57 protein-coding genes and 1 pseudogene (2 of these 58 only partly in view) are annotated in these 55,347 nt (G+C 64.5%); 23 read left to right on the top strand and 35 right to left on the bottom strand.

Going from position 1 to position 55,347, the window contains the following annotated elements; all coding sequences use genetic code 11:
- Positions 1-315, bottom strand: the beginning of a protein-coding gene (locus KNN17_RS02155; RefSeq protein WP_078106826.1) for an IclR family transcriptional regulator. Its footprint begins 489 nt before the window's first position; only the first 315 of its 804 coding nucleotides appear in the window; its start codon is at positions 313-315; its stop codon lies beyond the left edge, outside the window.
- 287 nt (positions 316-602) lie between these two features.
- Here KNN17_RS02155 and KNN17_RS02150 point away from each other — a divergent pair, with 287 nt between their 5' ends.
- Both KNN17_RS02150 and KNN17_RS02145 read left to right on the top strand, forming a co-directional pair.
- The gene (locus KNN17_RS02150; RefSeq protein WP_241707305.1) at positions 603-2,075 is read left to right on the top strand and encodes an amino acid permease; all 1,473 of its coding nucleotides are present in this window, start codon (positions 603-605) and stop codon (positions 2,073-2,075) included.
- A 47-nt stretch (positions 2,076-2,122) separates the two neighbouring features.
- Positions 2,123-2,447 (top strand): annotated as a pseudogene (locus KNN17_RS02145) (LysE family transporter); the annotation flags it as partial.
- 28 nt (positions 2,448-2,475) lie between these two features.
- Here KNN17_RS02145 and KNN17_RS02140 read toward each other — a convergent pair.
- Entirely contained in the window at positions 2,476-3,141 is a 666-nt protein-coding gene (locus tag KNN17_RS02140; protein WP_241707304.1) for a hypothetical protein, read from the bottom strand.
- A 252-nt stretch (positions 3,142-3,393) separates the two neighbouring features.
- Here KNN17_RS02140 and KNN17_RS02135 point away from each other — a divergent pair, with 252 nt between their 5' ends.
- Together KNN17_RS02135 and KNN17_RS02130 are read left to right on the top strand one after the other, a co-directional pair.
- Entirely contained in the window at positions 3,394-3,678 is a 285-nt protein-coding gene (locus tag KNN17_RS02135; RefSeq protein WP_241707303.1) for a hypothetical protein, read from the top strand.
- Between the two features lie 2 nt (positions 3,679-3,680).
- Complete coding sequence (locus KNN17_RS02130) at positions 3,681-3,914, top strand: helix-turn-helix domain-containing protein (protein ID WP_241707366.1); 234 nt, start codon at positions 3,681-3,683, stop codon at positions 3,912-3,914.
- Positions 3,915-3,956: 42 nt separating this feature from the next.
- Here the strand turns inward: KNN17_RS02130 and KNN17_RS02125 are convergent, their stop codons facing one another.
- Genes KNN17_RS02125 through KNN17_RS02115 form a run of 3 tightly spaced genes read right to left on the bottom strand, consistent with a single transcriptional unit; the run spans position 3,957 to position 7,260 of the window.
- Complete coding sequence (locus KNN17_RS02125) at positions 3,957-5,099, bottom strand: GGDEF domain-containing protein (RefSeq protein WP_241707302.1); 1,143 nt, start codon at positions 5,097-5,099, stop codon at positions 3,957-3,959.
- Between the two features lie 44 nt (positions 5,100-5,143).
- A complete protein-coding gene (locus tag KNN17_RS02120; protein WP_241707301.1) occupies positions 5,144-5,887 on the bottom strand; it encodes a 3-hydroxybutyrate dehydrogenase in 744 nt (247 codons plus the stop codon).
- Positions 5,884-7,260, bottom strand: a complete 1,377-nt coding sequence (locus KNN17_RS02115) for an MFS transporter (RefSeq protein WP_241707300.1) — start codon at positions 7,258-7,260, stop codon at positions 5,884-5,886. Before KNN17_RS02115 ends, KNN17_RS02120 begins: the two co-directional genes overlap by 4 nt.
- A gap of 129 nt (positions 7,261-7,389) precedes the next feature.
- On the opposite strand from KNN17_RS02115, the gene KNN17_RS02110 reads away from it, so the two are divergent.
- Positions 7,390-8,286 carry a LysR family transcriptional regulator gene (locus tag KNN17_RS02110; protein WP_078106838.1) on the top strand — a complete coding sequence of 299 codons (897 nt, stop codon included), beginning with the start codon at positions 7,390-7,392 and terminating at the stop codon, positions 8,284-8,286.
- Between the two features lie 49 nt (positions 8,287-8,335).
- Here the strand turns inward: KNN17_RS02110 and KNN17_RS02105 are convergent, their stop codons facing one another.
- The 4 genes from KNN17_RS02105 to KNN17_RS02090 are packed head-to-tail and all read right to left on the bottom strand — an operon-like array spanning position 8,336 to position 10,861.
- Positions 8,336-9,238 (bottom strand): spermidine synthase, encoded by a 903-nt coding sequence (locus KNN17_RS02105; RefSeq protein WP_241707299.1) that lies wholly within the window; start codon positions 9,236-9,238, stop codon positions 8,336-8,338.
- Between the two features lie 56 nt (positions 9,239-9,294).
- Positions 9,295-9,798 carry a GNAT family N-acetyltransferase gene (locus tag KNN17_RS02100; RefSeq protein WP_241707298.1) on the bottom strand — a complete coding sequence of 168 codons (504 nt, stop codon included), beginning with the start codon at positions 9,796-9,798 and terminating at the stop codon, positions 9,295-9,297.
- A gap of 15 nt (positions 9,799-9,813) precedes the next feature.
- Entirely contained in the window at positions 9,814-10,497 is a 684-nt protein-coding gene (locus KNN17_RS02095) for an O-methyltransferase (RefSeq protein WP_241707292.1), read from the bottom strand.
- A 40-nt stretch (positions 10,498-10,537) separates the two neighbouring features.
- Complete coding sequence (locus KNN17_RS02090; RefSeq protein WP_241707288.1) at positions 10,538-10,861, bottom strand: thiamine-binding protein; 324 nt, start codon at positions 10,859-10,861, stop codon at positions 10,538-10,540.
- A 70-nt stretch (positions 10,862-10,931) separates the two neighbouring features.
- Here KNN17_RS02090 and KNN17_RS02085 point away from each other — a divergent pair, with 70 nt between their 5' ends.
- On the top strand, positions 10,932-11,552 hold the full coding sequence (locus KNN17_RS02085) for a TetR/AcrR family transcriptional regulator (protein ID WP_241707286.1): 621 nt from the start codon (positions 10,932-10,934) through the stop codon (positions 11,550-11,552).
- A gap of 55 nt (positions 11,553-11,607) precedes the next feature.
- On the opposite strand, the gene KNN17_RS02080 is transcribed toward KNN17_RS02085, so the two are convergent.
- The 3 genes from KNN17_RS02080 to KNN17_RS02070 are packed head-to-tail and all read right to left on the bottom strand — an operon-like array spanning position 11,608 to position 13,159.
- Positions 11,608-11,919 (bottom strand): AzlD domain-containing protein, encoded by a 312-nt coding sequence (locus KNN17_RS02080; RefSeq protein WP_078106844.1) that lies wholly within the window; start codon positions 11,917-11,919, stop codon positions 11,608-11,610.
- Positions 11,916-12,668 (bottom strand): AzlC family ABC transporter permease, encoded by a 753-nt coding sequence (locus KNN17_RS02075; protein WP_241707284.1) that lies wholly within the window; start codon positions 12,666-12,668, stop codon positions 11,916-11,918. Before KNN17_RS02075 ends, KNN17_RS02080 begins: the two co-directional genes overlap by 4 nt.
- On the bottom strand, positions 12,665-13,159 hold the full coding sequence (locus KNN17_RS02070) for a DoxX family protein (protein WP_241707281.1): 495 nt from the start codon (positions 13,157-13,159) through the stop codon (positions 12,665-12,667). Before KNN17_RS02070 ends, KNN17_RS02075 begins: the two co-directional genes overlap by 4 nt.
- 183 nt (positions 13,160-13,342) lie before the next feature.
- On the opposite strand from KNN17_RS02070, the gene KNN17_RS02065 reads away from it, so the two are divergent.
- Positions 13,343-14,080, top strand: a complete 738-nt coding sequence (locus KNN17_RS02065) for a fumarylacetoacetate hydrolase family protein (RefSeq protein WP_241707279.1) — start codon at positions 13,343-13,345, stop codon at positions 14,078-14,080.
- 69 nt (positions 14,081-14,149) lie between these two features.
- On the opposite strand, the gene KNN17_RS02060 is transcribed toward KNN17_RS02065, so the two are convergent.
- The gene (locus KNN17_RS02060) at positions 14,150-15,046 is read right to left on the bottom strand and encodes a glycerophosphodiester phosphodiesterase (RefSeq protein WP_241707278.1); all 897 of its coding nucleotides are present in this window, start codon (positions 15,044-15,046) and stop codon (positions 14,150-14,152) included.
- A gap of 206 nt (positions 15,047-15,252) precedes the next feature.
- On the opposite strand from KNN17_RS02060, the gene KNN17_RS02055 reads away from it, so the two are divergent.
- A complete protein-coding gene (locus tag KNN17_RS02055; RefSeq protein ID WP_372489611.1) occupies positions 15,253-16,458 on the top strand; it encodes a DUF445 domain-containing protein in 1,206 nt (401 codons plus the stop codon).
- Between the two features lie 196 nt (positions 16,459-16,654).
- Here KNN17_RS02055 and KNN17_RS02050 read toward each other — a convergent pair whose 3' ends face one another.
- From KNN17_RS02050 to KNN17_RS02035, 4 genes are read right to left on the bottom strand one after another with little or no spacing between them, the layout of a single operon-like run.
- Positions 16,655-17,578: a biotin-dependent carboxyltransferase family protein gene (locus KNN17_RS02050; RefSeq protein ID WP_241707276.1), complete on the bottom strand. Its 924-nt coding sequence runs from the start codon at positions 17,576-17,578 to the stop codon at positions 16,655-16,657.
- Positions 17,578-18,171, bottom strand: a complete 594-nt coding sequence (gene pxpB, locus KNN17_RS02045; protein WP_241707365.1) for a 5-oxoprolinase subunit PxpB — start codon at positions 18,169-18,171, stop codon at positions 17,578-17,580. The genes KNN17_RS02050 and pxpB overlap by 1 nt, the downstream gene beginning before the upstream one ends.
- A 37-nt stretch (positions 18,172-18,208) precedes the next feature.
- Positions 18,209-18,958 carry a LamB/YcsF family protein gene (locus KNN17_RS02040; protein ID WP_241707273.1) on the bottom strand — a complete coding sequence of 250 codons (750 nt, stop codon included), beginning with the start codon at positions 18,956-18,958 and terminating at the stop codon, positions 18,209-18,211.
- Positions 18,958-19,746, bottom strand: coding sequence for a hypothetical protein (locus KNN17_RS02035; protein WP_241707272.1), 789 nt, complete (start codon positions 19,744-19,746; stop codon positions 18,958-18,960). Before KNN17_RS02035 ends, KNN17_RS02040 begins: the two co-directional genes overlap by 1 nt.
- 133 nt (positions 19,747-19,879) lie before the next feature.
- On the opposite strand from KNN17_RS02035, the gene KNN17_RS02030 reads away from it, so the two are divergent.
- From KNN17_RS02030 to KNN17_RS02020, 3 genes are read left to right on the top strand one after another with little or no spacing between them, the layout of a single operon-like run.
- Complete coding sequence (locus tag KNN17_RS02030) at positions 19,880-20,029, top strand: hypothetical protein (RefSeq protein ID WP_171983445.1); 150 nt, start codon at positions 19,880-19,882, stop codon at positions 20,027-20,029.
- Positions 20,030-20,059: 30 nt separating this feature from the next.
- Positions 20,060-20,773 carry a DNA alkylation repair protein gene (locus KNN17_RS02025; RefSeq protein WP_241707270.1) on the top strand — a complete coding sequence of 238 codons (714 nt, stop codon included), beginning with the start codon at positions 20,060-20,062 and terminating at the stop codon, positions 20,771-20,773.
- 28 nt (positions 20,774-20,801) lie between these two features.
- Positions 20,802-22,091, top strand: coding sequence for a macrolide family glycosyltransferase (locus KNN17_RS02020; protein ID WP_241707268.1), 1,290 nt, complete (start codon positions 20,802-20,804; stop codon positions 22,089-22,091).
- Positions 22,092-22,166: 75 nt separating this feature from the next.
- On the opposite strand, the gene KNN17_RS02015 is transcribed toward KNN17_RS02020, so the two are convergent.
- The 14 genes from KNN17_RS02015 to KNN17_RS01950 all read right to left on the bottom strand — a co-directional run bounded on the left by KNN17_RS02015 (position 22,167) and on the right by KNN17_RS01950 (position 40,408).
- Positions 22,167-24,548 (bottom strand): glycoside hydrolase family 65 protein, encoded by a 2,382-nt coding sequence (locus KNN17_RS02015; protein ID WP_241707265.1) that lies wholly within the window; start codon positions 24,546-24,548, stop codon positions 22,167-22,169.
- 40 nt (positions 24,549-24,588) lie between these two features.
- Positions 24,589-25,326: an HAD family hydrolase gene (locus KNN17_RS02010; protein ID WP_241707264.1), complete on the bottom strand. Its 738-nt coding sequence runs from the start codon at positions 25,324-25,326 to the stop codon at positions 24,589-24,591.
- A 17-nt stretch (positions 25,327-25,343) separates the two neighbouring features.
- Entirely contained in the window at positions 25,344-26,354 is a 1,011-nt protein-coding gene (locus KNN17_RS02005) for a LacI family DNA-binding transcriptional regulator (protein WP_241707263.1), read from the bottom strand.
- 154 nt (positions 26,355-26,508) lie between these two features.
- Complete coding sequence (locus KNN17_RS02000; RefSeq protein ID WP_241707262.1) at positions 26,509-27,126, bottom strand: alpha/beta hydrolase; 618 nt, start codon at positions 27,124-27,126, stop codon at positions 26,509-26,511.
- A gap of 91 nt (positions 27,127-27,217) precedes the next feature.
- Complete coding sequence (locus KNN17_RS01995) at positions 27,218-28,432, bottom strand: metal-dependent hydrolase family protein (RefSeq protein ID WP_241707261.1); 1,215 nt, start codon at positions 28,430-28,432, stop codon at positions 27,218-27,220.
- 62 nt (positions 28,433-28,494) lie between these two features.
- Complete coding sequence (locus tag KNN17_RS01990) at positions 28,495-28,950, bottom strand: GAF domain-containing protein (protein WP_241707260.1); 456 nt, start codon at positions 28,948-28,950, stop codon at positions 28,495-28,497.
- Positions 28,925-30,481, bottom strand: a complete 1,557-nt coding sequence (locus KNN17_RS01985; protein WP_241707259.1) for a helix-turn-helix domain-containing protein — start codon at positions 30,479-30,481, stop codon at positions 28,925-28,927. The genes KNN17_RS01990 and KNN17_RS01985 overlap by 26 nt, the downstream gene beginning before the upstream one ends.
- Positions 30,474-31,556, bottom strand: a complete 1,083-nt coding sequence (locus KNN17_RS01980; RefSeq protein WP_241707258.1) for a DUF917 domain-containing protein — start codon at positions 31,554-31,556, stop codon at positions 30,474-30,476. Before KNN17_RS01980 ends, KNN17_RS01985 begins: the two co-directional genes overlap by 8 nt.
- Complete coding sequence (locus KNN17_RS01975) at positions 31,541-32,905, bottom strand: methylhydantoinase (protein WP_241707257.1); 1,365 nt, start codon at positions 32,903-32,905, stop codon at positions 31,541-31,543. Before KNN17_RS01975 ends, KNN17_RS01980 begins: the two co-directional genes overlap by 16 nt.
- 83 nt (positions 32,906-32,988) lie before the next feature.
- Positions 32,989-33,972 carry an ABC transporter permease gene (locus tag KNN17_RS01970; protein ID WP_241707256.1) on the bottom strand — a complete coding sequence of 328 codons (984 nt, stop codon included), beginning with the start codon at positions 33,970-33,972 and terminating at the stop codon, positions 32,989-32,991.
- A 9-nt stretch (positions 33,973-33,981) separates the two neighbouring features.
- Positions 33,982-35,508, bottom strand: a complete 1,527-nt coding sequence (locus KNN17_RS01965) for a sugar ABC transporter ATP-binding protein (RefSeq protein WP_241707255.1) — start codon at positions 35,506-35,508, stop codon at positions 33,982-33,984.
- Positions 35,509-35,624: 116 nt separating this feature from the next.
- Positions 35,625-36,647: a sugar ABC transporter substrate-binding protein gene (locus tag KNN17_RS01960; RefSeq protein WP_241707254.1), complete on the bottom strand. Its 1,023-nt coding sequence runs from the start codon at positions 36,645-36,647 to the stop codon at positions 35,625-35,627.
- A 25-nt stretch (positions 36,648-36,672) separates the two neighbouring features.
- Positions 36,673-38,346: a hydantoinase B/oxoprolinase family protein gene (locus KNN17_RS01955; protein WP_241707253.1), complete on the bottom strand. Its 1,674-nt coding sequence runs from the start codon at positions 38,344-38,346 to the stop codon at positions 36,673-36,675.
- Between the two features lie 10 nt (positions 38,347-38,356).
- Positions 38,357-40,408, bottom strand: coding sequence for a hydantoinase/oxoprolinase family protein (locus tag KNN17_RS01950; protein WP_241707252.1), 2,052 nt, complete (start codon positions 40,406-40,408; stop codon positions 38,357-38,359).
- Positions 40,409-40,726: 318 nt separating this feature from the next.
- Between KNN17_RS01950 and KNN17_RS01945 the strand changes: the two genes are divergently transcribed.
- Positions 40,727-41,158: an SRPBCC domain-containing protein gene (locus KNN17_RS01945; RefSeq protein ID WP_241707251.1), complete on the top strand. Its 432-nt coding sequence runs from the start codon at positions 40,727-40,729 to the stop codon at positions 41,156-41,158.
- Positions 41,159-41,167: 9 nt separating this feature from the next.
- On the opposite strand, the gene KNN17_RS01940 is transcribed toward KNN17_RS01945, so the two are convergent.
- Complete coding sequence (locus KNN17_RS01940) at positions 41,168-41,905, bottom strand: GAF and ANTAR domain-containing protein (RefSeq protein ID WP_241707250.1); 738 nt, start codon at positions 41,903-41,905, stop codon at positions 41,168-41,170.
- Positions 41,906-42,625: 720 nt separating this feature from the next.
- Here KNN17_RS01940 and KNN17_RS01935 point away from each other — a divergent pair.
- The 6 genes from KNN17_RS01935 to KNN17_RS01910 all read left to right on the top strand — a co-directional run bounded on the left by KNN17_RS01935 (position 42,626) and on the right by KNN17_RS01910 (position 49,026).
- Positions 42,626-42,817: a hypothetical protein gene (locus tag KNN17_RS01935; protein WP_241707249.1), complete on the top strand. Its 192-nt coding sequence runs from the start codon at positions 42,626-42,628 to the stop codon at positions 42,815-42,817.
- A 306-nt stretch (positions 42,818-43,123) separates the two neighbouring features.
- Positions 43,124-43,936, top strand: coding sequence for a DeoR/GlpR family DNA-binding transcription regulator (locus tag KNN17_RS01930; RefSeq protein WP_241707248.1), 813 nt, complete (start codon positions 43,124-43,126; stop codon positions 43,934-43,936).
- The gene (locus KNN17_RS01925) at positions 43,933-44,940 is read left to right on the top strand and encodes a 1-phosphofructokinase family hexose kinase (RefSeq protein ID WP_241707247.1); all 1,008 of its coding nucleotides are present in this window, start codon (positions 43,933-43,935) and stop codon (positions 44,938-44,940) included. The genes KNN17_RS01930 and KNN17_RS01925 overlap by 4 nt, the downstream gene beginning before the upstream one ends.
- Positions 44,941-44,942: 2 nt before the next feature.
- Positions 44,943-46,970 (top strand): PTS fructose transporter subunit IIABC, encoded by a 2,028-nt coding sequence (locus KNN17_RS01920; protein ID WP_241707246.1) that lies wholly within the window; start codon positions 44,943-44,945, stop codon positions 46,968-46,970.
- Positions 46,971-47,004: 34 nt separating this feature from the next.
- The gene (gene ptsP, locus KNN17_RS01915; protein ID WP_241707245.1) at positions 47,005-48,714 is read left to right on the top strand and encodes a phosphoenolpyruvate--protein phosphotransferase; all 1,710 of its coding nucleotides are present in this window, start codon (positions 47,005-47,007) and stop codon (positions 48,712-48,714) included.
- A 33-nt stretch (positions 48,715-48,747) separates the two neighbouring features.
- Entirely contained in the window at positions 48,748-49,026 is a 279-nt protein-coding gene (locus KNN17_RS01910) for an HPr family phosphocarrier protein (protein ID WP_059388405.1), read from the top strand.
- Positions 49,027-49,121: 95 nt separating this feature from the next.
- Here KNN17_RS01910 and KNN17_RS01905 read toward each other — a convergent pair whose 3' ends face one another.
- Both KNN17_RS01905 and KNN17_RS01900 read right to left on the bottom strand, forming a co-directional pair.
- On the bottom strand, positions 49,122-50,075 hold the full coding sequence (locus KNN17_RS01905) for a DNA topoisomerase IB (protein WP_241707244.1): 954 nt from the start codon (positions 50,073-50,075) through the stop codon (positions 49,122-49,124).
- Positions 50,076-50,105: 30 nt separating this feature from the next.
- Entirely contained in the window at positions 50,106-50,585 is a 480-nt protein-coding gene (locus KNN17_RS01900) for a Dps family protein (protein ID WP_078106867.1), read from the bottom strand.
- Between the two features lie 329 nt (positions 50,586-50,914).
- Here KNN17_RS01900 and KNN17_RS01895 point away from each other — a divergent pair, with 329 nt between their 5' ends.
- From KNN17_RS01895 to KNN17_RS01880, 4 genes are all read left to right on the top strand, one after another.
- A complete protein-coding gene (locus KNN17_RS01895) occupies positions 50,915-51,085 on the top strand; it encodes a DUF2207 domain-containing protein (protein ID WP_139359614.1) in 171 nt (56 codons plus the stop codon).
- Between the two features lie 92 nt (positions 51,086-51,177).
- On the top strand, positions 51,178-51,354 hold the full coding sequence (locus tag KNN17_RS01890; protein WP_234754057.1) for a CsbD family protein: 177 nt from the start codon (positions 51,178-51,180) through the stop codon (positions 51,352-51,354).
- Between the two features lie 66 nt (positions 51,355-51,420).
- Positions 51,421-51,849 carry a hypothetical protein gene (locus tag KNN17_RS01885; RefSeq protein ID WP_241707243.1) on the top strand — a complete coding sequence of 143 codons (429 nt, stop codon included), beginning with the start codon at positions 51,421-51,423 and terminating at the stop codon, positions 51,847-51,849.
- A 27-nt stretch (positions 51,850-51,876) separates the two neighbouring features.
- Positions 51,877-52,143 carry a DUF7218 family protein gene (locus KNN17_RS01880; protein ID WP_241707242.1) on the top strand — a complete coding sequence of 89 codons (267 nt, stop codon included), beginning with the start codon at positions 51,877-51,879 and terminating at the stop codon, positions 52,141-52,143.
- 295 nt (positions 52,144-52,438) lie between these two features.
- On the opposite strand, the gene ku is transcribed toward KNN17_RS01880, so the two are convergent.
- Positions 52,439-53,329: a non-homologous end joining protein Ku gene (ku, locus tag KNN17_RS01875; protein ID WP_078106871.1), complete on the bottom strand. Its 891-nt coding sequence runs from the start codon at positions 53,327-53,329 to the stop codon at positions 52,439-52,441.
- Between the two features lie 38 nt (positions 53,330-53,367).
- Here ku and KNN17_RS01870 point away from each other — a divergent pair, with 38 nt between their 5' ends.
- On the top strand, positions 53,368-55,347 hold the 5' portion of the coding sequence (locus tag KNN17_RS01870) for an ATP-dependent DNA ligase (RefSeq protein WP_241707241.1). 495 nt of this gene lie beyond the right edge of the window; 1,980 of the gene's 2,475 nt are visible here — the first part of the coding sequence; the start codon lies at positions 53,368-53,370; its stop codon lies beyond the right edge, outside the window.

Below are 55,347 nucleotides of genomic sequence, written 5' to 3'. Positions count from 1 at the left end.
ATCCACGAGGGCGGCGAGCATGGGGCGGCCGAGCCGCGACAATGGCTCTTGCCGCGAGTACGCCGAACTAAGTTCAAAGGCACTGATGCCGAGCCCGTAGCGCTGCTCCTCATGAAGGTGCAGGACGAATCCGTTGGCCTCCATGACGCCAAGCAGGTGGTAGACGCTGGACCGGGGCAGGCCCAGCGCGGTGGCGATGTTGGACGCTGCCATCGGGCCACGCCGGGACGCAAGCAACTTCAGGATGCGCAGGGTGTTCTCGGCAGCCGGGACCTTGGAAGCGGCCCGGCCTTGAGTGGATGGCTGTATGGTCATGGCTCCTCTTCGAGTGCACGGTAATGCCCGGCCCACCCCTTCTGCCTCCAAGGCGGCCAGGCAGGTGTCCGGGATCCCGTACTTAAGCGTGCGCCCAGCGGAGCGGATCGGAAAGCCAATCAGAACATTAAGGTGTCTGGAATACCAGACATTCGCACCCGAAACAACGAATCGGCGGCGCAGCGTCTGAGAACCGAGACAACGATGTCCCGTGAGTCCCATCACAGCCCGCTCCGGAATGGTCTGCTGGTTAACAGTCCCCCTCCCAATGACGAGAAGGTATTCGCATGCAGCAAGCCCCAACAGCCGTCAGGACGCCGGCCGCCAAAGTCGTCGAAGGCGCGGTCACCACCGTTCTCAGCCGCGGCCTCAACGTCCGCCACATCCGCTTCATGGCGCTCGGTTCGGCCATCGGAACAGGCCTCTTCTACGGTTCCGCGTCTGCGATCCAAAAGGCCGGCCCGTCGGTTCTCTTCGCATACATGATCGGTGGGGCCGCCGTCTTCATGGTGATGCGGGCCCTCGGCGAAATGGCCGTCCGCCACCCCGTCTCCGGCTCGTTCGGCCAGTACGCCAGCCGCTACCTCGGACCGCTGGCAGGGTTCATCACCGGGTGGACCTACGTCTTCGAGATGGCCATCGTGGCAATCGCGGACGTGACGGCCTTCAGCATCTACATGGGCTTTTGGTTCCCGCAGGTGGACCGGTGGATCTGGGTCCTGGCGATTATCTTCCTCCTCGGCGCCATGAACCTCCTAAGCGTCAAGGTCTTCGGCGAGCTCGAGTTCTGGTTCTCGCTCATCAAGGTGGTGGCGATCATCGCCATGATTGCCGGCGGCGCTGGGATCATCGTGTTCGGCTTCCGCTCCGGCAACGGCGGTGTGGCGCCGGGGCTGGGTAACCTCGTTGACCACGGAGGCCTGTTCCCCAACGGTTTCGGCGGTCTCCTGGCCTCGTTCGCCGTCGTCATGTTCGCCTTCGGCGGGATCGAAACGATCGGCATTACTGCAGGTGAAGCCGCCGACCCCAAGAAGGTCATTCCGCAGGCCGTCAACACCGTCCCGGTGCGCGTACTGCTGTTCTACGTCCTGACGCTCGGTGTGCTCATGAGCCTGTTCCCGTGGAACGAAATCGGGAACAACGGCAGCCCGTTCGTGCAGATCTTCAGCGGCCTCGGCATCCCCGCAGCGCCCCACATCCTCAATGCCGTAGTCATCACCTCGGCACTGTCGGCCATCAATAGCGACATCTTCGGCGCCGGACGCATCCTCTTCGGGCTTTCCCAGCAAGGGCATGCCCCGAAGAGCTTCGGCAAGATCTCAAGGCACGGTGTTCCGTGGATGACCGTGGTCCTCATGGGCGGCATCCTACTGGTGGGCGTGGTGCTCAACGCGGTCATCCCCGAGGACGTCTTCCTCGTGATCGCATCCATCGCCACGTTCGCGACAGTCTGGGTGTGGGTCATGATCCTCGCCTCGCACGTTGCCATGAAGCGCGAAATCAAGCGCAAGCGACTTCCGGCGTCGGAATTCGCCTCGCCGTGGTGGCCTGCGGCGTCGGTGGCAACCATCGCCTTCATGGCCCTCGTGATCGTGATCCTTGGCGTCTTCGAGGACACCCGCGTGGCCCTGTACGTCGGCGCCGTGTGGCTCGGGCTGCTGGTGCTGGCCTACAAGCTCTGGGTCCGCGGCGGCGGACGGTTGCGCGCCGAGCTGGTCGACGAAACAGCCTCGATGCCGGTGGTCGCCCGGCGCTCCTAGCGTCCCTGACGAGGACGACGACGGCGGCTCCCGCCCAGCCGTCGACCGTCACCGTCCTTGGAAATGCCCTTGGCATGGTTCCGCACATCCTCGGCGTGCAGGCGATCCATCACCGCGGCGGGCGTCCGACGGCGGCCGGTGCGCCGCCGTCGCGGTCTTTGTGGCGGCTGATCCGCGTGGGCTTCATCGTGGGTGCGAGCAACCCGAAGTCAATCGTGTTCTTCGTGGCCGTGCTGCCCCAATTCGTGGCATATTCGGGCGGCAGCATTCCGCTCCAGCTCACCACGGCGGATCTCCACCTTGGGTGCCACGGGCGGGGTCATGATGATCGGGCTCGGCGGAACCCTGGCGCTCACCGGCACCAAGACTTAGGGCAGCGGGACCAGGAGCGGCCACGGCGTCAGCCGGCCGGAAGCCAATCCACGTGCGAATCCGAGTCGTAGACCCGGCAAACCCGAACGCTGTCCTGGGCAGGACCATCGACAAGCTTGGTGGTGATCTTCATGAGGATGTCGTACGACGCGAGGCCCGAGGCCGCCGTTGACTGGACAGGGTTCCCGGAGAAGGCGATCGAGACAACGGTGAATGGCCGGGGCACCACGGTTCCGGTCACGATGGCGGAGTGGGCGGCATCGCTTTGCAGCCTCGCAGTGCAGCTGTCCTTTATACGTTGGACCCCGGCCGCGTCGAGCCCCTGCGCCACAGGAGCAGGAACAGCGGGAGCCGGAGCGGGCACGGCGGGCGCCGGGACAGGGGCATCGGGCTTGGCGCTGCCCGCCGGGGCAGGGACCGGGGCGGGTGCCGGGGCCTGACTTGAAGGTGCGGCGCCGGCCGGAGTGTTGGCAGCTGCACTGTTGGCGGCTGGCGCTGACGCGGAGGCACTCGGCGTCGCGGCCGGCGTCGCGCTTGCACCAGCCGCAGAAGCCGACGCACTGACGGTGACCGACGGCGCCGCGCCGGCAATCGAGGTTGATGAGCTCTGTGTGGCGTTGAGGGTGATTGCCCCCGCCAGCCCGACCGCCACCACGCCCGCAACGACGATTCCTGTCTTTGCAGCTCGCCTCATTGTTCCCCCTCCCAGACCTGACGGAACATTTGCCTTGAGCGTAGGGACTGTTCGCCCAGCCCGGCATGCGTAGCCCCTACCTGTCTTTTGCCCGGACTACCCGGGTGACCACTTGCTTGCCTTGGGACGTGTCCGAGTAGTGGTCCAAGTGACGTGAGTGGCCCATGTTCCATAACGGGTAAAAGTCACTCATGTGTCACGTGTGGTCGGCGCCTACCTTTGGTAGATCGCGACTGCAAAGGAGTGATTCCGATGTTCGATCCGTATTCAAGGCACGCCGCGCGGATGCGCAAGCAGCGCCGCCGCGAGCTGGCTTCGCGACTGTGCCAGCTATATTCCAGGGCAGCCAAACACGCCAAAACGACGGCGTCCCCTTTCAAGGTGGGCGACTATGTGGCCGGTGACGATCCCTTCAACGGATGCCAAGAGGGAGTCGTGGCTGTCATCAAAGGCTCGTCGGTTGGCTTGCATACCGTCGTACCGAGACGCGGCGCCGTGGTCTACTACGACTACCGCCAGCTGAGAAAGCCGTGGTGAACATGTCCGCCGCCGGCATTCCAGCCAACCGATTCATGACAATTGCAGAGGTCGCCGAAGCGCTGCGGGTTTCCAGGATGACCGTCTACCGCCTCGTGAACTCCCATGCCATTCATGCTGTGCGGTTCGGGCGGTCCTACCGCGTTCCGGAGTCGGCGGTTGAGTCCTACATCGAGCATTCCGCCGTTGACGAGGCCGGGCCTAATCCGGACGACGGCGGCTCGGCAGACGACTGAACCCTGCGCGAACCAGCGCACGACGGCGGCGCGGTGTCGCAGTTAGGAGGTTGCGCAGACCGCGCGGTTCCGGCCGAGGGACTTGGCCTGGTAGAGGGCTTTGTCGGCGGCCACGACCATGTGGGCAACCTCGGCATTGTCGAGGGTGCTGGGGGCGATGCCATAGCTCACCGTGGGGAAAGTGATGCCGTCCGGAGCTTCTGCCGAGGCCAAACGGCGGCTGATTTCGCCGGCGATGATCTCGGCGCTCTCCACATCGGCCCCTGGAAGGAGGATGGTGAATTCCTCCCCGCCATACCTCCCTACGAGGTCTGTGTGGCGGACCGAGGCCCGGCACGCTGCAGCGAAGGCTTGGATGGCGGTATCGCCGGCAGCGTGGCCATGGCTGTCATTGAGGGACTTGAAGTGGTCGAGGTCGGCGAGGATCAGCGTGCAAACCGATCCCGCGGAGTGCAGCCTGTTGATTTCCTGGGTGGCCAACTCCATGAAAGCCGTGCGGTTCAGGAGCCCCGTCAGGCCGTCCCGGGTGGCGCGCTCGTTGAGGCCGTTGATGAGCTGCTCGTTGCTCAGTGCGGTCATGCTGAAGGACACGGTGACCAGGAGCACGATAGTGACCACGCTGGTGGTTGCCGAGCTGAGGTAGGTACCGAAGTCCGGGCCGTCGGGCCCTTCCACGAGGTAGGCGATCCCCCGGCAAAAGAAGAAGGACGCCAGCACTCCCGCGGCGAGCGCCAAGGAGCGGTGGGCCTGTGAAACGCTGGGCTTCAGCCGCCAGAGTTCAACTGTTGCGAAACCCATGCCCAAGGACATCATGGCCAGATACACCAGGCCGCCGGACCACACGTTGGTGGCGGGGTTCTCCAGCGCTGCGGCCACGGCGGTGGCGGCGGGTCCCGCGAGGAGCTGCCATCGCGGCGTCCGGAGCAACCTCAACGAACGCGAGCCCGCCCACACACTGAACGCGCCCGCCACCAGCAAAGCATTGCCGAGGGGACCCGCCCAGATTTGCTGGGAAGTGCCGCTGAGCAGGTACGCCATGTTCCCCGAGAGCAAGAAAACGAGGGCGAGGCACCACCAGCCGCTGTACGCGGAGCGGGTCCGGCGGAACGATCCGAAGAACAGCAGGCAGAGCGTAAACGCGACAATGCCCAGAGCTATCTTCAAGCTGGCCGGATCGAGACCCATATGTGCTCCCCTCGTGCGCACCAGCCTACGACATTGAGGGGCAGTTAACGGGCGGACCAGCCCCCGTCCATCGTGTAGCTGGCCCCGGTGACCATGCCGGCGTCGTCGGACGCTATCCACGCGGCCAGCGACGCTACTTCCGCGGGCTCCACGAGGCGCTTCACCGCGGACTCCGTCAGCATGACCTTCGCCAGGACTTCCGATTCGGGGATGCCGTGCAGCAGGGCCTGGTCTGCGATCTGCTTCTCGACGAGCGGCGTACGCACGTACCCCGGATTGATGCAGTTGGAGGTGACTCCGTGCTGGCCGCCCTCAAGGGCAGTCACTTTGCTGAGCCCCTCAAGCCCGTGCTTGGCCGAGACATACGCGCTCTTGAACGCCGATGCCCGCAGCCCGTGGACCGAGGAGATGTTGATGATCCGGCCGAATCCGTTGGCGTACATATGCGGGAGTGCGGCCCGGATGAGCAGGAAAGGGGCCTCGAGCATGAGGGTCAGGATGCGGTGGAAATCCGCCGGTTCGAACTCCTCGATCGGAGCAACCTTCTGGATGCCGGCGTTGTTGACGAGGATGTCGCAATCCAGGCTGAGGCCGGCGAGCGCTTCGGTGTCTAGCAGGTCGACGGCCCAGGCGGTGCCGCCCAGCGTGTCGGCGATCGCCGCGGCTCCGTCGGCATCGACGTCGGCCACCACAACCTTCGCGCCCCGCGCGGCGAGGGCCGTGGCACATGCCGCCCCGATGCCGCTTGCCCCGCCGGTGACCAGGGCCTTGCGGCCCTCCAGGGTCATGCCCGGGCTCCCACGGGGAGTCCGTGGCGAACGGCGTCAGCGTTGTCGACGTCTTCCAGCGCCACGCCGCGGGTCTCCTTGAGCGTCAGGACCACGACGGCGGTGATCGCGCAGGAGATCACCAGGTAGATGGCGGTGGGCATCCAGGATCCGGTGTCCTTGAGCCACTCGGTCGCCAGCAGCGGGGCGAGCGAACCGGCGAAGATCGAGGTGACCTGCGAGCCAAGGGAGACGCCAGAGTAGCGCATGCGGGTGGGGAAGAGCTCGGTCATGATGGCCGGCTGCCCCGCGTACATGAAGGCGTGCAGGCACAGGCCGATGGTCACGGCGAGGACGATCACCACGGGGTTCTTGGTGTCGAACATGGGGAAGGCGAAGAACGGCCAGGTGGCACCGCTGATGGCGCCGATCAGGTAAACCGGCTTGCGTCCCCAAGTGTCTGCCAGCCGGCCCAGTTGCGGGATGACGACGAAGTGGACAACGTGCGCGATCAGCAGGGCGAGCAGCAGAGAGGAGGTGTCGTACTTGTCCACGCTCTTGAGGTACACGATGGAGAAGCTCACCACGAGGTAATACATGATGTTCTCGGCCAGCCGCAGTCCCATGGCCTGGAGGATGCCCTTGGGGTACTTGCGGATGACTTCGCCGACGCCGTAGCTCACGGCTTCTTCCTTCTCCACCTGGGCTTTTGCCTCAAGGAAGATGGGAGCCTCGGTCACGTGGGTGCGGATGTAGTAGCCCACGAAGACAATCACTGCGGAGAGCCAGAAGGCCACGCGCCATCCCCAGCTCAGGAAGGCAGCGCTGCTGAGGGTGGTGGACATGACGAACAGGACCAGCGTGGCAAGGAGGTTGCCGACGGGAACGGCGGCCTGCGGCCAGCTTGACCAGAATCCGCGGGACTCCTTGGGGCTGTGTTCTGCCACCAGCAGCACTGCGCCGCCCCATTCGCCACCCAGCGCGAAGCCCTGGATGAAGCGGAGCGCCACGAGCATGGCCGGCGCCCAGTAGCCGAGGTCGGCGAAGCCCGGGAGGCAGCCCATGAGGAAAGTGGAGACCCCGACAATCACGATCGTGAGCTGCAGGGTGGGTTTGCGGCCGAGCTTGTCGCCGATCTGGCCGAAGACGATGCCACCGAGTGGGCGGGCCACGAAGCCCACCGCGTACGTCAGGAACGCCTGGATGATGCCGTCAAGGTCGTTGCCGGTGGGCGGGAAGAAGTACTTGCCGAAAACCAGCGTTGCGGCGGTGGCATAGAGGAAGAATTCGTACCATTCAACTACCGTGCCCACCATCGAGGCGGCAACGATCTTCTTGAGGCCTGCGGCCTTGCCGGGGGCAGCGCTTGCTGCGGAGCGTTGTCCTACGCTCATGTCCATCTCCTTAGTGTCCACACTGACACGTGCTGTGATCCACAACACGAAATGCTCCAATGAGTATTGCCGCACAATTCCGGGGCTTCAATACCCAAAATGGCACCCTATATGTGCAGAATTGCAGATATGAATCCGAATCCCGACGACCTCCTTGTCCTGCTCGCGGTATCGCGCTCAGGAAAGTTCACGACGGCGGCCCAGGCCTTGGGCCTGAACCACACCACCGTTTCCCGCAGGATCGCCGCGCTCGAGAAGGCGCTCGGCGGCCGTGTGCTCGCGAGGGCTGCGGGTGGCTGGGAAGTCACGGAGCTCGGTGCCGAGGCAGTGGGCGTGGCAGAGCGGATCGAAGCGGCAGTGGGCACGCTGGGACCGGAAGACCGCGCGCCGGACCCGATTGCCGGCGTCGTACGCATGACCGCAACCGACGGTTTCAGCGCATACATCGCGGCACCCGCCGTGGCGCGATTGCGGCGATCGCATCCTGGCCTCACGGTCGAGATCATCACCGTGACGCGTCGGGCGCTCCAGCAACGTTCCGGACTGGACCTCGAGGTGGTGGTGGGCGAACCCCAGGTGCACCGGGCCGAGGCTGTGCTTTTGGGCGAGTACATGCTGGGAATGTACGCCTCGCGCGAGTACTTGGCTTTTCACGGCCTGCCCGGCACGGTGGAGGAGCTGACGCAGCATCAGCTGGTCTATTTCGTGGATTCCATGCTGCAGGTGGACGATCTCGATGCCCCGCGCCGGCTGGTCCCCTCCATGCGCGACGGCCTGAGCTCCACCAACGTCTTCGTCCACGTGGAAGCGACGCGCGCCGGAGCCGGCGTCGGTTTCCTCCCGTGCTTCATGGCGGACCGGCACCCGGACCTGGTGCGGCTGCTGCCCTCGGATTTCGCGGAGCTGCTGCCCTATTGGATGGTCCTGCGGCCCGACTCGATGCGCCGCCCGGCCGTTGCCGCCGTCGTGCACGCCCTGCAAGAGGAGACGGCCGCCCACCGCGAGCTGCTGCTGGCGCGCCGCTGAGCAACATCGATTGCTGAGTAACTGTCGTTTTGGGCGCCCAAAACGGCGGTTACTCAGCAGTCGATGCGGCTGGCCGGGGGTCGTGCCGGATCTGGGCGCCGACGGCGAATGCCCGGACCTTGGCATCGTTCCAGATATGCGCCGGAACGGCCCCGCCGAGCAGCTTCCGGGCCAGTTGCGGATCGTCGCCGAACGGCTCGTGGCTGCCGGCCATGATCATGTTCCCGTACCGCCGGCCCTTGAGCATCGCGGGGTCGGCAATGATCATGGTGTGCGGGAAGGTGTCCGCGATGGTGGCGGCGTCCTCGCGGGCGTGCTTGAGGTCCGGAGCGTCTCCGGAATTCACCACGTAAAGGCCGCCCGGAGCCAGCACCCTCGATGCGTGGTCGTTGAATTCGCGGGTGGTCAGCGCCCTGGGTGTGAGGGCGCCGGCAAAGACGTCCCGGATGATGAGGTCGCGGGTGCCCGGAGTGAGGCTTTCCGTGACTTCCCTGGCTTCGCCGACACGGATCCTGAGCAGCGGAGCCTTCGGGAGGTCGAACCAGCCGCGCACGTATTCGGCCAGCTTGCCGTCGAGCTCCACCACCACTTGGCGCGCGTCGGGGTAGGCGGCGTGGAAGTACCGGGCAAGGGAACATGCTCCGCCGCCCAGATGCAGGGCACGCAACTTCGGCTTGGACTCGGGCGGCCACGTGGATTCCACCAGGGCCGCAATCCAGCGCATGTACTCGAAGTCCAGGAACAACGGCTCTGCCACGTCGATGTGCGAGCTCATGACGCCGTTGATCTTCAGGAGCCAGCCGTTGGAATTGTCCGGGTCGGCAACGAGTTCGCAGTCGCCGGTGTCGATGTAGTAGACGCCTTCCACGGGTCCGTTCGGCTTCGTGCCCGCGGGCACCTCGATGACTCCGGCAGCCTGCCCGGCGCCCCTGCCCTTGCCACGCTTCGCCACTACAGCCGCCTTCTTCCGGTCATGCTTCAACCCTAGTTGACGCCCCAGCCTTGCGGTCAGCCCCCGACGGCGGCACGCACCATCCGGATCTCAGGCAGTTCGTGCCAATCCGGCGGCAGGAGCTGACGCGTACCGTCGGGCTGGAAACCATTCTTGCCGTAGAACGCCTGGGCACGTGGATTGTCTTCAAGCACCCATAGAAAGGCGGCAGAGTTGCCGATCACGGCGTCGAGCAATGCTTGCCCCACTCCCAAACCGTGCACGCGACGCAAGGTGTAGATCATCTGGAGTTCCACGTCGCATGGGCCGTCCTCATCGCGGGACGGACCGGAAGAAGCGATTCCCACAAGTGCTCCGTCGGCGTCATGGGCGAGCATCGGGCTGTACGAGACCGCCAATGCTTCGCGCTGCCTCTCGATCCGCGTGTTGATGGTGGCTTCACGGAAGGCGAAGAACTCCTCGGGCAAGAGGTGCCCGTAGCTTTCCCGCCAGGCAGCCAAATGCATGCGTGTCAGGGGCTCGACGTCGTCAACCGTTGCGGCGCGAAGGGTAAATTCCATGCGCACAGCCTAGCGTCACACCACGCGGGCTATCGCGAAGCCGTCCCAGCCCTTGGATCCGACGGTTTGGATGGCCGTTGCGTCGAGTCGAGGATCCCTGCCCATCATCTCGAGTGCCCCTACGATGCCCGGAGCGTTCACCTCATCCATCGAAGGATCCAGGATGGCCCCCTCCCAGATGACGTTGTCCATCACAATCACGGTGCCCGGCCTCCCGAGCCGAATGGCCCAGTCGAGGTAGTTGGAATCGTTCTCCTTGTCGGCATCGATGAAGACAAAGTCGAACGGGCCGTCCCGCGTGGGATCTTCGGCCAGCGCCGCGAGGGTCTCCAGCGCCGGGCCGATCCGGATGTCCACTTTGTGGCCGATCCCGGCCATGTCCAGGTTCACCCTGGCGACTTCAGCGTGTTTCCGGACGTATTCGCACGTGACCAGGCGGCCGTCGTCGGGCAGTCCCTGGGCCATCCAGATCGCGCTGAAGCCGGCCAAGGTACCGATCTCCAGCACGCGCCGCGCACCGGAAAGCTGCACCAGCATCCTGAGCAGCTTGCCGGCGTTGGGCGCAACCTCGATGGGCGGCATCCCGGCGTCGAGGGCGGACTGCACCGCGTGCTTGAGCGCGGCGTTCGGGCGGACGACGGCGCTGGACAAGTATTCCTCGACGGCCACCCAGCCGGGCTGGGCCTTGTGTTCAAACATGGCCCCAGTCTGGCACCGGGCACGGGACACTGGGAAGGACCTACTCCCCTTGGGCGATCGCCTTTTCCAGCCGCTCGACCTTGCCGGTGAGTTCTCCCGCGTATCCGGGCCGGATATCCGCCTTGATCACCAAGGACACCCGGTTTCCATACTTGCCCACGGCCTCGGTGGCGCGCTTGACGACGTCGAACACCTCATCCCACTCCCCCTCGATGGTGGTGAACATCGAGTCCGTCTGGTTGGGGAGCCCGGATTCGCGGACGATCTTCACGGCCTCGGCAACGGCGTCGTGCACCGAGCCATCAACGGATGCGGCGCCAGCAGTGGGCTGGCCGGACGGGGCGACTGAAAAGGCAAGCAACATGAATCCAGTCTTTCATGGGCAAGAATGTCACAAAAGTGATTGGAGGCCCTCCGTTGCTACTGTGAGCAGCATGGACCGGCCCTTGGAACGCAAGCCACTTAGAGCTGACGCTGCGCGCAATGTCGACAAGATCATCACGGCGGCGCGCCAGTGCTTCCGCGAGCTGGGGCCGGAGGTTCCCCTCCAGACGATCGCAGCCACCGCAGGTGTCGGCCCGGCTACCTTGTTCCGCAACTTCGCCGACAAGGAACAACTCGTCTTGGCCGCCCTGTCGCGGCAACTCAGGCTTCACGTGGACCCGGTCGTGGCGGAGTCCCTCGCGGGCATGGATGCCGCCGTCGGGCTCATCAACGTGATCGACGCCGTAGTCCAGGTTGCCAGCGAAGACGCCAACCTGCTGGGCGCTGTCGCCGGCCGCCGCGGACTCCTTGTGGGTATCACGGGCGGCTTGATCGATTCCATGGCCGAACTCCTCAGCCGCGGCCAGGGCCAGGGTTCGTTGCGCCGGGACATTTCCATTGAGGACATGGTGCGCCTTGTTGCGATGCTGATCGGCGCCGTCGACACCATGGAGCCGGGGTCGCGCGCCTGGGAACGGCCGGTCGCCCTGCTTGAGGACGCCATCCGCACCGAACGCCCGTCGCGCCCGCTGCCGCAGCAGACACCCATCCCCGGGATGACCTTCCAGTAACCAGCGCACGACGGCGTTGCCCACCGCGGCGACGATCGGAACCACCCGCGGCGGTTCAGTGCCAGCCGAGCAGCCGGAGCCCAGCGGCCGCTGCCGATCCGACGATGACCACTACCAGGAACGGGGCCCGGAGCCACAGCGCGACGGCCCCCGCTGCGAGCGCACCGAGCCGGGCGTCGAAGGCGAGAGACTGCCCCGATGCCACCGCATTGACGACGGTCAGGGACGTCAGGAGGCCGATGGTCATGGTGCCGGCCACACGCATCATCCGCGGACTCCGCAGCAGCTTCGCCGGCACGAAATAGCCCGAAAGCTTCGTCAGGTACGCCAGTCCGCAGGCGATGAGGATCCAGAGCCAGAGGTTCATTCGGCGTTCCTTTCGCGGCTGGAAGCGCCAGTGCTTGGATGACCGTGCGGGTAGGGATCGACGTCGGGCTCCATCCCTTCGTCGCTGCGACCGTGACTGAACCAGCCGATGGCCCCGGCCACCACGGCAGCCACGAGAATGGGCACGCCTGCTGGAACGAACGGGACCGCAACGATGGTTGCCAGCGCAGCGGCTGCGGCAATCGCCCACGGCTCACGGCCCTTGAGCCGTGGCCAGAGCAAGCCGAGGAACGCGGCAACGGCGGCGCCGTCGAGCCCCCATTGCTTGGGATCGCCCAAGGCGTCGCCGGCCAGGGCGCCGACGGCCGTGAAGATGTTCCACAGCACGAAGATGCCCAGTCCGGCGGTCCAGAACCCGCGGCGCTGTTCGTCCGGATTCCGTTGGCCCGAGGCAGTGGCCGTGGATTCGTCGATGGTGATGTGGGCTTGCGGGTACCTGAGCCAACCGCGGGGGCGCAGCAGCGCGTTCATCTGCATCCCGTAGATGCCGTTCCGCAAGCCCAGCAGCGCGGCCGCGGTCATGGCTGCAATGCCGGACCCGCCCCCGGCCACGACGCCGATGAAGGCGAACTGCGAGCCTCCGCTGAACATGAGCAGGCTGAACGCCATGGTCTGCCAGAAACTGAACCCGGAGGCCGAGGCCAACGCCCCGAACGAGATGCCGTAGAGGCCCGTTGCGATGCTGACGGAGAGGCCCACCTTCACCGCCGGGGATTCGAGGAGTTTCATGCTCCCCGTTTCGCTCCGGCCAAACTCCATGCCCACAGGATCAAGGGGACCTGCAAGGGCAGCCGCAGCGTGTGAATCCGCCGCGCGGATGCGGTTCCGCCAGGAGAGTACGCACGGCGGAGCGCGTCTACGTGCCCGGCCAGGAATGCCGTGAACATCAGCGTGGTGCCGCGGGCCGCGGCCTTGCGGGTGACAGGAATGATAAGCCCGACGGCGGCAGCCGCCTCAAGCAGTCCGCTCACCGCGATCCATTCCTCCCGGGACATGACCGCCAATGCGCCGTTACGCGGCGCGATTGCGCCGCCCCTGTCGTGGCCGTCCTTGAGCTTGGCGCTTCCGACCGCATGGTCCTTGCGGCAGAGATAGTCCGGGACAACCGGAGCGTAGAACTTCGGCTCCTGGAAGTGCTTCCTGGCGCTCACGAGTAACAGTGCACTCATGGCCGCCGCGGAGATTGTCTGGGTTGTCCGGGCGGACCACGAAAAAGGCATGTATTCATGCAACCACAGCCCCGCCCGGCGCGGTAACCGGAAAGGTGAAGAGCCGAGCACACACCGTTCACAATTGTTCAAAATGCTGTACCAGGTTCAACATAATGTATGTTCTTCCTTGGTCGGGCTTGGCTCCGACCACCGCCCGCGTTCACTGCCCCACGAAATTCAACGAGGAGTTCCATGCGCATCGCCCGACTACAGACACCCTCCGGCCCTCAGCATGCTGTCCTGCGCAACGGAAGCTGGGACCATATCGAGGATCCCTTTGCCGAGGTCCTTTCCTTCACGGGAGAAACCAGCTCCGCGGACGACGCCGAGTTCCTCGCCCCTGTCCGGCCTTCCGTGGTGCTGGGAATCGGGCACAACCTGGGCAACAACAACCACGTGCTGCCCATCCAGGCCTGGCACAAGTCGGTCCACAGCATCGCCGGTCCCGGTGACGACATCGTGGCCGTGCGCAACGCGGGCACGGTGAACGTTGAAGGCGAGCTTGCCGCCGTCATCGGAAAGCGTGCGGACAAGCTCACGGCCGAGAATGCCCTGGACCACGTCCTGGGCTACACAGTGGTCAACGACGTCACGAATGTCGACCAGAACCAGGTCGACGAGAGGCTCTTCCAGGGCAAGTCCGGCACCAACTACACCCCGCTAGGGCCGTGGATCGAAACCGGGATCGAGGATCCGGACAACGTGAGCACCGAGGTTATAGTCAACGGCGAGGTCAAGGCACGGTCCGGTTCCTTCAACCTGCCGTCCTCCATCACGGAGTGCCTCGTGTACGTCACCGAATGGCTCACCCTGGAACCGGGAGACATCATCATGACGGGAGCTCCGAACACCTTCGTTGCTGTCCAGCCTGGCGACCGAGTGGACATCACGCTGGGCGGCATCGGCACCCTTAGCAACACGATCATCTGACTCGCAGTTGTTGTCGTTTTGGAGCCCCAGAACGACAACAACTGCGAGTTAGTTGGGTGCCAGGGGTGCCTAAAGCTGGGCCAGGACCTGCGCCGGCTTGTTCGTGGTGATCTCGTGGATGCCGAGGCCTTGGCACAGGGCGACATCGTTCTCCGAATCGACGGTCCACACCCGGAAGCGGCGGCCTGATTCCAGCCAGCGCTGGACGGTGCGGGCGTGCTTCCGGACGTAATCGATGCCCGGGCCGGCCAGTCCGACCTCACAGTCGTCGAGGATCCGCTCGCCCTCCTGCTGGGCGGCCTTCATCACGTTGGCCACGGCTCCCCCGGTGAAAGCTCCCAGTCCAAGTTCATCGCGCACATCCTCCACTGTGACGTCGTCCACGAGCTGGCAAAGGTGCTCCGCAGGAACGAACTGGAGCAGGTGCTTGACTGAATCCGGGCTGAAGCTCATGAAGGAAACCTCGATGTTGTCCAGCATTGAGGTCTCCGCGTCCCACCCTTCGCCGGCCAGAAGCTCCAGCACGCGGTCTTCGAGCTTGAGCTGGTACGGGCTCGGGTGCTTGAGCTCGATGGCCAAGCCGATGGCCCTGCCGGCATCGCGCAGGATGTCCAGCAACTCCGGGAGCGTCAGGAGCTGGTCCGACTTTGCGCCGTACTGGTCCGGAATCCTGGCGCCCTTCCAGGAGGAGAAGTCCAGCTGCCGCAGCTCTTCGAGCGTCTTTTCGGCCACCGGACCGGTGCCGTCAGAGGTGCGGTCCAAGTTCGCGTCGTGAAGCAGGACCACGTGCTGGTCGCGGGTCAGGTGGACGTCGCACTCGACGCCATCGGCGCCGTCGGCGATTGCCTTCAGGTAGGCGGCACGCGTGTGCTCCGCAAATGCGGCACTGGCTCCGCGGTGGGCGTAGACCTTGGGCCGCGTGCTTTGTTCCGTTTGCTCCGGGCGACCGGGGTTGTCAATCGTCATGGGGACACGGTAGCCCACGCCCACGACGGCGACGGGGCTACGCTGGGCACATGCAGGTGAACTCTGAACAAATCCCGGTGACGGACAGCGATAGCGACCCGACGGCGGAGGCTGCCCGGCACGCAAGTGCCACGAACGCCTCCACGGTTGCCGCCGGCGTCGGGCAACGGAACGGCGACGCCGAAAAGGCTGCTGCCCTCCGTCGGATGAAATCCGTGGCGCTGGCGCTCCTGATTGTCATGGCGGTGGTTTTCACGGCCGCTTTCGCCCTGCAGAAGCAGTATCCGTGGCTGGAATATGTGCGGGCAGCTGCCGAGGGCGGCATGGTGGGAGCGCTGGCCGACTGGTTCGCCGTCACCGCCCTGTTCAAGTACCCCATGGGCTTGAAAATCCCGCACACGGCCATCATCCCGCGGCGGAAGGACCAGATCGGCGCTTCGCTTGGCGAATTCGTCGAGACCAACTTCCTGTCCGAGCAGGTGGTCCAGGAGAAGCTCGCGAGCGTGGACATCGCCCGGAAAGCCGGCACGTGGCTCGCCTCCCCCGGCGGTCCGGAGCGGATTGCCAAGGAAGGTTCAGCACTGATCCGCGGCGCGTTCACCGTCTTGAACGACGACGACGTGCAGGCAGTGATCGAGGGCATGGTCCGCAAGCACTTGCTCACTCCGCCCTGGGGACCGCCCGTGGGCCGGATGGCCGAACGGATCTTTGCCGACGGCCACCACCACAAGCTCGTGGATCTTCTGGTTGACCGGGCGGCGGATTGGGTGGAAGCGAACCACTCCACGGTGAACCGGCTCGTGTCCGACCGTTCGCCCCTCTGGGTTCCGTCCTTCGTGGACGACATCGTGGGCGACAGGGTCTACAACGAAATCGCCAAGTTCATCCGGGCTGTGCAGCAGGATCCCGATCACCAAGTGCGCCAATCGATCGATACTTACCTCGGGGATCTGGCCCAGGATCTCCAACACGATCCTGCAATGATTGCCCGTGCCGAGACAATCAAGACCCAGGTTCTCGGTGATCCCGAGGTCCGCGAGCTCGCCTCCCGCACGTGGGGAACCATTAAGGACGCGCTGCTCACCGCCGTCGACGATCCCGACAGCGAACTGACACAGCGTTTCAAGGGCGCCGTCCGGGACTTCGGTTTGCGGCTTGTCCACGATGACGAACTGGCGGGCAAGGTCAATGCCTGGATAGGTGATGCTGCGGGGTACCTCGTCAAAACGTACCGATCCGACATCGCGGGGGTCATTACGGACACCGTCGCGCGCTGGGATGCCGAGGAAACCTCACAAAAGATCGAACTCCAGGTCGGCAAGGACCTGCAGTACATCCGGATCAACGGCACGGTGGTGGGGTCGCTGGCCGGTCTCGCGATCTTCGCAGTGGCGCACTTGGTGTTCGGCTGACGCGGGTACGCGTGCGGGCATCGGTACCGGCGGGCTGGAAGGGACATGCCCGTCCCTGCCCCTGAGCAACGGACATGATGCCAATATGTCCACTCCACCTATCCAGGAACGCGCATGTCCAACGCGGCGTGGGCACGAACAAGGGACATGTCCACTCCTCGCAGCCCAGAAGGGGCATGTCCAGTGATGGGGATCCTCAGCCCAGGAAACGGATCCGCTGGCCGGAGCGGGCTTGGCCTAACAAGTCCAGGTCCGTGCGACGCACCACCGCAATCACCGGGTAGCCACCCGTCACGGGATGGTCTGCCAGGAATACCGTGGGAAGGCCCGACGGCGGCACTTGCAGAGCGCCGAGCACCATGCCTTCGCTGGGCAGTTCTTCGAGCCGGGTCTGGGTGAGCGGACGGCCCACCAGCCGGGCACCGATCCTGTTCGAATCAGGCGACAGGGTCCATTCCTGGCTGACCAGGCGGCGCCAGGAGTCGAGGTCGAACCAGTCAGCACGGGGGCCGCGATCCACGCGGGCCGTGATGGCGCGCCCCGGATCAGGAGCGCGGCGGATAGCAGGGAGGACATGTGCCTTGCCGCGGGTTCCAGCCCCGGCTCCAGCCCCGGTTCCAGCCCCCGTCCTGGCTCCGGAGCTCGGGCCGTTGCCAGCGGAAGCCCGCCCGATTCCCAACTGCCCACCCGAGGTCAACGGTGCGGGGCCTTCACCGGAGAGCATGTCCGTGCTGCTTGAACCGAGGAGCGTGGGCACGTCGATGCCGCCCTGTACTGCCAGGTAATACCGCAGTCCGAACAGCGGCGAACCGAAATCAAGCACGGCGCCCGGAGCCACCCGGACGGCTTGGTTCAGCGGAATCTCGGCACCGTCCAGGGTCACGATCCCCTCGGCGCCCGCCACCGCAATGGTCGACGCCGTGACGAACCGCAGGCGAAGCCCGCCCAGCAATGTTTCCAGCCCGGCCGCTTCCGCCGGGTTCCCCACGAGCAGATTGGCAAGGCGAAGGGATTGCCGATCCAGGGCGCCGGAGGGGCTCAGCCCCAGCGAGGCCCAGCCCTGCCTGCCAAGGTCTTCCACCAAGGTGAGCGGTCCGGGGTTCACCACCACGATCCCCATCAGGCCTCCACGAACCGGACCAGGTCGCCCGGCCGGATCAGCGCGGGCTCGGCTTTGGACGCATCCCATAGTGCCGCCGTCGTGGTTCCAATCAGCTGCCAACCGCCCGGGGAGGATCGCGGGTAGACCCCGCTGAATTCGCCGGCGAGGCCAACAGAGCCAACCGGCACGGCGGTGCGTGGAGTGTTCCGACGCGGGACGCGGAGCCGCTCATGGGTCGTGACCAGATACACGAAGCCGGGCGCAAAGCCGGAAAACGCGGCCGTCCACTCCGAGTTCGAGTGGAGCTTGACCACGTCGGCCTCGCCCATGCCCAGGAACTGCGCCGTTTCGGCGAGGTCCGGGCCACCGTAAGAGACCTCGATGGTCACTTCGCGGCCCGAAGCTGCAACGTCGTATGCCGGTTCTGCGGACTGCAGCCAGTCGCGGACTTCGGAAGGACGGATCTTTTCGGAATCGAAGGTGACCAGGACAGTGCGGGCGGCGGGCACGACGTCGATGATCCCCTCCGGCGCTGAAACTCCGGCCGATGTGCCGGCCCGGGTCAGCCCGCGGTAGTACGCGACGACGGCGGTCAGTTCCGGCAATTCCACCAAGAAGGCGCTGTCGCCGCAGGGCAAAAGCTCCCGGTCAGGCGAAGGATTCAATCTCCACACCAGCTTCCTCGAGGCCGGCGCGCACCGCCGCAGCCAGCTCGACAGCACCCGGGGTGTCACCGTGGATGCACAACGAATCGGGCTTCACGCGCACCACTGTGCCGTCCACCGCCAGCACCTCGCCCCGCACGGCAAAGCGCACGGCCCGCTCGACGACTGCGGCGGCGTCGTGCACCACCGCGCCGTCCTGCGAGCGCGGCACCAGCGTTCCGTCCGGCATGTAGCCGCGGTCCACGAAAGCCTCCCGGAACACCGGGTGCCCGGATTCTTCGGCGAGCCGCAATAATGCCGAACCCGGTAGGCCAAGGACGGGAAGCCCGGGATCGTAGGCGTGAATTGCGGCCACCACGGCTTCGGCCTGCTCGACGTCGTTGACGATCCGGTTGTACAGGGCACCGTGCGGTTTGACGTAGTCCACGGAGGCTCCGACAGCGTGGGCCATGCCGTCCAGTGCACCTAGCTGGTAGAGGACGTCGCCGAAGAGCTCATCGAAGGACATGTCCATCGATCGGCGCCCGAAGCCGTGCAGGTCCCGGTAGCCCACGTGGGCGCCCACCCGGACATCGAGTTCGAAGGCGGCCCGGCAACTGTCCAGCATGGTCACCGGATCTCCGGCGTGGAAGCCGCAGGCAACGTTGGCGCTGCTGACAATCCGGAACATTGACGCGTCGTTCCCCATGGTCCAGGAGCCGAACGACTCCCCCGAATCAGCGTTGAGATCCACTATTTTCCGCCTTCCAGCGCGTTCTGGCGGGCGGCTGGGAGCAACTCGCCCGGGATGATGTCCGGCATGGGACCGAATGCTTCCCTCGCCGAGGCCGCTACGGCACGCCCCATGACGCGGTTTCCGACGCCGCCCACCACGGCCCCGACGCCGAAAGGCAGGGCCCGGCCGAGGAAAGCGGCACCTTGGCGCCGGACGAGCCGCTTGAGGAAGGCGCGCTGGATGGCGTCGCGAATGACGCCGAATCCTCCGCCAGGCAGCTTCTTGGTGAGGGTCTTGCCCCAGGCCTGCGTGACGCCTCTGCCCTTGCCGAGCGATTGTCCGCTCAGGGCGCCCAGCAGGGCGGTGCCTTCCTCGCCGAGCATGATGGCCATGACCATGGTTCGTGCACGGTCCGGATCGGTCAGGCGGATGCCGTGGAGTTCGGCCAGGGAAGCGGCGTACAGCGCGGTTCCTTCCAGGAAGCCGACCGTGGCCACCGCGGACAGTCCCAGCGAGGCTGCGGTGCCGATCCCGGGCACGACGGCGGTTGCCCCGACCGCGGCACCCCCACCGGTGACTGCGCGGAGGTAGTCGCGCTCCAGTTTCGCGGCCAACTGGGCCGCCGTGGCCTGCGGGTGTTTGCGCTGCAGGCGTCGCAGGTTGGCCAGGACAAGGGGACGCTGGACTTCGACGGCGCGAAGCAGCACGTTATGGACACCGGGCTTGGCTTTGCCGCTGGCGTCGAACATGGCGTTGTGCGCGGTTTCCTGCGCAATCTTTACTGCCGGGTTGGGTCGTTTTGCCATTCTTCACCTCTGCATTCAGCCGTTGGATTCGTTCGGTAGTTCCTTGGCCTAGCCTAGGCCACACGCCGCGTCCCCGGCGTAGACTTTAAGGCGTTCGCGGGAACAGTCCAACGAAGGACAGGAAGTATCCGGAATGAACAAGGCAGCAGAGACCAACGACGTCCGCCACCACAGTGACGCCCCTGCCGAAGGGGAAACCGAGGGCTGGGTGCCCCACGATACGGGCCTTCACAGCCAGGAACCCGCCGAAGGGCCGGATACCGACGACGCCCCCGCAAAATAGCGTTCAGCCGGCGAAATCGGGGGGCCGAAAGTGGCTTCGCACGGAGTACTCGTCTCTCCGGGGGATACCCAACCGGGGCAATTATTGGCGCGCGTCCTCGGGGAACTGCGCGCTTTGGAGAAGCACGACGCCGCGAGCTTCCGCACCGTCCGCCGCCGGGTTTCAGCGGAAATCGCCACGATGGACGCCGCCGTCGTCTTCAATCTCGCCGAAGGGCTTGTGCGAGCCGGCTTTGCCTGGGAGGGATGGGAATTCATCAATGCCCACCAGGCGGCTTTCGCCGAGCTGACGCCAGCCCGGCTTGAACACTTGGGAGAAGGCATCACTACTTGGGGGCAGGCCGATGCTTTTGCGACCGTCTTGGTGGGACCCGCGTGGCGCGAAGGGCTCATCCCGGACACCGTCGTCGACCGCTGGGCACGGAGCCCGGACCATTGGTGGCGGCGCATTGCGCTTGTCTCCACGACAGTCCTGAACACGAGGTCCCGGTGGGGAACGGGCGACACACAGCGGACGCTCGGCGTCGTCGGGATCTTGATCAATGATCGCGACGACACCGTGGTCAAGGCAGTCAGTTGGGCGCTGCGGTCCTTGGTGCCGTGGGATCCGCGCGCCGTCCGGACCTTCCTGGAAATGCATGAGACCGAGCTTGCCGCGCGGGTGAAGCGCGAGGTGCGGACCAAGTTGGAGACTGGGCTGAAATCACGCCGGCGCAGCGTTCATGGCACCGATCTCTCCAAGTGAAGCATCCGACACCCGAGGAAGTGGCGCCATGCATATAGCCTTCATTTGTTTGCCTGCCGCGGGACATGTGAACCCGACCTTGCCAGTGGTCGCAGAGCTGGTCCGTAGAGGCCACCGGGTCACGTACGCCACGTCGGCGAAGTACGCGAAGGCCGTTGAATCTGCCGGCGCCGCGTTCTTTCCGAGTGGAGAGGACCTGGCGGCCTTCCTCCCGCCGCGCGAGCGTTCCGCAGAGGGTGGCCCGGCGCCGGCCGAGGGGGCTCCGGCACCTTCGCCGATGACGGGGATGTTCGCGGGAATGCCGTCCGGAATGATGTCGGGACTGCTCGAGCGGATCCTCGAGGGCGCGAGGGAGGAGTTCCCGGCGCTGCTGGCCCGACTGGCCGAGGATCCGCCGGACGGGTTGGCCTACGATGCCATGACGCTCTCCGGTAAGATGGCTGCCGCGAAGTTGGCCTTGCCCGATATTGCGTTGCTTCCGAGCTACGCCACCAATGAACATTTCTCGATGCGGGATCTCATGCCGGGCCCGCCGCCGCCAGGCATGGTGGAGGCCTGGAAACAGGTCGGCCAGCGGATCCATGATTTCGCCGCGGAGCATGGCGTGGGCCATCTGCAATTCATGGGAGGCCCGCCTGCGTCGTTGAACATCTCCTTCATCCCAAAGGAATTCCAGCCCTTGGGAGAGACTTTCGATGCCAGGTTCCACTTCGTGGGCCCTTGCCTTGGCTTGCGAGGCAACGAGGAGTCCTGGCAACCCCGGGTGAAGGACAGTCCACTGTTGTTCGTCTCTCTGGGCACAACCCCGTTGAATGACCGCCCGGATTTCTTCAGGATGTGCCTGGAAGGATTCGCGGGCACCGAGTGGCAAGTTGCCATGGCAATCGGAGAGCGCGTCGAGGAGTCGGAGCTGGGAGACATCCCGGAGAACTTTGAGGTACGGCCCTTCTTTCCGCAGCTGGAAGTCCTGCCGCACGCTTCCGCCTTCCTTTCCCACACCGGGATGAACTCGACCATGGAGGCCCTCTATTTCGGGGTGCCGTTGGTGGCCTTCCCTCTGCAGCCTGAGCAAGGAGCCAATGCGCGCCGCGTGGAGGATCTTGGACTCGGGCGGCGGCTCCGGCTGGAGGGGCTCTCCCCGCAGCTGATCCGCGACACGGTCCTTGACGTCAGCGGCGACCAGGCGATCAGGGGCAACCTTGAGGCGATGAGCGCGCGCGTCCGCGGCTCCGGGGGAGCTTCCGCAGCCGCCGACGCGATTGAGGACTTCCTGCGCGGCCCCGCCATCGGCCTTCCGGTGCCGCCACATGCTGGGTAGCCTGCGGCCTGCATCCGCTGCTGAGTAACTGTCGTTCTGAGCGCCCAGAACGACAGTTACTCAGCAGTCGATGGCTTAGGCCCGCGCGCTTCCGATCACGGGAAGTCCCGCCGTCGGGAAGAGGCTCGGGAAGACGGACGGCGCGGGGTGCGGCACGTCGTCGAGGGGCACAGTGACCGTCTCGACGCCGACGACGAGCCGCTCGCCGCGCACGCTGACCTCCAACGGTTCCCTACCGGCGTCGGGCGCTGAACCTGCGTCCGCAACGAGCGAAAGGCTGATGGACCCTGGCCGCAGCTCGACGGACAAGAGCCGCCCGCGGATTTTGAGCCGGAAGGACAGGCTGTCCCACTCGGCCGGCAGCCGCGGATCGAAGTGCGGGACGTGGCCTTGGTCCCGCATGCCCGCGAACCCGCACACCAATGAACTCCAGATGCCACCGGTGGACGCGATGTGCACGCCGTCAACGGTGTTGTTGTGGGTGTTGTCCAGGTCGACGAACAAGGCCTCGGTGAAGTGCTTGAGCGCGATGTCGGAGTAGCCCACCTCGGCCGCCATGATGCCTTGGACACAAGCGGACAAGGTGGAGTCGCCGGTGGTGATGGGATCGTAGAAGTCGAACGCGCGCTGCTTTTCCTCGGCCGTGAAGTCCTGCCACTGCAGGAACATCGCCAACACCGTGTCCGCCTGCTTGAGGACTTGGTGCCGGTAGATCACCAGCGGGTGGAAGTTAAGCAGCAGCGGGTACTTGGAGCGCGGCGTGGACCAATCCCACGGCTCCAGGGTCATGAAGTCGTTGTCCTGGCTGTAGATCTCCATGTCCGGATCGTAGGGAAGGGACATGCGCGCGGCGGCTTGTTGCCACACCATCCGCTCGGTATCCGGGACGTCCGGGTGTTCCAGTGCCGCGGCGGCCCGCAGGTTAAAGCGGGCCATGACGTTGGTGTAAAGGTTGTCGTTGACCACGGCCGTGTATTCATCCGGGCCGGTGACGCCGTGAATGTGGAACAGGCCGTCCTTGCCGAAGAAGCCCAGCGACGCCCACATCCGCGCTGTTTCGATCAACAGGTCGGCGCCCACTTCGGCGCGGAAGCTCGCGTCGCCGCTGGCCCACTGGTAGCGGTTGGCGGCGAAGGAGATGGCGGCGGCGATGTGGAACTGCGCCGTGCCGGCGGCGTAGTAGGCGCTGGCCTCGAGGCCGTTGATGGTGCGCCACGGGAACAGCGCACCGTCCACGCTGAGTTCCTTGGCCCGGATCCGGGCGTCCGGAAGCATCGCATGGCGGGATTCCAGCACCTGGCGGGCCGCGGCCGGGTTGGTGTACGTCAGGTACGGCAGCAGGTACACCTCCTGGTCCCAGAAGTAGTGGCCCTCATAGCCTGAGCCGCTGACACCCTTCGCCGGGATGCCGGCGACGCCGGCGCGCGCGGTGGCCTGGGCGAGCTGGAACAGGCTCCAGCGAACGGCCTGCTGCTGTTCGGGCTGGCCACCAATGGTGATGTCCGCGGTGGACCAGTAATCGCGGTAGTGCGCCGCACCTTCGGCCAGGAGCGCGTCGAACGGCACGAGTCCCAATTCCGCGTCCGACGCAAGGATCTCGCCGGGGTCCGCTGCGCCTGCATCGGCGCTGTTCACGACGTAGCTCACGCTCTTCTCCAAGCGGAACGTCTCGCCCTCATTCACGGCCATGACGTAGCGGACAGTGGACTCGTCCTCCCCCACCACGGTCTCGAAAGGCTGGCCTTCGGCGGAAATCCAGTGATCCACGGCCATGCCGATGCGCTGCCTGGATTCTGCGGTCTCCCAAGCCATGCGCAGGGATCCGTCGGAGCCCTGGAGGTGAAGCGGGAGCAACACCCTGCCGGCGTGGCGGCCGGAACGCCGCGGATCGTGGGCCGAGTGGTCCTCCACAGGCTGGTCCTGCCGATTGATCACCAAGGAGGTGACGTCGGCGGAAACCAGGCGGTCTGCGATGAGGCTCAGCTCGATGCCCAGGGATCCCCTGGAATCGATCCCGACGGCGCGGCGCTCCACCGTGGTGACAATGGCGCCTGAACGGCACTCCCACGTCACGGCGCATTCGTACACGCCCGTGGCGAAGTCGATGCTGCGGCGGTAATTCTGCACTGCGGACTCGGTGAGGCTCAGCTGCTCGCCGTCGATGACGATGTTGAAGTTGTTGGCATCCGGAACATAGACGATCCGTTGTCCCGTGCGGGCGAAGCCATAAGCGTTCTCGGCGTGCTTGATGTCCCACGTTTCGTGGAAACCGTTGATGAACGTGCCGGGGAGTTCAGCGTCCGCCCCCGCCCAATGGGCGCCGCGGATGCCCAGGTGGCCGTTGCCGAGGCTGAAAAGGGTTTCAAGCGTACCGGCATCGCCGGGAACGTGGATGCTCTCCACGAGCTTCCACGGTTCGCAGGGGAAGCGCAGCCGGTCGGAGCTGATGAGTGCCATGGACTGTTGGGTTCCTTCTGTTTCTGGTGAAACGGTTTGGTTAGAGAAGATCGTCGAGGTCGTCGACCACGAATGTCGCTCCGGCGTCGAGCAGGGTCTGGTGACCCGCCCCCCGGTCCACCCCGATCACTGCGCGGAAGTTCCCGGCGCTGCCGGCCTGCACACCGGACACTGCGTCCTCGACGACGACGCAGCCCTCGGCGGGCACGTCCAGCAACTCGGCCGCGTAACGGAACGTGGCCGGATCCGGCTTGCCGGGGAGCCCGACGGCGGCAGCCACCTGGCCGTCGACCACCACCGGGAAGTAGCCAGAGAGTCCCGCCGCCTTCAGGACAGCGGGCGCGTTGCGGGAAGAGGATACGACGGCGAGCTTGAGTCCCAGCTCCAGTGCGGCGTGGATGAAACGGACAGAGCCCGCGTAGGGCTCCACCCCGCGCGAATCCACGATCTCGTTGAAGATCCGGTTCTTGCGGTTGCCCAGGCCCTGCACGCTGGTGTTGGCGGGATCGTCGTCGGTGGGTCCTTCCGGCAACGTGATGCCACGGGACGTGAGGAAATCCCGGACACCATCGAAGCGCGGCTTGCCGTCGATGTGGTCGAAGTAGTCGCTCTCCTGGTAACCGTCCGGATGGCCGGTTTCGGCCAGGTATCCGTCGAAGAGTTCCTGCCAAGCCTGCTCATGGACGACGGCGGTTGGCGTCAGCACGCCGTCGAGGTCGAAGAGGAGCGCGGTAGCGCCCGTCCAGGCGGTCTTCTGGGTGGCTCGGGTATCAGTCATGGTGGGGAGTGGTCCGTTCAGCGCTGACGGCGCGTGGTTTTGCGTTCAATGAGTTTCGTGTCAAGGAAATGGTTGGAAGGTTCGTTGGGGGCGTCGGCGTTCTGGAGCCGCTCCACCAGGAGGTTGGCGGCGAAGGCACCTTGGTCCGCTACTGGCTGCGCCACCGTGCTCAGGCCGAGGAACCAGCTCATGGGGTGGTCATCGATTCCGATCACGGAGACATTCTTCGGTGCGGACAATCCATGCTCGCGCATGGCCATGAGGGCCCCGAAAGCCGCCTCGTCGCAGTCCGCGAACACAGCCGTTGGAAGGCTTCGGTGGGCAATGAGTTCATTCATGGCTTTGCGTCCGCCGTCGATCGTGGAGTCCGAGTTGATGACCAAGTCCGGATGAACGGTCAGGTGATGGTCTTTCAATGCGCGGCCGAATCCCTTGAGCCTGTCGCTGGCCGTCAATACCGAGTTCTCTCGCGTTTCGCGGCCGGACAGCACCGCCAGATCCCAATGGCCCAGCCCCAGAAGGTGTGACGTGGCCTGCCAAGCCGCGAGTTCGTCGTCGATCCCTACGTTGTCCCACGGTACGGAAGTCATCCCCACGCTCGCAACTGCAAGGCCCGACGCGGCCAGGAGGGCAACCTCGGATTCGCTCAAATCGACGTTGAGGAGCAACACTCCGTCCACGCGCTGGGACAGCCCAAGGAGATCGCCGAAGATCTTCCGCTTGACGCTCGACTTCCCCCGCAGGCTGATCAGGACGGTGTCGAAACCGCTGTCACCGAAGACTTCCTCGGCCGCTTCGACGGCCTGGGCGAAGAACCAGGCCGTGGCTGTGGGGGCGATGATGGCGATGGAGCCGGTACTTCCGCCGGCCAACCGGGCTGCCGCGGAGGATGCCTTGTAGCCGAGCTTGGCGGCGGCGTCGGACACTTTCACTTGGGCTTTTTCGGACACGTTCGGCAGGTTCCGCAGAGCGCGTGAAACGGTGCATATTGACAGGCCCGAGAGGACGGCAACGTCCTGGATTGTCACGCGGTGAGCCTTAACCATTCAACACGGCCTCAACCCTTTCATCTTCTGTCTTCGGCGGCACATCCTTGCACCGCCGAAGAAGAGTGTAAGCGCTTACAATTTTGGCAATCAAGAGTTGTTTTCCAGCACTCCCGAATGTGACGCAGGCCTCACTTCAGCGAAGGACGTAGAACCGCAGAAAAGCGCTGACATCCGCCATTTCCCGGGCCTCGATCCGGTGGCCCATGCCGGGGTAGGTTCTCGCGGTGAGAGCCATGTTCTTGTTGAGCCATTCCTCGGTGTGCTCGATGGCGTCCCTGAAGACCACCGGATCCGCTTTGTCCCTCCCCCAAAAGAACGGAGGCGGGGAATCGAAGGACTCGCTGAGCGCCAGAAGGTCGTTTTCCAACACGAATCCGGAGAGGCCCACGGTCGCCTTGAAGCCATCCGGACGCAGCCGCAGGAGCGTGCTGGCCATGGCCATGCCTTGGGAATAGCCCAGGAGGCTCACGCTGCTGTGGTTGCGCTTGACCGACTCAATCCAGGCGAACACCTTGTTGGTGGCGGTGATGACGTCCGCAAAGTCGTTGGCCAGGAAGTAGTCCAGCAGGAACCAGCCGTACTGGTCGCCGATCGGCATCGGCCCACGAAGCGCGGCGCAGGTGAATTCTTCCGGGATCTGCGGAAAGAGATTCACCATTCGCTGCTCGTCCGTGCCGTATCCGTGCATCATCACGAGGAGCGGCGTCCCGGCACGTTCGTTTTCCGGCTTGGACCAGACGACTGTTTCCATGGGCCACAGCTTAGTGGGGCCGGGACCGCGGCATGTTGGACCACACGGGCTTCGGAGCCCGGCGTGAAGCCCCGGCCGCCTGCGCGGCGGGCTAATGCCCAGTGATGACCTGTCCGGCCTTGATGACCATACGTGTGCGACTTTCGTCCCAGAGCACCGGCGGTTCATCGACAGGGTTTCCGTCCAGGATGACCAGGTCTCCCAAGGCTCCTTCGGCTATACGGCCCAGGTCATCGCGACGCAACAAGGCTGCGTTGGTCGATGTTGCCGAGCGGAGCGCATCGTAGACACCCAGTGCTTCGCATTGCAGGCGGAGCCCGGCCAGTTGCTCATCCTCCAGTTCCCCCATGAGGTCCGTACCAAATCCAATCCGGACCCCCGCGTCGCGTGCCAACACGACGGCGTTCCGGCCGGCATCCAGCACTTCCCGGTTCTTGGCCGCCCCTATCTCCGTGAGACCGATTTCTTCGCCGCGTCGTGCCATCGCGTCGTAGGTCGCCAAAGTCGGTACCAGGTAGACCTCATTGTCGGCCATCAAGCGGGCAGTTTCGGCATCCAGCAGATTGCCGTGCTCAATACAGCGCACCCCGTTGAGTACCGAATGACGGATGGCCTCGGGCGAGTATGCGTGGGCCGTCGCATAACTGCCCCGTCGGGACGCCTCTTCGGTTACAGTGCGGATTTCGGCCGAGCTGTACTGCGGAACCCTGATGGGGTCGACGGGTGAAATGACTCCGCCGGACGTCATGAGCTTGATGGCCGTGGCTCCGGCGCGGAAGCGGTTCCGCACGGCCCGCAGCAGCTCATCCGCGCCGTCCACCACTTCGCACATGTGGCCGCCATGGAAGCAACCGCCGTCGTCCGCGGCCCGGATGTCACCGTGGCCGCCTGTCTGGCTCAGGGCTGGTCCGGTAAAGAAGTACCTCGGACCTGCGTACAAGCCTTCGTCGATGGCATTGGCAAGCCCTATGTCTCCTCCCGCTACGTCACGGACGCTCGTGAAGCCCCGGTTCAAGGCCGCCTCAAGTCGCCGGGCCCCTGCGAGCGCAGAGTAGCTCAATGGCCCCGTTTCGTTCTTGGCGGCGGTCAGGCTGAGCGCGTAGGCATGGAAATGCGCATCGATGAGCCCGGGAATCACGGTACGGCCGTCGGCGTCAACGATTTTCCCGGCCTCTTCCACGTCTCGCCCCACTTCCGTGATACGGCCTTCGCGGACCGTGATGGAACCTTCGATCAGGTTCCTGGCCTCGCCATCGAAGATGAGGGCGTTCCGGATGGTCAGTGTTCCCGGCGGCGTAGTGGTCACGTGTGGAGATTCCTTTCTGCTGTTTTCGCGGGCGCCGCTCCGTGGCGGCCGCCCGCGAAGGATTAGTTGGTGGTGGCGAGCGCGTGTTCGAACAGCGGCACGGAGCGCTGGGCGATCTCCACGGCCGCATCCACCGATGACTGCCCGTAGCTACCCTCAGGGGCAAGGAAGTTCATGGATCCGATGGTCTCACCGTTGCTTACCACCGGAACGTTGACGATGGCACCACAACCCAGCGACTCAATGGTTGCCGAGTCGAAGAAGAATGCCCGGACTGCTTCCTTATCCACCCCAAGGAACGGCTGCTGGCCCTTGAGGACCTGCTCGAGCCACACCGGGTTGGTGTCCCCGTCCAGGGTCTTCCTTCCGCCGACGGGGTAGACCCCAGGGTGGCTCGTATAGATGCGCGCCATGCTGGTGCCTGCGTCGGCGACGACGGAAGCGGTGAACAGGATGACGCCGGGGGTTTCCTGTGCGGCGGCATGGACATCGTCAAAGTTTTCGAACTGGGAACTCATGGGAGTCCTTTCTGGTTTGGCCGGGATTGGCGGTACTCGTCTTGTTATGGATTGAGCGGCGAAGCGTGCTGAGGATGAGATGGACGGACAAGAGCTTGGCTGGGATGTCGAGGGGGACGCCCAGTTCGCGGGCACGGTTGAGCCGGGTCTGCAGAGTGTTCCGGTGCAGGTCAAGGGAGCTTGCTGCGAGGCTGACGGAGCCGTGGTGGTCGAGGAAGGCCCCTGCAGCCGCAATGACGAGGTCTCTGTCCGGGCTGGCCATGAGCAGCGGCAGCGTCAGTTCGGCCACGAGCAGGACCGAGTCCTCATCGACGAACGTCGCGGCCGCCGCAACGTCGAGATTGGCGAAGCCTGCCACGGTGCCGGGCCCCGTCGAGAGAGCGGATTCAGCGGCCAAACGGGATTCACGGACGATATTCGGCAGCGCGGCGGGTTCCTCGCGCCACCGAGAGAGTCCTGCCCCCAGACCCAGTTCCTCCAATGACTTCCCGAGACGGACCCGGATCCGCGCTTCGAGCTGGTCCGCCGCCTCTTGGTATCCGACGGGAACAAGAGCGAGCCAGCCACCGTGGACTTCGGCCAGGGGGCTGCGGACTGTGACTTTCCGCCAGAGCAGCCGCAGCACCGCTGTGAGCTCCGGACGATGAGCTTCCAACGACGCCCTGCGGATCCACACGGCCACATATTGTTCCTCCCCACGCCAGCCCAGCTGAAAGAGCAAGTGCCGGTGACGTTCCACGAACGTGGTCCAGGAGGAGCCGGGGTCGTGGTTCAAGCCGACCAGGGCCGCCGTGGGTACTGCACGCGCCGTGTCGAGGACATCTCCCAACAGCCACGCAGCGTTTACCGACGGCGTGGCCACCTCGAGGATCGACCGGACGAGCTGCAGGTTGTGGACTCCGGATCTTGGCACCCTTGCGGTGAGCCTGGACGGGACGGAGCTATTCGAACCGCGAACATCCACGGTGATGATTTCGGCTGCCTCCCGGGTGGGCGTTCCCGCGGACGCCAGGCTCACGCCGTCGTACTCCAGCAGGATTTCAACACCGTCCAGCTCCCTGGAGATGGTCTTCAGGACGGCTCCCAAGGTCGTGTCCTTCGCGACCGCCCGGGCAAACCGCGCCAGCTCGGCGTCCACCACGGAAAGGGCAGCGCCGATTTCAGCGGCCAGTGCGAGGGCTATGCCGGATGTGTCGCCCTCGGCAGCCAGCAAGGTGATACCCAGCCGCTCGGCGAGGCCGATCACAGCGCTGGAGTAGGTACTTCCAGCGACGACGACGGCGCTGGCCTTCCGCTCCCAGGCGTGCCGCAGGGCTGCGGACACCAGCCAACCGCCGGAGCCCATCTCCGCGGAAAGGACGATGACGGTGTTGGGCCGCACCCGCTGGATGGCATCGAGCTGGGAGACAAGAACGACGCCGTCGATTGCCGCACTGGACGGAGTGAGATACAGAGGGGTGGTGCCGCGGAGGGAGCCGTGCGCCAGGAGCCCTGCGACATCCAGATGGTTCTCGCTTTTCGATCTACGCATGGTGCCGCCTTGGGTGTTCGATCGGAATACCAAAGGCCTTCGGTTCAGCAAGATCGAGGCCTGCCTTCGAGTACCACTGCGCCGCAGCCGTGATCTTCAGGACGTCAATGACATCGCCCACTCGCACATCGTCGATGTTGACGACCGTGCCGTGCTCGGAGTTGAGCAGCGAGACGATGTCCGGGACGGCCGCTGCGATGGCGCCATCAACCAGGACCAGCAAGATTTCGTTCTGGATCTCCAAGCGGATGATCTGCCCGGATCGTTCGTCCACGAGCGTCACGCTGGACGGCAGCGCCGGAAGGCCCAGGTCCGAAGGGCGCGACAGTCCTTCGACGTGACTCACCCGGGCCCGGGCAATCCGGGTAGCACCAAGAAATTCAGCGAGCTGCTGGAACTTGCGGTCAACCGAGGTTTCAGCGTCGAGGATCTCCCCGATTCGGATCATCCGGCTGATGGAGCCGTGGACTCCGTGCTCGCGCATTTGGCCCGCTGAGCACGGATACATGGCTGTAGCGGCCCACCCACCCATCTCCGTGACGAGGGCCCGCACCAGGGTTTCGGCCCGCTGAGGGTTGTGAGCCTCCACCACTGCCCGTTCGCCGGTCACTCCCATGAGGGCGATCGGACTGATGGGGACGTGGCCGATGTTCAGGGTGGTTTGGCTGATCAATGGAAAAACGCGGCCCATGGGGTCGGAATCAATCACCGGCAGCGAGGACTGCAGCCCGACCATGAGGGGAACAATTCCGTTGATGTTGGCGGCGGCGAGCGAGTAGATCGCCCGCACCTGTCGGCCGAGGTTGGCCTCGATGGCACGGATGCACCCGATGAACTCATCGCCTACCGGAGGCATATCCGCGATGAAGAGGCCCTGGGTGACCATTCCGATCGCAACCACGAGGTCATCGGGGGCCAGCTCGTCAATCGAGATGAGCTCCAAAGCGCGGTTTTCCATGGCCTTTTCGATCATTTCCGCGTAAACGTAGATGGCTGTCGGGTCGATGGTGCAGGCCAGGAAGTGTGCGCCGGTTCGTAGATGCCGGACATCCTCCGCCGTCAGCAGGGCGCCCATCGGCTGGCACCCTCTCCCGCCCCGAAGGGTGTCCGTACGTGAATTTCGGCGGCATCTTCAATCGTGTCCCCGGAGACTTCACCGGCGGCTTGGACCCTGATCCGCACGATGCCGGGGTTGCCATAGGGCATCGCATAGACGTTCGATTCAATGATCCGCGTGAGCCCGGGGCTCGCCCCCAACTGAACGGCTGCCGACTCGGCATCTTCTTCCGCGCGACGCTGCACCAACTGGAGGTCCGCCCGCCCGCTCACCGTCTCCAACCTGTCGATCCAGGCGGTCAGGGGCGCGACGGCGGACCCCACCTGTCCGGCGTCGTGCGCAGCTGCCAGCGTGGGAACCAGCCCGAACGGGAGCGGGGTGTCCTGTCCGCTTCGGAGGTCGGCAATCACCGAGGGGACCGCAGGGCGGACGGGGTGGTCGGCCGTGTACGGTTCGACGACGGCGGCGTTGCTGGCGAGGCTCGCCTCATATCCTTGGCGGATGACGCTTCGCGTCGCAGGGAGGCCCCCGCGGATTTGGCCCACGGTGACCCCGGAGTCCGCACAGATGACCACCTCCCCGTCCGGGGCGCCGGCCAAGGTAGCCGCGCCGAGGATCTGCATAGCGGGTTCGGGTCGCAACCCGTGAATCGGAATCACCGCCAGCCGCGCAAGCGGCGCGCGGCCGCCGTCGTTCTTGGCGAACCACATCGTGGCGGAGGGAAAATGCCGCCGTCCCGATGCATCCAGCATCGCGGCCAGGTCCTCCCCTGTTTCCATGAGGGCGCTGTTCAGGATGGCTGTGTAGTCACGGTCGCGGAAAACACTGGAATAGAAGTCGCTGGAGATGCTGATGCGCATTTCGCTGTCACTGGACAGGATGGCATCGGCAATGCGCGTTTCGTGATCCTTCGACGCCGTCGACCCCACGGAGGTGATCGCAATGTTCCTTACCTCTCCGGACAGGATGCCCGGAAGTTCGGCAAGGAAAGCCTCCAAACCTAGCGGAGCGAGGGGGCGTCCCCGCAGGTCGTGGCCTCCGCCGACGTGGACGGTCCTGGCCACCACTGGTTCGACGAGTGCAGGCAGCCCAGTCACGTGGAACGCGTCGGCAGGCGGGCGGGGCGAAATCCGGATCGCGATGACCGAGGCTGGTTTCCGTGCAACGAGGACTCGTCCGGCGTCGGAAGTAATGTCCGTCACTTTCGTAATTTCCGTACCAAGCTCGTGGCGAAGCTCTTCGAAGGTGGTGTCGACTGCCTCCGCAAGCGTGGTGCATCGCACCGCAGCCGCAGCGGCCACCACGCTGTGCCCGTCCAGCACCAACGCCCGGCAGCTTGTTCCCTGCAACCGCAGTCCTATGCGCATTGTTCGGCCTCCTGTTCAGCCTGCTGCAGTTCCCTCACCAAATCATGACCATGTTCCATGTATATAGCGTCCTCCGATAGGGCCTAGCCGGCGCGCTTGCGGAAGAACAATCCGTCCGCGGCGACTGCCAGCAGAATGAGGACGCCGGTGACAACCTGCTGGTAGGTGGTGTCCCAGTGGAGCAGGTTGAAGCCGTTGCCGATGACGGTCAGGATCATGACTCCGACGAAGGCCCGCCACATAGCGCCGTGTCCGCCGAGAATGCTGGTGCCTCCGATGACCACGGCTGCAATGGCCGTGAGTTCGACGCCGAGGGCCATTGCTGGCTGGGCTGAGCCTGCGCGCGAAGCAAGAATCATGCCGGCCATCGCGGAGCACAGGCCGCTGATGGCAAAGACGGCGACGTGGATGGAACCGGTGCGGATACCGCTAAGGCGTGCCGCTTCCTTGTTGCCGCCCACGGCGTAAATCCTGCGCCCAAACGTCGTGCGCCAGAGGACGATGCCTAGGACGATGGTCATGGCGACCATGAGCACGGAGCCCGCAGTGAGGCCAAAGAGGCTGGGCCAGGTCCACGTCTGGAAGGAGGCAAGTTGCTCGGGCAGCGGCGCGACGATGGCTCCACCCGTGATCACGATGGCAAGGCCGCGATAGATGATGCTCACCGCCAGCGTGCCTATGAAGGAATTCACCTTCGTGCCGACCACGATCAGGCCGGTGACGGTTCCCAGGGCGCCCCCCACCACCAAGGCGCCGACGAATCCCGCGATCACCCCTAAGTGCTGGGTGATCATCACTCCGGCGATGGCGGATACAGCCAAGTTTGCGGTGGAGGACAGATCGAAGACACCGCTGACGATGCACAGTGTGGCGGCAGCGGCCAACAGTCCCACGATGGCAGCTTGGTCGAACAGGTTGATGAAATTCCGGCCGGTCAGGAACGTTCCGGTATTGAGGGTCAGCAACAGCATGATGGCGATCAGTCCGAAGACGATCCCGAAATCCCTGACATTGAGCTTGAATTTCTTCTGGGCCGGCTTGGACACGGCAACGGTAACTGTGGTCATTTGATTCACCTATTTCAGAAATGCGGAAGTCATGACTTCATCGCGGGAGGCGTTCCGGTCGAATTCAGCAACGATGCGGCCTTGCCTCATGACATGGATACGGTGGGATAGACCGATGACTTCCTCGAGTTCGGAGCTGACGACGACGACAGCCGTGCCCTTTGCTGCGAGGTCGGCGATCATGCCGTGGATGCGCGCCTTGGCCGCGATGTCGACACCACGCGTGGGTTCGTCCACTAGCAGCACCGCCGGAGGATTGAGCAGCCACTTGGCGAAGAGCGCCTTCTGCTGGTTTCCTCCGGACAAATCGCCAATCAGCGAGCCGCGGCGGGCGCCGCGCAGGTCGACGGAATGGCTGATCTCGGACACGGCTGCCTTTTCCCGGGCTACCCTGACGAAACCGCCCAGTGATCGGCCCGACAAGGTGGAAAGGGCGATGTTTTCGTCCACAGGCCGGGACATGACCAGGCCCTGTTCTTTCCGCGACTCGGGGACGAGGGCCATTCCGGCTTTAATGGCTTCCCGGATGGAGTTGGCACGGAGGCGCCGGCCGTTGATCCGGACATATCCACTGGTGGTTCGATCAGCACCGAACATGGCCAGCAGGGTCTCGCTGCGGCCACTGCCCACCAGGCCGGCGATACCCAGGATTTCGCCTTGGCGGACCGTGAAGGAGACGTCTTTCACTCTTGAGCTGCTCAGTCCCGCCACCTGGACCACCGTTTTTGCTTCCGAAGGTACCGGCGGGACCTCCGGAAGGAGGAAATCGACCTCCCTGCCGACCATCAGGCCGACGAGGGACTCCGGCGTGTGCCTCGAGGCGGCCTCCGTGGTGATGTGCTGTCCGTCACGGAGGATGGTCACTCGGTCCACTAAACCGAGGACTTCCTCCAGATAGTGCGATACGAGGATCACGGTGGTGCCTAAACGCGCGAGGCTCCTGATCACCTTCAATAGCTTTGCTTTCTCGGCCTCGTTCAAGACCGCCGTCGGCTCGTCCATGCACAGCACCTTTGCGCCACGGGCGAGGGCTTTCAGGATTTCGACCTGCTGCTGCTGACCGATGGGCAGATCCCCTGCCATCGCCCGGGGGTCAAGCTCAAAGCCGGTCTGGGCCAGGAGGCGCTCCAAGTGATCGGCGTCCCGCCCCGAACGGAGCAGGCTTCCCGTGTTGGCCCAGCGGCCCAGGAAGACGTTCTCCAGCACTGAAAGGCCAGGAATGAGTGCCAGCTCCTGGGATATAAGGGATATTCCTTGTGCGATGGCGTCCCGGGGCTCGGTGATCTTCACCTCCCGGTCGTCAAGCTTGACGACGCCGGAATCTGCCCCGATTGCGCCGCCGAGGATCTTCAGCAGCGTGCTCTTGCCGGCACCGTTTTCCCCCATGATGCCGTGGATTTCCCCCGGAGCCACCGACAACGTGATATCGCGGAGCACAGTGCTGGCACCGTACCGCTTTCCGATTCCGGAGAGGGTGATTTCCGGAGCGGAACTCCGATTGACTCGCTCGGGTGTATCCAACTGTTGTATAGCCATTTTGACCTCGGGAGATGGAATCGACGTTTTGGCCGGTCCTGCCGGGACCGGGACGGGGGCTCCTGTCCTGCCGGGCTTTCAGCCCCGGCAGGACAGGACCACGGGGGGGAAGCCGGCTAGTCCGAGTACTTCGAGACGTAGTTCACGGCGTCGAGGGCTTCCTTCGTACCGTTGCCCTTGTTGGGAGCCAGGCTCGCCTCGTCCACTGCCGTTTCCACCTGCTGTCCCCGGGCCTTGGCAAGGCCGAGTTCCGTGGCCTTGGCGCCGTTCGCCACCACGTCGCTGACGTAGATGGAGAACCATTTACCGGATCGGACGGCCTCGACATTCGAAGTGGATGCGCCGTTGCCAATGAACTTGATGTTGCTATTGCCAGCGGCAGCGGCCGCACCCGTGATCGCTTGGGATGCGCCGATGACGACATCGACGTCCGGGTTGGCCTGGGAAACGTTCTGGAACGCCTGCCGGCCGCTGTCCTGGGTGTACCCGCCTTCGACACTGGCCACCAGCTTGATCTTCGGATCAGTGGCCAGCTCAGCTTTTACCGCTTCGGTCCTGGCGTTATCCAGCGGCAGGGACTTGAATCCCTCGAGGTAGGCCACCTTGCACGTGTCTTTGGAGACTTTGGCGCAGGCATCCTTGCCCATTTGGCCGAGCATCTTGCCGTTGCTGGTGGGAAGGTCAACGATGCTGATTGCACCCGGGACCTGGGGCTGGATAGTGTCGAACTTCGGACCGATAACGGAGAACTCGACCACCACCGTTATGCCAGCCTGGACGGCCTGCTGCAGTGGTGCGATGAGGGCCTGGTTGTCGTTCGCCTGGACAACGATCACCTCGAACTGTTTTGAGGTGACTGCGTCCTGGATCTGCTGGACCTGGGTCTGGGCGTTGAAGTTGGGGTCCACGAACGTGGCGGTGGCGTTGTTGGCCTTGGCCGCCTGCTGGACCCCGAGGAAGGTTCCCTGGGCGAAGCCGTTGGACTTGGCGAAGCCGAAGAATCCGACGTTGAGGGTTTTGCCGGCGTCGGCCGTCGAAGCTGGTCCTGCGGCCGCTTGGGTGGGTGGGGAGCAGGCTGACGTCAGGAGCGCTAGCCCGATGAGCGCCGCGGCTGCGGCTGATTTCTTGATGTTCTTCATTGGGGTGCCTTTCTGTGGGCGGGGCTTAGTATCCGTAGTGGGTCTTGGCGAAGTCCTCGGTGATGAAGCCGTTGACGATGTCGTAGGTGATCTCGTCCCGGGAGCGTTGGGAGACGTCCCCGAAGCCGCCGCCGCCGCCGACTGCGAGCCGGACGATGTCGCCGGCCTTGACCTTGCGGGCGTTGGCTTTCAGGGTGCGGACCTCATCGCTGCGGCCTGGGTTGAACACAACCTCGGGCCCTTGGGCGTCTGAGCCGCCGAAGAGTCCCCAGGCCGGGGTCTTGGACCTTTCGAACCAGAGCCCCACGACGCAGTCGGCCAGGAACTCGTATTCACGAATGACTCCGTTGCCGCCGCGCCACTGGCCGGGGCCGCCTGAGTTGGGGCGGATGGAGTACTCGTTGATGCGGAATGGGTAGCGGGTCTCCATCATTTCGATGGGCAGGTCCTTGAGGGAGCCGTTGACGTTGTTGATCATGGCGGACTCGCCGTCGGTGCCTTGCCAGGCTCCCCAACCGCCAAGTGTGGCCTCCATCGTCACGAAGTTGCGGCCGAAGCGCGGATCGAAACCGGCTGCAGTGATGATCATCGAGTCGCCGTGGCTGGCGCTGGCAACCCGCTCGGGCATGGCCGGCGCCATGGCCTTGGAAACCAGGTCGATCAGTAGTCCGAGGTGGGAGAAGTACCACTGGCACGGGGCTGGCGCCACCGCGCCGAGAACTGAACCTGAACGCACCTGGGTGGTCAACGGCCGGAAGGACCCGCCGTTCGAGTTGGAATCCGGGCTGACAAGGAGCTTGTAGCCGACCCGTAGTGCGGAGACGGCCTGGGCGGCGCCACAGTTGACCGGCCCCATGGTCTGGTCAGCCGATCCGGTGACGTCGAAATCAACGGTGTCGCCAGAGACAGTGATCTTTAGCCTGATCGGAATCGGAGTGTCCAGGTTGATGCCGTCGTTGTCCAACATGCCTTCGGCTTCGTAGACGCCGTCGGGAATGTTGCGGACGGTTTCACGCTCGATTTCCTCCGTCTGACGGAAGATCTCATCACGGGCAGCATCCAGTTGGTCCATCCCGTAACGGCCCACGAGTTCCTTCATCCGGGTGGTGCCCATCCGAAGGGCCGCGATCATCGCGTGCATGTCACCGATGGTCTGGTAGGGGAAGCGGACATTGGTTCGGATCAGATCCACGACGGAGGTTTCAATGCCTGCCTCGATCAGTTTGACCGGGCCCATCCGGAAGCCCTCCTGGAAGATGTCTGTCGCATCCATGGAACCGCCGACGTCCTTGGAGCCCATGTCCATCCAGTGCGCACGGGTGGCTGCGAAGCCGACCACAGCGCCATCGTCAAAGATCGGGGCAAAAATGGTGACGTCGTTCAGGTGGGTTCCGCCAAGATAGGAATCGTTGAGGATCCAGACGTCCCCTTCCTTCCAGACGTCGCGGCCGTACAGTTCTTCGACCGCGATGGAACAGGTTTCCAGGTTGCCCAAGAACAGTGGCAGCCCGGCGGACTGTCCGAGCACGCGGTGCTCGGTGTCCAGGAGGGCCACGACGCAGTCCCCTCCTTCGTAAAGGATGGGTGAGTAGGCGGAGCGGATGAGGGTGGCGTTCATGTCGTCCGCCGCGCTGGTAAGCGCATTGCGGATGATCTCCACGGTGACTGGATCCAGGGTCTTGACTGCTGTGATTGTCATTGGTGGTACCTCAGTTTCCTTCGACGTCTTGAGTGCGGATGATCAGTGAGCCGAATTCGTCGACGATGACGTCGAAGCCGGGGGGCACCACCGTTGTGGCCGTCTGTTCCACGATGATGGCGGGGCCTTCGAAGGCATGGCCGGCGGCCAAGTCGTCACGGCGGACCACGGTGGTCTGGTGTTCGACGTGCTCAAACACCACCGGACGGATTTCATGCTTGAACTCAGCGCTCTGTGCGGTGGCGAAACGTGGCGCATCAAGACGGCCCAGGTCGCCGACGGCCTGTGTCCGTAGCGCCACGATTTCGATGGGCGCCCCGAGGTTGGAATGCCCATAGCGCTCGTGGTACATCGCTGAGAAACGCGTGGCCAACGCGGCAACGAAGTCGGTGGATTCCGGCTCGTCAGCGGAGGTTAGCGGAACGTTCAGGGCAAATTCCTGCGATTGGTAGCGGACATCCACTGATGCATTGGTGAGGCGGCTGTCCTCCGGCACCCCCTCGGAGGCCAGGGAGCTCAGGCCCTCAGTCTCCATCGACCGCAGCACGCCGGCCATGTGGGCCACGTCGATATCCTCGTCGAGGTAGAAATACGGCTCCGAGAAGTCCTTGCGGATGTTGGTCTGCAGCATGCCCCAGGCCGAGAACGCTCCGGGGAACCGGGGGACGACTGTTTCCGGGATGCCCAGTTCCTTGGCGAGGAAGACTGCGTGCATGGGACCAGCGCCCCCGAATGCGACGAGGGCGAAGTCCCGGGGTTCGATCCCGCGGGAGATCGTGATGGTCCGGATCGCCTGGGCCATCTGGGAGTTGGCGACGTCGCAGATCCCCTCGGCCATGGCAATGGGGTCCAGGCCGAGCTGGTCGCCAACCGTTTTCAGGGCGGCGATCGCCGCTTCGCGGTCCAAGGAGACCTGTCCGCCTGCGAACCAGTCCGGGTCCACGCGCCCCAGCACCAGGTTGGCATCGGTGACGGTGGGTTCCGTGCCTCCACGTCCGTAGCAGGCAGGCCCCGGAGTGGCTCCCGCGGAACGCGGGCCGACCCTGAGGCCACCGGCTTCGAGCCAGGCGACCGAGCCCCCGCCGGCGCCCACGGTGTGAATGTTGACCACGCTCATGAGCATTGGAAGGCCTTCAAGATGTGCCTCCGTGGAGACATCGGGCTTGCCGTCGACTACCAGGGAGACATCGAAGGACGTTCCGCCCATGTCGACGCCGATCAGGTTGCGGTTTCCCGAAACGCCGGCCAGTTCGACGTCTCCCATGGCGCCCCCGACCGGGCCCGAGAGGAGCGTCTGGAGCGGGCGTTTCCGTGCGGACTCGGCGGTGAGCACCCCGCCGGAGGACTGCATGATGTGCAGCGGGGCTTCCACCCCGCGGTCCCCGAGCTTCTTTTCGAGGTCCAGGAGGTAGTTGCGGACCACTGGTCCGGTATAGGCCTCGACGACGGCGGATGAAGTGCGCTCGTATTCGCGCCATTCCTTCGCGGCCTCGTGGGAAAGTGAAACGGTGAAATCTTCGCCTAGTTCTTCGAGCAGGATTTCCCGGGCCCGAAGCTCGTGAGCGGGGTTCTTGTAGCTGAACAGGAATGCGACGGCGACTGCGCCGTAACCTTCGGCAACCGCCCGACGGCCTGCCTGACGGACGGCAACTTCGTCCAAAGGCCTGATCTCAAGGCCCTGCCCATCCAGGCGTCCTCCAACACCGATGACGTCCTTGCGCTCGAGCAGCGGGGAAGGCTTGCGGTACTGGGCGTTGTAGAGCTCAAGGCGTGGGCCGCGGGCAATGTGATAGGTGTCTTCGACGCCGGCGGTGGCCAGCAGCAGCACCGGTACGCCGCGGCGCTCAAGGAAGGCGTTCAATCCCTGGGTGGTGCCGTGGACCAGGAACTCGATGTCGGACAGGTCGTCGACAATGGACTCAAGGCCGGCGATGACGCCCGCGCTCAGGTTCCCCGGTGTCGTGGATGATTTGGTGGCCGTATAGGTTCCGGCGTGCTGATCGTAAGCGACAATGTCGGTAAACGTTCCGCCGATGTCCATGGACACCCTGTAGTTCGGCATGTATGTCTCCTCATGGTTCTGTATGGGAACTCGATGTGTGAGACATCACGCTACGGACCCGGCTTTTCCGGACGTGGGCAAACTGCACGATGGTCCATGCACCCCGAGGGCGAACTGCCTAACGACCATCGAACTCCGACTATCGCCGCAGTTCAGAGCCACAATTCCGAGACGTGCTGCGAGCCTAAGAGAAAACGCCATGAGTATCTTGACGGGACCGAAAGCGCAACTCCGAACGGCTCCGCCGGCCGTCACTCCCGGGCGTAGACTCTGTTGCGCCGGCGCCCGGATGCCGACCACGTGGCAAAGGAGACTGACATGACAGGAAATTTCATCGCGAGTTCAACCATCACGATCCAGGCAAGCGCCAATCGGGTGTGGTCAGTGCTCACCGACCCCCGGGCCGTCAAGGAGTTCATGTTCGGAGCCGAGGTTGCCACCGACTGGACGGTTGGCGGACCTATTGTTTGGCGTGGCACGTGGCAAGGCAAGGAGTACGAGGACAAGGGAGTCATCCTCGAATTCGATCCATGCAAGCGGCTGGTGAACACCCATTTCAGCCCGCTGTCGGGCCACGCCGACGCCCCGGAGAACTACCACACGCTGACGTGGACCTTGGAGCCTGAAGACGGGATGACCAGGCTGACTTTGGCCCAGGACAACAACGCGAGCCCGGAGGGAGCCGCGCATTCGAAGGGCATGTGGGACAGCCTTGTGGCAAGCGTCAAAGAAATATCCGAGCGCAGCTAGCCGAGTCGCTTAAGGCTCGAAGTGCAAGACGGGCGTTTCGTTCGTCAAGGACTGGAGAAGGGATTCCGCAACATCCCTCAGCTTCTGGTTCCTGCCGTTTGAGGCCTTGGCCAGAATCCTGAAGGCCTCCTCCTGGCTGCACTTGTTCTGGCCCATGATGACGCCGGTTGCCAGATCGATGGCGGTCCGTGAACGCATGGCCTGCTCGAGGTCCTCGGCACGCTGCTGCCTGGCGCCGATTCGAACCGCGAGCCGCAGGGCCTTCTCTGCCTGGCTTGCGAATTGTTCGCAGCTGCGGATGGAGGCCTCATCGAAGGCATCGCCCTGGGGGGCGAAAAGGTTGATCGCCGCCGTCGCGCCTTCTTCCAGGCCCAAAGGCACGCAAAGCACGGCCAAGTGCCCGCGCTCCGCAATGGTGGCGCAGTATTCAGGCCACCGCGAGTCGGTGGAGGTGTCGGAAACGAGTACCGGCTTCCGGGTTCTCATCGCTTCCAGGCACGGCCCGTCTCCGTAGGCTTGCTGCACTTCGTCAATGAGGCGGGCTTCGTGGCTGCTTCCTGCAACCGTCATGGACCGCCGACGCCGGCTCAACGTGATCCCGCACAGGATATCCTGGCCGCGCGCAGCGGACACCGACGAGGCCGTGAATACCGCAAGGTCTTCGAGGAAGCCGCCGACGTCTTCACTGTCGATGACCAAATCCTGGAGTTGTCCGACTACGGAGGCATTCAGGCCCATTTCGTCCATGGCTCAGTCTACGAGCAGCGGGCCGGAAATGGAGGAAAAAGAGCGCCCCAAAACAACGTCCACCACTTGGACAAAATCCCCGACGGTCTTGCGCACCGGAGATGCGCAGTGCAGAATTCTTCTACAGTCCGTGCAGAATTCCGGACAGGGCCGAACTCTCCGGCCTGTTTTCGCTCAAGCAGCCGGGCGCCATGTCACTCAACGTGAAGGTGCTGCCTGATGAGCAAATGCCTGTTACCGGTACGGGGCTAGTCGGTGTCGACCGTCTCCGAATCCGCGATTCCTCATGAACCGCATCATCCAGGGGCCTCTCCCCTTTGGTGTGGCGGTTGTGGAACAGACAAGCACCTGATCATCGAATCAATCCAGGCCCAGGCTCCAAGGTTTTCCCAACAGATTGCCGTGTTCTACACGTGCACTTCTTGCGGGTCTTCCTACAGCCACGCGGCCACCGTCCAGCAGGCGGGGGCCATCCTGAATCGTCGGGGGATTCAGGATGGCCTCCTGGAGTTTGGAAGCCACTATTTCCACTGCAGCGGACCCCTCCGTGAAGTGAAAACCGCACAGCGGCGCTTCGGAGTACCGCAGACGGGCAGGCCCCGATCGCGCAGCTCGCCCTCCGAAGCCCTTCTCCCCACCAAGGTCTTGAGATGCAGTTGCGGATTCGAGTTGGAAATACCTGCTTAGCCACGACTTGCAGCATTACCCGAAGGAAGCACCATGAAGCTAGAAAGCGCACAACAGCGACGACCCGAGGACGGCTCCCGGCAAGATTCGGATGAGCTCGACCGGAAGCGAAACCAGAACCGATACGAAGCGGATTCCTCCACCCAGTCCCGCTTGCCCGACCCTCCCGACCCGGACAACCTCCCTATCGACTACCCCGCCCTTCGGGAGATCGAGTGGCCGTAGGGAACCCTCCGGTCCGGCGCTAGGGCGGTCAGCCCCAATTCCGACTACCCCCTTCCGGGACTAGCCACCCTGCGTCGGACCGGTTAGACGCTGGCGCCGTCGCGCCCGCCCGCGCCCGCCGCCGCGCCCGCTCGACGCCGGATCCGTCGCCTCATCCAAGCAAACCCAACCCCAATCCAAGCCAAAATCTTTGTTTATGTTGTTTTCTGTTGACAGACCAACATGAACAAAGATAGAGTCAAGCAATTCCACATCATGTGATCGCAGTCACTGATGTACCTGGAGCTTGTACGCAATGGAGGGTATGTGTTTGCCGAGGAGCGCCAACAGCTGATCTCCGAGCTCGTCGCCGAGCGTGGACGGGTCAGCGTCACTGACCTTGCGGATCGGTTCAGCATCACCACGGAGACTGTCCGCCGTGACCTTGCTGTCCTCGAATCCGCCGGCAACCTTCGCCGCGTGCACGGCGGGGCAGTCCCGTCGGACCGCCTCAGCACCCGCGAGGAGAGCGTGGTTGAGCGTGCCATCCAGCGCCAACCGGAAAAGGTCCGGATCGCCGAGGCGGCCCTTGCGCTCATCCCCGAGAACGCAGCCGGCAGCATCCTGATCGATGCCGGCTCCACCACGGAAGCCCTCGCCCGCTTGCTGGACCAGCGCACCGCGCTGCGCGCCGCCTCTTCCAACGGGAACGGCCCGCGGGAAGAACTGGTGGTTATCACCCACGCCATTCCCATCGCCGGACAGCTCTCCGGAAACCCGCACATCGCGCTCCAGATCCTGGGTGGCCGCGTCCGCGGGCTCACCCAGGCCGCCGTCGGGCAGTCCACGGTCGAGGCCGCTTCCCGGCTCCGCCCGGACATCGCCTTCGTCGGCGCCAACGGTATCCACGCCACGTTCGGGCTCAGCACCCCTGACCCCGAAGAAGCCGCCGTCAAGGCCGCCTTCGTCACGTCCGCACGGCGCGTCGTCGTCCTCGCGGATTCCTCCAAGCTGGACGCGGAAACCCTGATCCAGTTCGCTGCCCTTAAAGATGTGGACACCGTGATTACTGACCACGAACCCTCAGAAGAGCTCTCCGCCGCATTGGCGGAGGCCGGCGTCGACGTGGTGATCGCATGATCGTCACCCTGACCGCCAACCCGAGCCTTGACCGTACCGTCGAACTCCCTGCGCCTTTGGCCCGGGGCGAGGTGCAGCGCGCCGTCGCTGTCCACCAACACTCGGGCGGCAAGGGCGTCAACGTCTCCCGGGCGCTGGTCGCCTCGGGCCTGGACACCGTTGCTGTCCTGCCGGGCGGAGATTCCGATCCCGTCCTCGCCGGGCTGCTCGACGACGGCGTCCCCTACGCAGCGCTTCCCATCAGCGAGCCGCTGCGCAGCAACGTGACGCTCACGGAACCGGACGGCGTCACCACCAAGATCAACGAACCCGGCCCGGAGTTGAGCCTGGACGAGCAGGAAGCCCTGATCGGGCTGCTGCTGGACCGCTCCCGTGGCGCGAGCTGGGTGGTACTGGCCGGATCGCTCCCACCAGGAGTTCCGGCGGATTTCTACGCCACGGTCGCCCGCCGGCTCCGCTCCACGCACCACGATCCTGCAAACGGCGGACCGCCGCTTATAGCAATTGACTCCTCCGGGGCTCCGCTGATTGCCGCCATCACCGGCGATTCACTCGGCAACATCAACGGCAAGCCCGATCTCTTGAAGCCCAATGCGGAAGAACTGGCCGAACTGGCCGCCGCAGCCGGCCTCACAGACGTCCACACGGCTGATGAACTGGAAGCGGACCCCGGCCTTGCCGCCAGGGCCGCCGCCGCCGTCGTCGGAAGCGGTGTGGGTGCAGTACTCGCAACACTCGGTTCGAAGGGCGCCGTCCTGGTAACCGCCGACGGCGCGTGGCTCGCCACGCATCCGCCGATCCAAGCCGTCAGCACAGTTGGTGCCGGCGATTCATCCCTTGCTGGCTATCTGCTGGCCGCCACCAAAGGCGGAACCTCGCAGGACTGCCTCCGTCAGGCTGTGGCACATGGTGCCGCCGCTGCTTCGCTGCCGGGCTCCACTGTCCCGGCGGTCCACCAAACAACTCCCGACGCCGTAACCATCACGGCCCTTCAGAAGGACTAACAGTGACCCAGCTCATCACCCCCCAACTGGTCTCCCTTGACCAGAACCTCGGCGATTCCCCCGCCGATGTCATCCGCTTCCTGGCGGGCAAAGTTGCCGCAGCAGGGCGCGCCTCCGAGGTTGAAGGGCTCTTCGCGGACGCCTTCGCCCGCGAGCAGAAGACTGCCACGGGCGTACCCGGCGGCATCGCCATCCCGCACTGCCGCTCCGTTGCCGTAACGGAGCCGGCCCTGGCAATGGCCCGCCTCTCGAACAAGGTGGACTTCGGTGCCAAGGACGGCCCCGCGGACATCATCTTCTTCATCGCCGCCCCGGAAGGAGCGGACCAGGAGCACCTGAAGTTGCTCTCCAAGCTGGCCCGTTCCCTCATCAAGAAGGACTTCACAGCGGCGCTGCGCGCGGCTGCCACCGGACAGGACATCGTCGACCTGGTTGAAGGCGCCCTGGCCGACAAGCCGGCTGCGCATGCTGCAGGCTCGGCTGCAGAGGCTGCCCCGGCGTCCGCCGGCGCCGCTTCGCCGACTGGACCGAAGCGCATCGTCGCCGTCACGGCCTGCCCCACCGGCATCGCCCACACCTACATGGCTGCCGACTCCCTCGTGGCCGCGGCCAAGGAAATGGGCGTCGACCTTCAGGTGGAAACCCAGGGCTCGGGCGGATTCACCGCGCTGGACCCGTCGGTCATTGCTGCCGCAGACGCCGTGATCTTCGCGGTTGACGTCGATGTCCGCGGCAAGGAGCGCTTCGCCGGCAAGCCTGTCATCAACGCGCCCGTGAAGCGCGGCATTGACGAGCCGGCCAAGATGGTCCAGGAAGCCCTCGCCGCCGCGACCGACCCGCACGCCCACCGTGTCCCGCATTTCGGCGCCGAAGAGAGCGCCGAGCAGGCGTCGGAGGCTGCGAGCGAGCACCTCGGCACCAAGGTCAAGAAGGTCCTTCTGACCGGCGTCAGCTACATGATCCCGTTCGTCGCCGGTGGCGGCCTGCTCATCGCCTTGGGCTTCCTCCTGGCGGGTTACGACATTGCCTTGGGAACGAAGGCCAATGACATCCTGGCCCACAACACGCTGCTCAATCTTCCCAACGGTAACCTTGCGCTCTACTTGGGAACGGTGGCCTTCAAGATCGGTGGGCTGTCCCTTGGCTTCCTGGTCCCTGCCCTGGCAGGTTACATTGCCTTCGGCATCGCCGACCGGCCCGGCATTGCGCCTGGTTTTGTGGCCGGCGCTGTTGCCGGCTTCATGGGCGCAGGCTTCCTGGGCGGCTTGGTGGGCGGTTTGCTTGCCGGCCTGACCGCGCACTGGATCGGCACGTTCAGGGTTCCGCGCTGGTTGCGTGGCCTCATGCCTGTAGTGATCATCCCGCTCCTGGCATCGATCGTTGCTTCCGGCTTGATGTTCCTGGTTCTCGGCGGTCCCATCGCGTGGGTCACCTTGCAGCTCAACACGTGGCTGACCGGCATGACCGGCGCGTCTGCCGTCGTTCTCGGCATTATCCTCGGCCTCATGATGTGCTTCGACCTCGGTGGCCCCGTCAACAAGGTTGCCTACTCCTTCGCCGTCGCCGGACTGGGTGCCGGTAGCCTGGCCAACCCTGCACCGCTCCAGATCATGGCTGCGGTCATGGCCGCCGGCATGGTTCCCCCGCTTGCCATGGCACTGGCCACGACGCTTAACAAGAAGGGCTTCAGCCTGGCCGAGCGCGAGAACGGCAAGGCCGCCTGGCTGCTGGGCGCGTCCTTCATCTCCGAAGGCGCCATCCCGTTCGCTGCTGCCGACCCGTTCCGCGTCATCCCCGCCAGCATGGTGGGCGGCGCCGTAACCGGTGCGCTGTGCATGGCGACGGGCGTGACTTCGCAAGCCCCTCACGGTGGCATCTTCGTCTTCTTCGCGATCGGAAACCTGGCCATGTTCGTCATCTCGATCATCGTCGGCATGGTTATCACCGCCTTGGTCCTCCTCGCGCTCAAGCGTTGGGCAGTCCGGAAGCCGGTTGAGGCAGAGCAGGTTCCTGTTCCGGTCGCAGCCTGAACAACCCGCCAATCAGCAAGTAGAGGACAAATCCATGCAGACCTTTTCAGGAGTAGGCGTTGCCCCCGGGCGTGTTCTGGGGCCGGTGCGGCAGATGCCGAAGCCGGTTCAAGAGCCCCACGAGAACGTCAATATTCCTGCGGACGTTACCGTCGAATCGCAGGGCCAGCGCATCAAGGATGCCGCCAAGGCCGTGCAGGCGGAACTCCGTGCCCGGGCCGCGACGGCGTCCGGCGAAGGCAAAGAGGTCCTGGAAGCAACAGCCCTGATGGCCGCCGATCCCATGCTGGTGAAATCGGCCATCAGGCTCCTCTCCCCCGAGGCCCCGGGCGGCGCACGCACCGCCGAACGGGCCATCTGGGAGGCAGCTGCCACGGTTGCCGATTCGTTGAAGGCCCTCGGCGGTTACATGGCGGAGCGCGTCGCGGACGTCCTTGACGTCCGCGCCCGCATCGTCTCTGAACTGCGCGGACTGCCCGCGCCGGGCATCCCGGCGTCGGACGTTCCGTTCATTCTTGCGGCCGAGGATCTCGCCCCGGCAGACACCGCTACCCTGGACCCCGCCAAGGTGATCGCGCTGATCACCTCAAGCGGCGGCCCGCAGTCCCACACCGCCATCCTGGCCCGCGCCCTCGGCCTGCCCGCGATCGTCGCCGCCCCGGGTGTCGACGAGATCGGGGACGGCACCGAGGTCTACCTCGACGGTGCTGCCGGCACCATCACGGTTGACCCAGGCGAGGAACTCCGCCTGGCGGCCAAGGTTTGGGCCACCCAAGCGTCCACCGTCGCAGCCTTCAGCGGGAGCAACGTCATGGCCGACGGGTTCCGGGTTCCGCTGCTCGCCAACGTCGGCACGGGTGCCGACGCGGTCAAGGCCGCCGACGCCGGTGCAGAAGGCGTCGGTTTGCTGCGCACCGAATTCTGTTTCCTGGATCGCGACGACGAACCCGCCGTCGCGGAGCAGATCGCAGCCTACGGCGCCGTCTTCGCCGCGTTCCCCGGCAAGAAGGTGGTGGTCCGGACCCTCGACGCCGGAGCGGACAAGCCGCTGCCGTTCCTCACCAACGCGGACGAGCCCAACCCTGCGCTGGGTGTCCGCGGGTACCGTACCGACCTGACCTCCCCCGGCGTCCTCGAACGCCAGCTCAGGGCGATCGCCGCGGCAGAGGCGGCCAACCAGGCGGAAGTGTGGGTCATGGCCCCGATGATCTCCACCGCCGAGGAAGCCGCGCATTTCGCAGCCCTCTGCTCCACCGCCGGACTGAAGACTCCCGGCGTCATGGTGGAGGTCCCCTCGGCTGCCCTGACTGCCGCTTCCGTGCTGCGCGAAGTCAGCTTCGCCTCGCTCGGAACGAACGACCTCACCCAATACGCAATGGCCGCCGACCGCCAACTCGGCCCGCTAGCCACACTCAACGACCCCTGGCAGCCGGCCGTGCTTCAGCTCGTGAAGTTGACCGCCGACGGCGCCGCTGCCGCCAGCGCGGGTGGCGCTGCCCGGCCCGTGGGAGTGTGCGGCGAGGCAGCCGCGGACCCGGCCCTCGCCGTCGTACTCGTTGGACTGGGCGTCGCTACGCTCTCGATGAGTGCACGCGCTCTTGCCGCCGTTTCCGCCGTCCTGGCAACCGTCACTGTGTCGCAGGCCCAAAAGCTCGCGACGGCGGCGCTGGCCGCACCGAGTGCATCCGCCGCGCGGCAAGCCGTTCGCGCCCAGCTGCCTATCCTGGACGAGCTGGGTCTCTAGACTTTTCCCAAGCCCACAATCGAAGGAGCAACAATGTCCGAACGTACCGCCACCATCGCCAGCCGCGTCGGCCTGCACGCCCGCCCGGCAGCCATCTTCGCCGAAGCCGCCGGCGAGCTGGACATCGAGGTCACGATCGCCCGCGAAGGCGAGCCCGCCGACGACGCCATGGACGCCGCCAGCATCCTCTCCCTCATGAGCCTCGGAGCGTCATTCGGGGACGTCGTCGTCCTGCGCGCCGAAGGTGCCGGGGCCGACGAAGCCCTGGACCGCCTCGTGAAGATCCTCGAAACGGACCACGACGCCGAGTAACCCACTGAGCATGCTCTCCGTTGGCACTCGGGGACGGACATATTCCTACTATGTCCAACCCTGGTAGCCAACGGAGAGCATGCTCCTTTGTTTAATCAGGGCAATGACCCAAGATAGGCCGCGATATCCGACTCGCGGGCCTTGAGTTGTTCGAGGTCACCGGCCAGGAATCCCTCCACGATGCGGGGATCGACGTAGGCCGCGCGGGCCACCGTTGGAGTGTTGCCGAGAATTTCAGCGGTCTGCTTGATGGCCTCGAGGACCCGCTGGCGGGGCGGCATTTTTGAAGCAGGGCCTGCGAGCGCCATGCCGGCCGCTGCTGTGCCTTTCCAGGTGCGGAAGTCCTTGGCCGTGTAGTCGCCGCCGGTGATTTTGCGAAGGTACTCGTTGACCATCGAGGCATTAAGGGAGACCGGTCCCTCACCCTCATCGAAGACCAGCAGGGATTCCTTGCCGGGTCTGCCTGCCAAAGGCCCCAGGAATCGGGCCAGGACAGGGTCCTCGATGGTCGAATCCCAGGTTTGACCGCTTTTCCCGGGGAAATTCAGGGAAACGGTATCCTCGTTGACCTGCACGTGCTTGCACCTGAGCGTGGTGAGCCCGTATGAGCCGTTGCGGCGCGTGTAGCCATCGGAACCAACGCGCAACGCGCCGAGATCCATGAGCCGCACGGCCGCGGCCAAGGTTTTGGTCTTCTCCGAAGGAGACTCCCGCAGGTGCCGGGAGACCAGGCGGCGTGCCTGCGGCAGGAGGGCTCCGAGCCGCGCAGCCCGGGCAAACTTCTCAGAGTCCTGACGAGCGCGCCATTCCGGGTGGTAGATGTATTGGCTCCGGCCGGCGTCGTCCACTCCCATTGCCTGGATATGTCCGTTCTCGAACGGACATATCCAGACGTCGGCCCATGCGGGAGGAATCGCCAGCGCGTCAAGGCGCTGGCGATCCCCACCAGCGATAAGCGATCCGTCCGTATGGTAATAGCTGAATCCGCGGCCGGACCTTCGCCGGGAAATCCCTGGAGTGCCGGGTTTGCTGCGGCGGAGCCGTGGCATGCCTGGCGCCGTACTTCGCTATCCGGTTTCCTAAGCTTCCTGTGGGTCTGCCACGGACGCGCTCGCTGACATGATCTCGGCACTGATCATCCAGGCGAGCTGCTCCAAACGGGCGATGAAGGCGTGGAGAAGGTCCGCCGTCGTGGGGTCTTCTTCGTCTACTTCGTCGTGGACATCGCGCATCGTCTGGACGGTCCGCTCAAGGCGGTCGGTGATGAGCTGCACGGCATCCTTGGTCTTCGTCAATCCCGCCGGGAATTGCTCCAGCCGGGTTGAGGCAGCGACGGTACTGCTCCGGCCGTCCGGAAGGGCATGGAGCGCACGCATCCTTTCGGCGGTTTCGTCGGCGAACTCCCGGGCGGCTGCGACGAGTTCGTCAAGTTGCAGATGCAGGTCCCGGAAATTGGCCCCGACGATGTTCCAATGGGCCTGTTTTCCTTGGAGCTGGAGTTCAATCAGATCCGTCAGGACCAGCTGGAGATTATCTGCCAGGGTTTGCGATGCTTTCACGTTTTCTCCTCCTAGACGACCGTCCGATGCGAGCGCCGGGAACCGACGCACGACCTTGGGTTTAGCCTACGACTAAACCCAAAAATCTTTGTAAGTGTACTTAGTACTTGATTTGATAAGCGTGCTTAGTAGTACGATGGATGCAGTCGATGTCGGTTCGTACCGGACGAATATTCCGGGAAACGGGTGGCATCCGCTGTAACAAGACCCCGCATGGGGTCTGGGGGCCTGGTGGGGAACAACAGTTCGCAAGCGAACTGACAACCGAATACATCGCAAGGGGCCCGGGCGCTTGCCAGCGGTCCCGCTGAAGTAAGGAATGTGTCACTGTGAACACTCTTCTGATCATTGCAGGCGTTGTGGCAATCGTTCTTCTGCTCGTCGGAGGTTTCTCGCAGGCCGTGAGCTGGCTCCTCTGGGTCGGCGTGGTCCTGCTGATCGTCGCGGCTATCGGCTGGCTTCTCAGCTTCATGTCCGGCCGAAGGTCGCACGGCGTCTGACCGACCACGACATTCCGAGGCCTGCCCAGCGGCCAGGCCCCACACGTTTGGCGGAACGAAGTAAATCCATTACCAGCAAAAGGAGTACGTCCATGGGTGCAGATGACAAGATCCAAAATGCCGGAGAAAAGCTTGCAGGCAAATCCAAGGAAGCGGCCGGAAAGCTGACGGGAAACGAGAAGCTTGAAGCCGAAGGCAAGATGGATCAGAGCAAGAGCGACCTGAAGTCGGCCGGCGAAAAGGTCAAGGACGCTTTCAAGAAGGATTAAATCCGCTCGAAGTGCGGCTTCCGCCTCAAGCGGGAGCCGCACTTCCCGCTTCAAGGAGTTAAGTCGATGCCGACTATCTCTGACCCGATCGTTCCCGACGGCGCGTCTCACCCCCGGGCGGAACGAATCTGGTGCGGCAATTGCCGCACTGCCGAGCACGTGATCATGGATTCCATCGAGCCTCTCAAACCACCAGTGACAGGGCTCGTGGATGTCGCCTACACGTGCGTTGAATGCGATACGTTCTACGCCCATCCTGCGACATTCCAGGATGTCGCGGCCATCCTGAACCAACGGGGCACGGTGTCAGGCGTGCTGCAGTTCGGCGGTGAGTACATCCACTGCGGCGAACCCATGAAAATTTCAGGAACCGGATTCCACAGCGTGTATGCGCCGATGTCCACTGAGGATCCCGCCGTCGACCTTCTCGACGTGTATCTCGCGACAAAGGTGTTGCAGTGCCGCTGCGGGTTCCGGATGGAGCTTCCGTCCTAACCAGGGGCTCGACCGGAGGAGGAACCCATGCCGAGCAAGAAAAATCCCAGCCTCAAGGATCCCGAACTCTACGAAACCCTCAGGGAAGATGGCGCCTCGAAGGAAAAGGCCGCGAGGATCTCGAATGCCGCTGCCAAGGAAGGCCGCAAGGAAATCGGCCATCGTGGCGGCACTTCGGGCGACTATGAGGACTGGACCGTGCCCCAACTAAGGTCGCGCGCCAAGGAACTGGGGCTCACCGGGTACTCAGGCAAGAAAAAAGCCGAGCTGATCTCGGCGCTGCGAAACCACTAGGCCCTCCGAGGGACATGTCCAGTTTTCGTGGGAAGAACCACCCACGCCCACAAGGGACATGCCCTCCGCCCAGAGCCACGAATGGACATAATCGCAACATGTCCATTCCCCGCTTCGCAGAAGGGACATGTGCATAGCTCCCGCGCACGCACGGAGGGACATGTGCATAGCTCCCGCGCACGCACGGAGGGACATGTGCATAGCTCCCGCGCACGCACGGAGGGACATGTGCATAGCTCCCGCGCACGCACGGAGGGACATGTCCGGTCTTCGTGGAGCGTACGACGGCGGTGCGTCAGGCTTTCTTGACCCTCGCCCGGGGCTTGCTGGCCACTTTGGCGGTGGCACCGTCGTCGGACTCTTCGGTGGACGACGCAGCGGCCGATCCAGCGGATGCCTTGCCCCGCTTCTTGTCGAGGCTCCGTTTGAGGGCTTCCATAAGGTCGATGACCTCGCCGCCTTCTCCTTCGCTGGCTGCCACGCCGAACGTCTCCTCGGTGTCGATGGAATCGCCCTTTTCGAGCTTGGCTGCGATGAGTTGGCGCAATTGAACCTGATAGTTGTCCGTGTATTGCTCTGGTTCGAAGTCGCGGGCCATGGAGTCCACCAGTGCCGAGGACATCTCCAGTTCCTTGTCCGAGATCTTGACGTCGGTTTCCAGCGACGGGAAGTTGGCTTCGCGGACCTCGTCGTCCCAGAGCAGTGATTGCAGCATGAGAACGTCGCCCCGTACGCGCAGCGCACCCAGCCTGGTCTTCTGCCGCAGCGCGTACTGCACGATGGCGACGCGCTCGGTGTCTTGCAAAGTGCGCAGAAGCAGCATGTACGCCTTGGGAGACTTGGAATCCGGCTCGAGATAGTAGGGCCGCTCGTACATGATGGGGTCCAGCTGCTCGGCCGGAACGAACTCCACCACCTCGATTTCGCGGCTGTTCTCCGCGGGCAGCGATTTCAAATCGGCCGCGGACAGCACAACTGTGCGGCCTTCCTCTTCGTAGGCCTTGTCGATATCCTCGTAATCCACAACAGAGGCGCAGATTTCGCACTTCCGCTGGTAACGGATGCGGCCTCCGTCCTTGTTGTGGACCTGGTGGAGACTGACATCGTGGTCCTCGGTGGCGCTGTAGAGCTTGACGGGTACGTTGACCAGCCCGAACGCGATAGAACCCTTCCATATGGCCCTCATGCACTAAGTGAACATCACAACAAGGCGGAGGTGAAGAGGTGGCAACCAGCCAAAGGGAGCGCGTCAACGTTGAAGGCCATGAACTGACGCTCACCAATCTGGGCAAAATCATCTACCCGGAGACTGGCACCACCAAGGCCGAAGTGCTCGAATACTATGCCGCCGTGGCCCCGTTCCTGATCCCGGCCGCCGCCAACCGGCCCGCCACCAGGAAGCGCTGGGTGCACGGAGTAGGGACCACGGCCGATCCCGGGCCGATGTTCTTCCAGAAGAACCTTGACGACTCCACGCCGTCATGGGTTCCCAGGGTCACCATCCAGCACAGGGAGCACAGCAACGTTTACCCGCTCGTCAACAACCTCGCCACGCTCACTTGGCTGGCCCAAATTGCCGCCTTGGAAATCCACGTGCCGCAATGGAAAGTGGACGCCGACGGAACCATGTTGCCACCGGACCGCCTTGTCCTGGACCTCGATCCGGGTCCGGGGACCGGCCTTTCCGAATGCGTCGAAGTCGCCAAGTTGGCGCGCAGCATCCTGCAGGACGTCGGACTTGTTCCGGTTCCGGTGACGAGCGGCAGCAAGGGCATCCATCTTTACGCCGGCCTCGATGGCACCCGCAAATGGGAGCAGGTCTCCACGTTCGCGCACGAGCTGGCACGCTCGCTCGAGGCCGACCATCCGGATCTCGTGGTCAGTGATATGAAAAAGACCCTGCGCAACGGCAAGGTGCTGGTGGACTGGAGCCAGAACAGCGGGAACAAGACCACCATCGTCCCGTACTCCCTTCGCGGCCGGGCCCATCCGATGGTGGCCGCACCGAGGACGTGGCGGGAACTCGCCTCCCCCAAGCTCGAGCATCTGGACTTCACAGCCGTCATGAGGCGCGTCAAAGAGGGAAACGACCCCTTCGCCGCGGTCGCGGCCGGCACCAGCGCCGCGGGCACCCCCACCAGCACGGCCGCGGCCACCGCCGTGAATCCGCGGCTGGCCACCTACGTGGACAAGCGCGACCCGCAGCGGACCCCCGAACCGTTTCCCGCCGTCGGACACCAACCAGGTTCGCGCCCGCTCCAGGACGACGCGGAACCGAATCCTCCCGGCGGAATCTTCGTCATCCAGGAGCACCACGCCCGCAGTTTCCACCTCGATTTCCGGCTGGAACACGACGGAGTCCTGGCGTCCTGGGCCTTGCCGCGGGGCGTGCCGGACACTCCGGACAAGAACCACCTCGCGGTGCGCACGGAGGACCACCCGATGGAATATGCGCAATTCGCGGGAATCATTCCTCAGGGCGAATACGGCGCGGGGACGGTCAGCATCTGGGACAGCGGCGAGTTCCAATGCGAAAAATGGCGCGACGGCAAGGAAGTCATCGCCACCCTCACCGGCAAGCCCGGCGGCGGTCTGCACGGCACCCGGCGTTTCGCGCTCATCCACACCGGAGAGTCGCCGTCGCAATGGCTGATCCACTTGATGAAGGACAAACCGGGCCACCGGGCGGTGCTGTTGCCCAACGCCGCTCCGCAGTCGAACGGAACCCCCAGCTACGCACCTATGCTCGCGACCTCCGGAACAACCGCAGATGTCTCCGCCGGCGACTGGTTGTTTGAACTCAAGTGGGACGGGTTCCGGGCCATCGTATCGGGGTCGGGCGGCAAGATCAGGTTGACCAGCCGCTCCGGAATCGACATGACGCCCACCTATCCGGAGCTGGCGGACCCGCGCTACTGGCCGGACCACGACTTCGTGGCCGACGGCGAAATAGTCGCACTCAGCAAGAACGGCCACCCCAGCTTCGAGCTGCTCCAGAAGCGGATGAACCTCTTCAAACCCGGCGACGTCGAACGCGCCCGGGCGTCCGTCCCCGTACAGCTCATGGTTTTCGACCTCCTGTACGACGAAGGATCCCAGGGAAGCGCCGACCTCACCTCCCTGCCGCTCAGCGAGCGCCGCGAAAGGCTGGCGACGTTCCACGCGAAACTGCCGGCGAGGGGCTCCCCTATCCATGTGTCCGAG

It is taken from the genome of Arthrobacter bambusae (genome assembly GCF_022606295.1).
Taxonomy (GTDB): domain Bacteria; phylum Actinomycetota; class Actinomycetes; order Actinomycetales; family Micrococcaceae; genus Arthrobacter; species Arthrobacter bambusae_A.
This window is presented reverse-complemented; position numbering and strand designations above follow the sequence as displayed.

Excerpts from the sequence above, each read along its gene's own strand:
- KNN17_RS02150 (WP_241707305.1), top strand. The coding sequence starts at position 603 with ATGCAGCAAGCCCCAACAGCCGTCAGGACGCCGGCCGCCAAAGTCGTC.
- KNN17_RS02140 (WP_241707304.1), bottom strand. The coding sequence starts at position 3,141 with ATGAGGCGAGCTGCAAAGACAGGAATCGTCGTTGCGGGCGTGGTGGCG.
- KNN17_RS02135 (WP_241707303.1), top strand. The coding sequence starts at position 3,394 with ATGTTCGATCCGTATTCAAGGCACGCCGCGCGGATGCGCAAGCAGCGC.
- KNN17_RS02130 (WP_241707366.1), top strand. The coding sequence starts at position 3,681 with ATGTCCGCCGCCGGCATTCCAGCCAACCGATTCATGACAATTGCAGAG.
- KNN17_RS02125 (WP_241707302.1), bottom strand. The coding sequence starts at position 5,099 with ATGGGTCTCGATCCGGCCAGCTTGAAGATAGCTCTGGGCATTGTCGCG.
- KNN17_RS02120 (WP_241707301.1), bottom strand. The coding sequence starts at position 5,887 with ATGACCCTGGAGGGCCGCAAGGCCCTGGTCACCGGCGGGGCAAGCGGC.
- KNN17_RS02115 (WP_241707300.1), bottom strand. The coding sequence starts at position 7,260 with ATGAGCGTAGGACAACGCTCCGCAGCAAGCGCTGCCCCCGGCAAGGCC.
- KNN17_RS02110 (WP_078106838.1), top strand. The coding sequence starts at position 7,390 with ATGAATCCGAATCCCGACGACCTCCTTGTCCTGCTCGCGGTATCGCGC.
- KNN17_RS02100 (WP_241707298.1), bottom strand. The coding sequence starts at position 9,798 with ATGGAATTTACCCTTCGCGCCGCAACGGTTGACGACGTCGAGCCCCTG.
- KNN17_RS02095 (WP_241707292.1), bottom strand. The coding sequence starts at position 10,497 with ATGTTTGAACACAAGGCCCAGCCCGGCTGGGTGGCCGTCGAGGAATAC.
- KNN17_RS02090 (WP_241707288.1), bottom strand. The coding sequence starts at position 10,861 with ATGTTGCTTGCCTTTTCAGTCGCCCCGTCCGGCCAGCCCACTGCTGGC.
- KNN17_RS02085 (WP_241707286.1), top strand. The coding sequence starts at position 10,932 with ATGGACCGGCCCTTGGAACGCAAGCCACTTAGAGCTGACGCTGCGCGC.
- KNN17_RS02080 (WP_078106844.1), bottom strand. The coding sequence starts at position 11,919 with ATGAACCTCTGGCTCTGGATCCTCATCGCCTGCGGACTGGCGTACCTG.
- KNN17_RS02075 (WP_241707284.1), bottom strand. The coding sequence starts at position 12,668 with ATGAAACTCCTCGAATCCCCGGCGGTGAAGGTGGGCCTCTCCGTCAGC.
- KNN17_RS02070 (WP_241707281.1), bottom strand. The coding sequence starts at position 13,159 with ATGCCTTTTTCGTGGTCCGCCCGGACAACCCAGACAATCTCCGCGGCG.
- KNN17_RS02065 (WP_241707279.1), top strand. The coding sequence starts at position 13,343 with ATGCGCATCGCCCGACTACAGACACCCTCCGGCCCTCAGCATGCTGTC.
- KNN17_RS02060 (WP_241707278.1), bottom strand. The coding sequence starts at position 15,046 with ATGACGATTGACAACCCCGGTCGCCCGGAGCAAACGGAACAAAGCACG.
- KNN17_RS02055 (WP_372489611.1), top strand. The coding sequence starts at position 15,253 with ATGAAATCCGTGGCGCTGGCGCTCCTGATTGTCATGGCGGTGGTTTTC.
- KNN17_RS02050 (WP_241707276.1), bottom strand. The coding sequence starts at position 17,578 with ATGGGGATCGTGGTGGTGAACCCCGGACCGCTCACCTTGGTGGAAGAC.
- KNN17_RS02035 (WP_241707272.1), bottom strand. The coding sequence starts at position 19,746 with ATGGCAAAACGACCCAACCCGGCAGTAAAGATTGCGCAGGAAACCGCG.
- KNN17_RS02030 (WP_171983445.1), top strand. The coding sequence starts at position 19,880 with ATGAACAAGGCAGCAGAGACCAACGACGTCCGCCACCACAGTGACGCC.
- KNN17_RS02020 (WP_241707268.1), top strand. The coding sequence starts at position 20,802 with ATGCATATAGCCTTCATTTGTTTGCCTGCCGCGGGACATGTGAACCCG.
- KNN17_RS02015 (WP_241707265.1), bottom strand. The coding sequence starts at position 24,548 with ATGGCACTCATCAGCTCCGACCGGCTGCGCTTCCCCTGCGAACCGTGG.
- KNN17_RS02010 (WP_241707264.1), bottom strand. The coding sequence starts at position 25,326 with ATGACTGATACCCGAGCCACCCAGAAGACCGCCTGGACGGGCGCTACC.
- KNN17_RS02000 (WP_241707262.1), bottom strand. The coding sequence starts at position 27,126 with ATGGAAACAGTCGTCTGGTCCAAGCCGGAAAACGAACGTGCCGGGACG.
- KNN17_RS01990 (WP_241707260.1), bottom strand. The coding sequence starts at position 28,950 with ATGAGTTCCCAGTTCGAAAACTTTGACGATGTCCATGCCGCCGCACAG.
- KNN17_RS01985 (WP_241707259.1), bottom strand. The coding sequence starts at position 30,481 with ATGCGTAGATCGAAAAGCGAGAACCATCTGGATGTCGCAGGGCTCCTG.
- KNN17_RS01980 (WP_241707258.1), bottom strand. The coding sequence starts at position 31,556 with ATGGGCGCCCTGCTGACGGCGGAGGATGTCCGGCATCTACGAACCGGC.
- KNN17_RS01975 (WP_241707257.1), bottom strand. The coding sequence starts at position 32,905 with ATGCGCATAGGACTGCGGTTGCAGGGAACAAGCTGCCGGGCGTTGGTG.
- KNN17_RS01970 (WP_241707256.1), bottom strand. The coding sequence starts at position 33,972 with ATGACCACAGTTACCGTTGCCGTGTCCAAGCCGGCCCAGAAGAAATTC.
- KNN17_RS01965 (WP_241707255.1), bottom strand. The coding sequence starts at position 35,508 with ATGGCTATACAACAGTTGGATACACCCGAGCGAGTCAATCGGAGTTCC.
- KNN17_RS01960 (WP_241707254.1), bottom strand. The coding sequence starts at position 36,647 with ATGAAGAACATCAAGAAATCAGCCGCAGCCGCGGCGCTCATCGGGCTA.
- KNN17_RS01955 (WP_241707253.1), bottom strand. The coding sequence starts at position 38,346 with ATGACAATCACAGCAGTCAAGACCCTGGATCCAGTCACCGTGGAGATC.
- KNN17_RS01950 (WP_241707252.1), bottom strand. The coding sequence starts at position 40,408 with ATGCCGAACTACAGGGTGTCCATGGACATCGGCGGAACGTTTACCGAC.
- KNN17_RS01945 (WP_241707251.1), top strand. The coding sequence starts at position 40,727 with ATGACAGGAAATTTCATCGCGAGTTCAACCATCACGATCCAGGCAAGC.
- KNN17_RS01940 (WP_241707250.1), bottom strand. The coding sequence starts at position 41,905 with ATGGACGAAATGGGCCTGAATGCCTCCGTAGTCGGACAACTCCAGGAT.
- KNN17_RS01935 (WP_241707249.1), top strand. The coding sequence starts at position 42,626 with ATGAAGCTAGAAAGCGCACAACAGCGACGACCCGAGGACGGCTCCCGG.
- KNN17_RS01925 (WP_241707247.1), top strand. The coding sequence starts at position 43,933 with ATGATCGTCACCCTGACCGCCAACCCGAGCCTTGACCGTACCGTCGAA.
- ptsP (WP_241707245.1), top strand. The coding sequence starts at position 47,005 with ATGCAGACCTTTTCAGGAGTAGGCGTTGCCCCCGGGCGTGTTCTGGGG.
- KNN17_RS01910 (WP_059388405.1), top strand. The coding sequence starts at position 48,748 with ATGTCCGAACGTACCGCCACCATCGCCAGCCGCGTCGGCCTGCACGCC.
- KNN17_RS01905 (WP_241707244.1), bottom strand. The coding sequence starts at position 50,075 with ATGCCACGGCTCCGCCGCAGCAAACCCGGCACTCCAGGGATTTCCCGG.
- KNN17_RS01890 (WP_234754057.1), top strand. The coding sequence starts at position 51,178 with ATGGGTGCAGATGACAAGATCCAAAATGCCGGAGAAAAGCTTGCAGGC.
- KNN17_RS01885 (WP_241707243.1), top strand. The coding sequence starts at position 51,421 with ATGCCGACTATCTCTGACCCGATCGTTCCCGACGGCGCGTCTCACCCC.
- KNN17_RS01880 (WP_241707242.1), top strand. The coding sequence starts at position 51,877 with ATGCCGAGCAAGAAAAATCCCAGCCTCAAGGATCCCGAACTCTACGAA.
- ku (WP_078106871.1), bottom strand. The coding sequence starts at position 53,329 with ATGAGGGCCATATGGAAGGGTTCTATCGCGTTCGGGCTGGTCAACGTA.